Here is a 56,712-nt window from a genome sequence, read left to right as displayed (position 1 = left end):
GGCATCCGGATACACCGCATCGACCGCACCCGTCGCCAGGCAACGTTGACTGTCGATGGGCTCGCTGAGCATCAGCCATTGCTGCGCCCGCACCGGCCCCACGCGGCGCGACAGGAAGTACGAGGCGCCCGCATCGGGCGAGAGGCCGATGGCCGCATAGCCCGTGCGCAGCTTCATCGACTCCGCGGCCAGCACGAAATCGCCGCACAGCGCGAGCCCCACGCCCGCGCCGCCGGCCGGACCGTTCACGGCCACCACCAGCGGCGCCGGGCCCGTCACCAGGCGCAGCAACACGGGATGAAGCCCGTCGAGAATCTCGTTCACCAGCCCGGGCAAGAGCTCGCCGGCCGCCACGAACTCGTCGATGTCGCCGCCCGCGCAGAAGGCCTTGCCCTCGCCGGTCAACAGGATGGCGCGCGGCTTCTGTTCGAGCACCTCGTCGATGGCTCGGACCAAAACCCGGGCGCTCGGCGATGTCAGCGCATTCGCGCTTTCTGGCCGCTTCAGCACGATGCGGCCGATGTCGTCGCGTACGCCCCAGGCAATGCCTTCGAGGGTTTCCATGTCAGATGCCGGTCAAGCCGCCGGTACACATCAGCGTCTGGCCGCTCACGTAGTCCGACTCGGGCGCGCACAGCAGGTACACCGCGCCGGCCGCTTCCTCGGGTGTGCCGCCACGCCCGAGCGGAATCGACTGCTCCATCATCGCGAGCAGCCCGGGGTTCACGCCGACCTTGATCTCGCGGCCTTCGATGTTGGCCGTGGCCGCATCGGCGGTGCTCGCGGTCAAGCGGGTCTGGATGAAGCCAAAGGCCACGCAATTGACCGTGACGTTCATGCGGCCCCACTCCTTCGCGAGCGTCTGCGTCATGCCGACGATGCCGGCTTTTGCGGTCGAATAGTTGGTCTGCCCCGCGTTGCCGAAGAGCCCGGCCACCGACGAGATATTGACCACCTTGCGCACCACGCGCCGGCCGGCTTCGCCCTCGGCCTTGGAGAGCGCGCGGATCACCGGCTGCGCCGCGCGCAGGATGCGGAACGGCGCGGTGAGGTGCACGTCGATCATCGCGTACCACTGCTCGTCGGTCATCTTCTGCACGACGCTGTCCCAGGTGTAGCCCGCGTTGTTCACGACGATGTCGAGGCCCTTGTATTCGCTCACCGCGGTGCCGATGAAGCGCTCGGCGAAGTCCGGCGCCGAGACGCTGCCGACACAGGCCACGGCCTGCCCACCCGCGGCGCGGATGGCCTGCACGGTTTCTTCGGCGGGCTCGGCATCGAGGTCGTTGACGACGATGCGCGCGCCTTCCGAAGCGAGCTTGAGCGCGATCGCGCGGCCGATGCCGCGGCCCGAGCCGGTGATGAGGGCGACCTTGCCTTCGAGCTTGAGTGTCATGTCTTTGTTCTTTCTTCTCTCGTTGGAATGGATCGGTCAGCGCAGCGCCACCAGCGCCTCTCCGGCGATGCGGGTCTGGCCGTACTGGTTGGCGCTCTGCACCTCGACGCGCACGCAGCGCTCGCCGTTGTGCTCCAGCTTCTCGACCACGCGGCCGGTGCAGCGCACCGCATGGCCGATGTGGGTGATGCCCTGGAAGCGCACGTCGAAGCGGCGCAGTTGCGACTGCGGCGCCCACTGCGTGACGAGGCGGCCCAGCCAGGCCATGCCCAGCATTCCCTGCGCGAACACGTCGGGCATGCCGGCCTTGCGCGCGAAGTCGGTGTCGATGTGGATCGGGTTGTGGTCACCCGAGGCGCCCGCGAAGAGCGCGAGCGTGGTGCGGTTGACCGGCGCAAGCTGCAATGCGGGCAGCTCGTCGCCGATCTGGGTGTTGTCGTAGGTGATGGTGGTCATCGTGCGTTTTCTTTCTTCAGTGGCGGCAGACGATCACGGTGCGCAGCTCGGCCACGAGCTCGTCGCGCTGGTTGGTGGCGCGCGAGGTCTTCACGACGAATTCGAGCGCGCCGTTCTTCTTGTCGTAGATGTCGCTGATGGTGGAGCGCACCGTCACCGTGTCGCCCACGCAGGCGGGCCGGTGGTAGCTGAAGCTCTGCTCGCCGTGCAGCAGCTTCGACAGCGGGATCTGCAGGTCGTCGAGCAACTGGTTCGACGCGCCCGAATCCAGTTCGGCCGCGAACAGGAAGGTCGGCGGCGCGGGCAGGTCTGCGTAGCCCGCGTCGCGTGCGGCGGCGGCATCGGTGTAGACCGGATCGGTCTCGCCAATGGCCTTGGCGAAGAACTGCAGCCGCGTGCGCTCGATGGGGAGCACCGAGGCGGGCAGCTCGTGGCCGATCCATTTCTTGTCGATCATGTGTGCGGGCCTCAGACACGTTCGTAGAGCGTGACCACGCAGGCGCCGCCCAACCCGAGGTTGTGCTGCAGCGCCATCCGCGCGCCTTCGACCTGTCGCTTGTCTGCCGTACCGCGCAGCTGCTGGACCAGCTCCGTGCATTGCGCAAGACCGGTCGCCCCCAGCGGATGCCCCTTCGACAGCAGCCCACCCGACGGATTGGTCACCACCTTGCCGCCATAGGTGTTGTCGCCATCGACCACGAACTTCTCCGCGCCGCCGACCGGGCACAGGCCCAGCGCCTCGTAGCTGATGAGCTCGTTGTGCGCGAAGCAGTCGTGCAGCTCGACCACGTCGATGTCCTGCGGGCCGACGCCGGCCGCGTCGTACACCTTCTGCGCGGCCTCCTGCGCCATGCTGAAGCCGACCACCTCGCGCATGTCGCGGCTCTCGAAGGTCACGGGGCGGTCGGTGGTCATGGCCTGCGCCTTGATGCGCACGCTGCGGTCCAGGCCGTGGCGTTCCGCAAAACGCGGCGAACACACGATGGCCGCGGCCGCGCCGCAGGTGGGCGGGCAGGCCATGAGCCGCGTCATCACGCCGGGCCACATGACGGGCGCGGCCATCACTTCGTCCTCGGTGACGACGGTGCGGAACAGCGCCACCGGGTTGTTCGATGCATGGCGGCTGGCCTTGGCGCGGATCTTCGCGAAGGTGGACATCTGCGTGCCGTACTGCTGCATGTGCGCGAGCCCCGCACCGCCGAAGTAGCGCAGCGCGAGCGGCACCTGCTCGTTGCCGACCAGCTCGTCGGTGATGGTCTCGAAATTGTCGAAGGGGCTCGGCCGGTCGTTGAACACCGCGCCCAACGCGCCCGGGCTCATGTGCTCGAAGCCGAGTGCGAGCACGCAGTCGGCGGCACCGCTGGCCACGGCCTGGCGCGCGAGGAAGAGCGCGGTCGAACCGGTCGAGCAGTTGTTGTTGACGTTGACGACCGGGATGCCCGTCATGCCCACCTCGTACAGCGCGCGCTGGCCGGCGGTGGAGTCGCCGTACACGTAGCCGACATAGGCTTGCTGGATCAACTCATAGCCGATGCCCGCATCCTTGAGCGCAGCATTCGTGGCGTGCGCAGCCATCTGCGGATAGGGCTGGTTCGCGCCCGGCTTGGTGAAAGGGATCATGCCGACCCCGACCACATAGACGTCTTGACTCATGAAGGTCTCCTTGATGTTTGGATTGAAAAAAATCAGGCCACGCTGCGTTGCCGGTCTTGCCAGAAGGGTTCGCGCAGCTTTGTCTTCAGCACCTTGCCGGCGCCCGACAGCGGCAGTGCTTCGGTCACGGCCACGCTGCGCGGGCACTTGTAGTTGGCGATCAGCGTCTTGCAGTGTGCGATCAACTCCTCGGGCTGGATACCCTCCCCGGGCTTGAGCACCAGCACCGCATGCACGGACTCGCCCCATTCGTCGCTGGGGATGCCGATGACCGCGCACGCCGCCACCGCGGGGTGCTGGTTGATGGCGTTCTCGACCTCGGCGGAGTAGACGTTCTCGCCGCCGCTGATGATCATGTCCTTCATGCGGTCGACCACGAAGATGAAGCCGTCCTCGTCCATGTAGGCGCCGTCGCCGGTGTGCATCCAGCCGTCCCGCAGCGCGGCGGCCGTCTGCTCGGGCTTGTTCCAGTAGCCCTGCATCACGTTGGGGCCGCGCACCGCCACTTCGCCCACCGTGCCGCGCGGCACCTCGGTGCCGTTGGCATCGACGATGCGCACTTCCATGCACACGCTGGCACGGCCCGCCGAGCGCAGCTTGCCGCGCTTGCGGCCCTCGTCCGTATGGAAGAAGGCGGGGTTCAGCGTGGCAATGGGCGACAGCTCGGTCATGCCATAGGCCTGCACGAAGTCGACGCCCGGGAAGGCCAGCATCGCGCGGTTCAGCACGGCTTCGGAAATCGGCGAGGCACCGTAGGCGATGCCCTTCAGGCTGCTCAGGTCTCGCGGCTTGCGCATGGCGGGATGGTCGACCAGCATCTGGATCATGGTGGGCACCAGCAGCAGGCTGGTCACGCGGTCGCGCTCGATGGCGTCGAGCACGCCTTCGGGCGTGAACATCGGCAGGATCGCGTGCGTGTTGCCGGCGAACCAGTGCGGCGTGGCCAGGCCCATGTCGGCCAGGTGGAACATCGGCGCCGCATGCAGGTAGCAGCCGCCGTCCGGTGCCAGGCCCTCGGCCTGCGCCGCCAGCGCCGAGCTGCAGATGTTGATGTGGCTGAGCATCACGCCCTTGGGAAAGCCGGTGGTGCCGCCGGTGTAGAAGATGCCGGCCAGATCTTCGCCGCGGCGCACGGCGTCGGGCACCGGCAAGGCGGTGTCGATCAGGCCTTCGTAGCCATGCATGCCGGCCGGCACCGGGCCGTCGCCGCAATAGATCACTTCGCGCAGGCTCTTCGACTGGCCGCGCATCTGCTCGACCACGCCGCGGAAGGTCTCGTCGACCAGCAGGATGGTCGAGCCCGAGTCTTCCAGCGAGTAGAGGATCTCGGCCGGCGACCAGCGGATGTTGCAGGGGTTGAGCACACCGCCGCCCCAAGGCACCGCCAGCTGGTATTCCAGATAGCGGTCGGAGTTGAGCGACAGCATGGCGACGCGGTCGCCCGCCTGCATGCCGAGGCCCTGGAGCGCGCCAGCCAGGCGCGCGACACGTTCGGCAAAGTCGCGAAAACTGCGGGCGCGGCCGGCAAAGCGCACCGCGATGGCGTCGGGGCGTTGCTGCACGGCGCGGTGAAGGCCTTGGGTCAGGTACATGGGTTTGTCTCCGTCTGGTTCTTGTGCAGTGGCATGGTAGAAATCCCCGCACGACCCGGCGATTGCACTTCGCTTCGATCGCATGGCAGAAAACGTCAATCCACCGACACATGCTGCAACCGCCCATCACCATTCCGATTGCCTTCGTGCAGGGCATGCTCTCGGGCGTTCGCGCGCGCGGGGCCGAGGCGGCGGTGTTCATCGACACGGCACTGGAGGACGCGGGCATCGCCCCCTCGCTGCTGCAGGAGGCCGGTGCGCGCGTCACGGGCGAACAGTACGTGGCCCTCTTCGCGCTGCTGATGCAGCGCATGGACGACGAGGCCCTGGGCTTTCTCACGCGGCGCCTGCGCTGCGGCAGCTTCGCGCTGATGGTGCGTTCCACGCTGGGCGCGCCCACCTTCGAAGTGGCGCTGCGCCGCGTGGCCCACACCTTCAGCCTGCTGCAGGACGACCTGACGCTGGTGCCGCTGCACGAAGGCCCGCTCGCCGGTTTCGGCATCCGGCTGAACAACCCGCAGGCGACGCACCAGAACTTCCTGCACGAGCTGATGCTGCGGGTGTACTGGCGGCTCTTCGCGTGGCTGCACGGCGGCCGGTTGGTGGCACGCCGTTTCGATTTCGGTTTCGAGCTGCCGCCGTATGCCGACGGCTACGCCAAGGTGTTTCCCGGTCCGCTGCAGTTCGGCCAGCCGCTGTCGGCCGTGTGGTTCGACGCGAGTGCGCTCGCCACGCCGGTGCATCGCGACGCGCAGGCGATGCAGGTCTTTCTCGCAGCCTCGCCGGCCAACGTGATCCTGCCCCGGCTGGCCGAGCAGGCCGTGAGCGCGAAGGTGCGTGCGGTGCTGCAGCAGAACCGTCCCGCGTGGGCCGACCTCGCGACCACGGCGAGCAGCCTGCACATGTCGGTCAGCACCTTGCAGCGCCACCTGGCGACGGAAGGCACGTCGTTCCAGTCGCTGAAGGACCAGTTGCGGCGCGACGTGGCCATCGTGCGGCTCAACACCAGCACCGTGCCGCTCGCGGCGCTGGCCGAGGAGCTGGGGTTCGCGGACAGCGCGGCCTTCCAGCGGGCCTTCAAGACCTGGACGGGCGGTGCGCCGGGGTCGTACCGGCGGCGTGCCCTGCCCGACGCGCATTCCGATTGAGCGGATCGAGTTTTCAGAAGCTACCGGAACTCCAGCAATCCCGCGCGACAATCCGCGCATGGCCACCGCACCCGACCTCCCTCCCCTCAACCGCCAGTTCGTCGCCCACTTCGGCGAGATGGGCAGCAAGTGGGGCATCAACCGCACCGTGGGGCAGATCTACGCGCTGATCTTTTTGTCGCAGCGCGCGCTCAATGCCGACGAGATCGCCGAGCTGCTGGAGTTCTCCCGCTCCAACGTGAGCATGGGCCTGAAGGAGTTGCAGGCCTGGCGGCTGGTGCGGCTGCGGCACCAGGCGGGCGACCGGCGCGAATACTTCGAAGCACCGTCGGACGTATGGGAAATCTTCCGCGTGCTGGCCGAAGAACGCCGCCGCCGCGAGATCGAACCCACGCTCTCGATGCTGCGCAACGCGCTGCTCGAATCGCCCACGAGCGATGCCGAGCGCCATGCACAGGAGCGCATGCGCGAGATGCACGACCTGATCGACCGGTTGATGAAGTGGTTCGACGACGTGCAGCGGCTCGCACCCGAGACCGCGATGCAGCTCATGGGCATGGGCGCTACCGTCACGAAGGTGCTGACGCTCAAGGACCGCATCACGGGCGGTGGTGCGGCGAAGAAGAAAAAGCCCGCGGCCGGCTAGTTCGACGTCAGAGCCGCTCCTGCCCCTCCGGCGATTCGGGCAGCTCGAGCTTCTCCCTGCGGATGGCGTCGTCGTCCATGAGTTCGTACCACATCGCATTGAGTACGGCGAAAGCGGCTGCCAGCGGCAGGCCGAGGATCCAGGCGAAGTACCACATGTTCTGTTCCTCCCTTGTTCAGTAGGCGTGACCGCTGTCTTCGCGGATGGCTTTCTCGTCGACCTTGCCCCACAGCACGTGGTAGACCCAGGTGGTGTAGGCCACGATGATCGGAATGAAGATGGCCGTGACCACCAGCATGATGAAGAGCGTGAGGTGGCTCGACGACGAATCCCACACCGTGAGGCTCGCGCGCGGATCGATCGACGAGGGCAGGATGAACGGGAACATCGATGCGCCCACGCTCAGGATGATGCCGGCGATGCCGAGCGCCGCGGTGAGCAGTGCGAGCACCGGCCGGCGCAACACCAGTCCGAGCAACGCGCCCAGTGCGCCGACGAAGCCGGCAATCGGTGCGGCCAGCGTCCACGGATGGGCCGCGTAGTTGACCGTCCATGCGCCCGCATGCAGCTCAACCGTCTTGAGCATCGGGTTCGACGGCCCCACCGCATCGACCACGCTGCTGATGCGGTAGCCGCCGATGCTCGTCGCGAGCAGCACGCCGGCCAGCGCATAGAGCGCGATGGTCAGCACCGCGGCCACTATGCCGTAGGTGCGCGCCCGCTCGGCCACCGGCCCGGCCGTCTTGAGCAGCAGCCACGCCGCGCCATGCATCACCAGCATCGCGACCGACACCAGCCCGCAAAGAATCGCGAACGGGTTCAGCAGGCCGAAGAAGCCGCCGTCGTAGAAGATGTGCATGTCCGCGCCGAAGCGGAACGGCACGCCCTGCAGCACGTTGCCCACCGCCACGCCGCAGATCAACGCGGGCACGAAGCCGCTGAAGAACAGCACCCAGTCCCAACGCGCGCGCCACTGCGGCGACTCGCGCTTGCTGCGGAACTTGAAGGCCACGGGCCGCAGGATCAGCGCCGTGAGGATCACGAACATCGCGAGATAAAAGCCCGAGAACGACACCGCGTACAGCTGCGGCCAGGCCGCGAAGATCGCGCCGCCGCCCAGGATCAGCCACACCTGGTTGCCCTCCCACACCGGGCCGACGCTGTTGATGACGACGCGGCGTTCGATGTCGTTGCGCGCCGCGAACGGCAGCAACATGCCGCTGCCCAGGTCGAACCCGTCGGTGACCGCGAAGCCGACCAGCAGCACGCCGATCAGCAGCCACCAGATGAAGCGCAGGGTGTCGTAGTCGAGGAGTGTGTGGAGGATCATGCGGCGCTCCCGGTGGTGGAAGAGACGGTGGTGGCGGCGGCGTGCACCGGCGGAACGTGCGATCGCGCATCGCCCTCGTCGGGCGCGTGCTCGGCTTCAGGTCCCTTGCGGATGGCCTTGAGCATCAGCTTCATCTCGATGACGAGCAGCGTGGTGTAGATCGCGATGAAGCCCGCGAGTGTGAGCAGCAGCGTCTTCACGCCAAGGTTCGACACGGCCACCGCGGTGGGCAGCACGCCCTCGATCACCCAGGGCTGGCGGCCGAACTCCGCCACCAGCCAGCCGGCCTCGATGGCGATCCACGGCAGCGGGATCGCAAACACCGCGGCCTTGAGCAGCCAGCGGTGCTTGTCGAGCTTGCGGCGCGCCGAGAGCACGAAGAAGGTGCCGGTCAGCAGGATCAGCAAGATGCCGATGCCCACCATCACGCGGAACAGCCAGAAGAGCGGTGCCACCTGCGGCACGGTGTCCCATGCGGCCTTGGAGACCTGCTCGTCGGTGGCGGTGCGCGGGTCGTCGACGTAGCGCTTGAGCAGGAGCGCGTAGCCCATGTTGATGCCGTTGTCCTCGAAGTCGCCGCGCACGCCCTGCGTCACCTTGCCGGTGCCGCCGGCCTCGCGGATCTTCTGTAACGCGTCGTAGGCCTTGAGGCCTTCGCGGATGCGTGCCTCGGCGCGCTTCACGAGCTCATCGATGCCGGGCATCACGGTGTCGAGAGAGCGCGTGCCGATGAGGCCCATCACGCCGGGGATGTGGATGGCGTAGTGCGTCTCGCGTGCCGCCTGGTCGGGGAAGCCGATGACGGTGAAGGCGGCGGGTGCGGGCTGCGTCTCCCACATGGCTTCGATGGCGGCCAGCTTCATCTTCTGGTGCTCGCCCGAGAGATACCCGCTTTCGTCGCCGAGCACTGCCACCGACAGCGCGGAGGCCAGGCCGAAAGACGCGGCCACGGTCATCGAGCGCTTGGCCAGTTCGAGGTGACGGCCCTTGAGCAGATACCAGGCCGACACGCCGAGCACGAACACCGAGGCGCACACATAACCCGCCGAGACCGTGTGCACGAACTTGGCCTGCGCGACCGGGTTGGTCAGCACCGCGAGGAAGTCGGTCACCTCCATGCGCATGGTCTGCGGATTGAAGGCCGCGCCCACGGGGTTCTGCATCCAGCCGTTGGCAATGAGGATCCACAGCGCCGAGAAGTTGGAGCCGATGGCCACGGCCCAGGTGGCGACGAGGTGACCGACCTTGGAGAGCTTGTCCCAACCGAAGAAGAAGAGTCCCACGAAGGTCGCCTCCATGAAGAAGGCCATGAGCCCCTCGATGGCCAGCGGCGCGCCGAAGATGTCGCCGACATAGTGGCTGTAGTAGCTCCAGTTCATGCCGAACTGGAACTCCATCACCACGCCGGTCGCGACACCCATCGCGAAGTTGATGCCGAAGAGCACGCCCCAGAATTTCGTCATGTCGCGCCAGATCACGCGGCCGGTCATGACGTAGACCGTCTCCATGATCGCCAGCAGGATCGAGAGGCCGAGCGTCAGCGGAACGAACAGGAAGTGATACAGCGCCGTGACGGCGAACTGCAGGCGCGAGAGCGCAACGATGTCGAGGTCCATGGGGCTTCCTTTGGTTTTTCTCTTCTGTCTTTTTCTGTGGGATCAATCGGGGCGCAGGGTTCGCAACGCGGTGTCGAAGGCGGCGCTGCCGCGGCGCAGGTCGGCGACGATGCGGCCCTGCTGCATGCACACGAGGCGGTCGGCAAGCGCGGCCTCGCGGCGCAGGTGCGTGGCGATCACGAGCGTGCGGCCGTCGGCGTGGCGGGCGAGGCGCTGCAGCACGTCGTGCGCGACGGTGGCGTCGAGCGCTTCGGTGGGTTCATCCAGCAGCCAGAGCGGCACGGGGCGCAGCAGCAGGCGCGCCAATGCGAGGCGGCGCGATTGGCCGCCCGAGAGGCCGAGGCCGCCTTCGCCGAGGCGGGTGTTCAGGCCTGTCTTCAGGGCGCGGATGTCTTCTTGGAGGCCCGCTGCGTGCAGCGCGGACCAGAGCTGTTCGTCGGTGGCCTCGGGGTCGGCGAGCCGCAGGTTGTCGCGCAGGCTGTCCTGGAAGAGTTCGGTGCGCTGGGTGAGCAGGCAGGGCGGCTGTGCGTTCACGCTGCCGGATTGCGGAGTGATTTCTCCGGCGATCATGTTGAGCAATGTGGACTTGCCAGCACCGCTGGCGCCGATCAGTGCGACACGCTTGCCCGGGGCTACGGTCAACGACACGTCGTTCAAGACCTGGATGCGGCTGCCGGGGTGCGCGAGCGTGACATGGCTCAGACGTAGCGCGACGGAGGCTTCTTCGTTGCTGGCTGCCGGCGCCTCTTCCTCCGCCGTCATGCGCGGCGCGAGGCGACGCACCGCGAGCCACGTTCGCCCCGCATCGAGCGCGCCGCGCCGCAGGGCCGCGAAAGGCTCGGTCGCCGTGAGCGCCACGAGCAACGCGAGCGCCGCGGCGGGCGCACCGATCGCGCCCTCCCCCACCAGCACGCCCACTCCCAGCAGCACGCCGACGAGGGTCACGGTGCCCGCGCCGCCGTAGGCGATGCCGGCTGCGGCTTCGAGGCGGTTCAGCGCGAGGTCGGCCTTGGCGAGATGTCGGTCGGCGTTCATGAGTGCTTCGCGTTGCGCGTCGATGCGACCGGCCATGACCAGGTCGGTCTGGCCGGCCATGAGGTCGACCGCACGGGCGCGCAACGCCTCGATGGCATGGGCGCGCTGCATCGCGGGCCGGCGTGCGCGCCGCGCGATGAAGAACGCAATGCCCCAGCCAACCGCGACGAGCCAGAGCATCAACGCCGCGCCCATGCCGACGTGCATGAAGCCCAGCACCACGCCGGCCAGCAATGCGGCGCCCAGGGCGGCGGCGGCGGGTACGAGCAAGCGCAGGTAGAGCGATTCGAGCGCGTCGATGTCGGCCGTGAGGCGGAACAGCAGGCGCGCCGGGCGCATGAGCAACGCGCGTGCCGCTTCCGGACGCGCCCAGCCGCGGAAGAGCCGCACGCGCAGCGCGGCGAGCACGGCAAAGGTCGCGTCGTGCGTGACAAGCCGTTCGCCATAGCGCGATGCCGTGCGGCCGAGCGCCAGCAGGCGGATGCCGGCGGACGGCGCGAACACGTCGAAGGTGAATGCGGTCGCTGCATGCAGGCCGGCGAGCGCGGTCGCGGTGATGAACCAGCCCGAGAGGCCCAGCAGCGCCATGCCTGCAAGCACGGTGACGGCGGCCAACAGGCCGCCCCACAGCAAGGGGCGCGGCTGCGACGCGAGGAAGGGGCGCAGCACGAGGCGCAGATAACGCCAGTTGTTCGTGGAGAGGGTCATGCCGCGCACTCCATCGCTTCTGCATCGAGACTGATCACGCGGTGCATGCGCGCCGCCAGCACGGGATCGTGCGTTGCGACGATCAGCGTCTTGCCTTTTGCCAGCGCGACCAGCGCGTCGGCCACTCGCTCGGCAGTTTCGGTGTCGAGGTGCGCGGTGGGCTCATCGACCAGCAGCAGGTCGGCATGCGGATCGACGGCGATGCGTGCCAGCGCGAGCCGTACCGCTTCTCCGCCCGACAGGCCGCTGCCGCCCTCGCCCAGCGCGACGGTGGGATGGGCCTGCGCGACAGTTTCGAGCGACGCGAAACGCATGGCGGTCATGACCTGCGGCGTGTCGATTCCTGCGCGTCCGAGCGCCACGTTGGCCTCGATCGAGCCTGCGAACACGTGCGGCTTCTGGCCCATCCATGCCATGCGCTGCCGAAGGGCGCTCACGGTGCGGTCGGACAGTGGAACGCCGCCGATGGAGATTTCGCCGCTTGTCGCAGGCACCAGCCCGGCGAGCAGTGACAGCAAGGCCGTCTTGCCCGAGCCGCTCGCGCCGGTGATGGCAAGGTGCTCGCCAGCCGCGACGCGAAGGTCGTAGCCGTCGAACAGTGCCTGCTCGCCGGGCCAGGAGAAATGCAGGCCGTGGGTGGCGACGACGGGCGCGGCGCCAACGGCACTCGTCGCCGTGCGCACCGGCGTGTTCGCGCCGGGCAACGGCAACTCGCTGCGCTGAAGTTGTTCGAGCGATTGCAGCGCCGCCTCGCCCGCCGCGCGGTCGTGCCAGACGGCCGAGAGCTCCCGCAGCGGCTCGAAGAAAGCCGGCGCGAGCAGCAGCACGAACAGGCCTTCTCCCAGGCTCAGTTGCCGGCCCCAGGCGCCAAAGCCCAGCGTGCCCAACAGATGGAAGCCCACGTACGCCGCCACCATCGCGACGCCGAGCGCCGAGAACAGTTCGAGCAAGGCCGATGAGAGAAACGCGATGCGCAGCACCGCCATGGTCCGCTGGCGCAGCGACTGCGCGGCCTCGCCCAGGCGCAGGGCGGTGGCATCCACCGCGCCGAGCGCACGCAGCGTGGCCAGGCCCCGCAGGCGGTCGAGCAGGAAGGCATTCATGCCGCCCATCTCGACCATCTGCGCCTCGCTCGCGGCCTTGGCGCGCCAGCCGACGATGGCCATGAACAGCGGGATCAGCGGGGCCGCGACCAGGAGCACCAGCGCGGCGATCCACGAGAGGCTCGCGACCACGAGCACGATGAGAACGGGCACCACCATCACGCGCCAGCGCGCCGGCTGATAGCGCACGAGATATGGCACCAACGCTTCGGCCTGCTCGGCGAGCACGCTGGCGGCCTCGCCCGAAGCGGCGCGGCTGCGGTCGAGCGGTGATCCGCTCGCGAGCGCTGAAGCTGCCTGTGCGCGCAGCGTCGTCAGTTGTGCTCTTGCGCGAGTGAAGGTCCGGCGCGCGCCCCAGGCCTCGCAGGCTGCGCGCAGCAACCCGAGCAGCAAGATGCCGAGCGCCGGGAACTGCACCGCCGCTAGGCCGCGCCCCGAAGCCAACCCCTGCACCGCCATCGCAAGCAACGCCGCCTGCGGAATCCAGAAAAGCGCGGCGGCGCCCTGCACCACGCTGCCGACGTCAGGCGACGCAAATGCCTGCAATGGCAATCGTGAGGGCGGCGTGTGCTGGGTCATTCCTTAGTTTTGCGTATTTTCAGTATTTACTGAAATTTCCACAATCATACCGAAGACGAAAGCAACTGACGAGCCGCAGCCTGCACGCTACGGAGCCCGAGCGCAACCCATTCGAAGGAAGAAATCAGCCATGGCGCCCGCGATGTCGTGGGCGGGCGCCTTGCCCGCTGGGGCCGCCTAGTACGCTTTGGGGCGCTTGGCGCGCGTTATTGCGAAACGACTATTCCGCTGACCAGCAGCGCCGCGAACAGCGCGAACACGCCGCGCCACGATGCCGGGCGCGCCTCCACCCAGCGATAGAGCAGTGCCGCCGCAGCCACCGAAAGGCCGAAGGTCAGCACCATGCCCAGCAGGTCGATCCACGGCCCGTGCGGCGCGAGGTTTGCGACCAAGGCATTCATGGCGAGGAGCACTGGAAAGTGAATCAGGAACAGCGAATACGACATGCGCCCCAGGCGCTGCAGCGGCACTGCCGCCGCTGGCCACTTGGCGGGCGACAGCCAATGCTGCTGCTGCGCGACAGTGATCAGCAGCGCCGTCACCAGCGCCGTTGCGATACGGCTGCGCCATTCGATGGCCAGCGCCCCTGCCCCTAGCAACACCAGCAGTGCCACAGCGCCCTGCCAGGTGCTGGCCCGCGTCGCGCGGCCGATCCAGAACACCAGCATGCCGAGCCCGTAGGCACCGAAGAAATACAGCGCGGTGTCGTCGAGGCTGGCGTTGCGATTGAAGAGCACCAGCGAGGCCACGGCCAGCGCGAGCACCAGCAGCACGGGCATCCACCGCGACGATGGATTCACGACACCCGGTGCGGGCGGGCGCAACATGGCCGGAAGGCCGACGAGCATCAACGCGAGCGCGAAAAGTTGGAAGTCGATGGCCACATACCAGACGCCGGTGGACAACGACTCGTAGCCCAGCAGGTCCTGCAGCAGCAGCCCGTGCGCAAACAACTGGCCGATGCTCGGCGATGCCGGCACCACGTCTTCATCGAGCCACGGCCGCACCAGCGCGGCCACCAGCACGCAGACGGTGAGCGCGGCCAAGTAGGGCATCACCAGCCGTCCATAGCGCTGCAGGATGCGCGCGATGGGCCGGTCGACGCGCAGGAGGCCGTCCGGCGCGAGGCTCGCCGCTGCGAGAAAACCCGCGATCACGAGGAACACCTGCACCGCGAGCCGGCCGTCTTCAGCCAGCCATCCGAAGAAATCGGGCGCGAGCCCATATGCGCCCGCGGGCATCGGCCCGTAGCGCGACAGATGGTGCCCGACGATCACCGCGCAGGCGATGCCCTTCGCTGCGTCGAGCAACGGCATGCGCCCCGTCGAGGAGGGCGCCGTGGCAGAAGCCATGTTCAGGCCTCGTTCAAAGCGCCAGGCGCTGCCTTGCTTCCTGGTACTCGCGCTTGAGCTTGTCGATGAAGGCCGCGGCGCTGGCCACTTCGGTCACGGCGCCAATGCCCTGACCCGAGCCCCAGATGTCTTTCCAAGCCTTGGCCTTGCTGCCCTCGCCGCCGCCGAAGTTCATGGTCTTCACGTCGCCTTCGGGCAGGTTGGCCGGGTCCATGCCGGCCTTGACGATGCTGGGTGCGAGGTAGTTGCCGTGCACGCCGGTGAAGAGGCTGGAGTAGACGATGTCGTCGGAGTTGCCGTCGACGATGGCCTGCTTGTAGTCGTCGCTCGCACGCGCTTCCTCGGTGGCGATGAAGGCGGTGCCGATGTAGGCGAAGTCCGCGCCCATGGCCTGCGCCGCGAGCACCGCGCCGCCGGTGGCGATGGAACCCGACAGCGCGATCGGGCCGTCGAACCACTGGCGGATTTCCTGCACCAGCGCGAACGGACTCTTCACGCCCGCATGCCCGCCGGCACCGGCCGCCACGGCGATGATGCCGTCGGCGCCCTTCTCGATCGCCTTCTGCGCGAACTTGTTGTTGATGATGTCGTGCAGCGTCACGCCGCCGTAGCTGTGCACCGCGTCGTTCACGTCAGTGCGCGCACCCAGCGAGGTGATGACGATCGGCACCTTGTACTTCACGACCATCTCCATGTCGTGCTCGAGGCGGTCGTTGCTCTTGTGCACGATCTGGTTGATGGCGAACGGTGCCGCGGGCTTGTCGGGGTTGGCCTTGTTGTAGGCGGCGAGCTCTTCGGTGATCTCGATCAGCCACTCTTCGAGCTGCGCCGCGGGGCGCGCGTTGAGCGCCGGCATCGCGCCGACCACGCCGGCCTTGCATTGCGCGATCACGAGCTTGGGGTTGCTGATGATGAACAGCGGCGAGCCGATGATCGGCAGCGGCAGGTTCGCGAGGACGGGGGGCAGCTTGGACATGTTGTCTCCGGAAATAGATTCGGTTTTATAAGAGAGAGGGCCCCCTGCCGCCCGTCAGGTGGGCGACAGGGGGCGTCGATCAGAACGCGTCGAGCGCAAGCGCCGTGACGCTTTCAGCGCCGTCCACGATGCTGTCGCGGATGCCCGGCACCTTGTTCAGGATGTGCTCGGCATAGAAACGCGCCGTGGCGATCTTGGCCAGCATGAAGTCGGTGTCGAAGCTGCGCGAGGCGAGGTTCTCGGCAATGATCAGCGAGCGCGCAAGCTGCCAGCCGGCCATGAGGTTGCCCGCGAGCATCAGGTACGGCACGCTGCCCGAGAACACCGCGTTGGGCGAAGCCTTGGTCTGGCCCGCGACGAAATCGACGACTTCGATGAAGGCTTCGCGTGCAGCCTTCAGGCGCTTGAGGACAGCTGCGGCCGCGGGGCTTTCGCTCTTGGCGAGTTCGGTCTCGGTCTTTTCGATCTGCGCGGCGATGGCCTTGGCGGTCTGGCCGCCGTCGCGCGCGGTCTTGCGGCCCACGAGGTCGTTGGCCTGGATCGCGGTGGTGCCTTCGTAGATCGTGAGGATCTTCGCGTCGCGGTAGTACTGCGCCGCACCCGTCTCCTCGATGAAGCCCATGCCGCCGTGCACCTGCACACCGAGCGAGGTCACCTCGAGGCTCATCTCGGTGCTGTAGCCCTTGACCAGCGGCACCATGAATTCGTAGAAGGCCTGGTTCTGCTTGCGTGCGTCCGCATCGGTATGGTGATGCGCGGCATCGTACGCAGCTGCGGCCACCGAAGCCATCGCGCGGCAGCCTTCGGTGTAGGCGCGCATCGTCATCAGCATGCGCTTGACGTCGGGGTGATGAATGATCGGCGCGCTGGCGTTGATCGAACCGTCGACCGGGCGACTCTGCACACGGTCTTTCGCATAGGCCACGGCGTGCTGATAAGCGCGCTCGGCAATCGCGATGCCCTGCATGCCCACCGCGTAGCGGGCCGAGTTCATCATGATGAACATGTACTCGAGGCCGCGGTTCTCCTGGCCGACGAGGTAGCCCACCGCACCGCCGTGGTCACCGTACTGCAGCACGGCGGTCGGCGAGGCCTTGATGCCCATCTTGTGCTCGATGCTCACGCAGTGCACGTCGTTGCGTGCCCCGAGCGCGCCGTCCTTGCCGACCATGAACTTGGGCACCACGAACAGGCTGATGCCCTTCACGCCTTCGGGCGCGCCGGTCACGCGGGCCAGCACGAGGTGCACGATGTTCTCGGCCATGTCGTGCTCACCGTAGGTGATGAATATCTTGGTGCCGAACACCTTGTAGGTGCCGTCGGGCTGCGGCTCGGCGCGGCTGCGCACCATGGCGAGGTCGCTGCCGGCCTGCGGCTCGGTGAGGTTCATCGTGCCGGTCCACTGGCCGCTCACGAGCTTTTCGAGATAGACCGCCTTGAGCTCATCGGAGCCGGCCGTGAGCAGCGCTTCGATGGCGCCATCGCTCAGGAGCGGGCACAGCGCGAAGCTCATGTTGGCCGAGTTGAGCATCTCGCCGCAGGCCGCGCCGATGGTCTTCGGGAGGCCCTGGCCGCCGAAATCCGACGGATGCTGCAAGCCCTGCCAACCGCCCGAGACGTACTGCGCGAAGGCGTCCTTGAAGCCCGGCGTGGTGGTGACCTCACCGCCCTTGAACGACGAGGGATTGCGGTCGCCTTCGATGTTCAGCGGCGCGACCACGTCCTGGTTGAAACGGGCGCATTCCTCGAGCACGGCCTGTGCGGTTTCGAGGCCGGCATCTTCGAAGCCCGGCAGCTTGGCGATCTCGCCGATGTTGGCCAGGTGCTCGATGTCGAACAGCATGTCCTTGAGGGGGGCGGTGTAGCTCATGTCTTGTCTCCAGATACAGCGGATACGAAAAGGGCATCGCGAACGATGCCCTTCGGCTCAATGCAGCAATGCGATCAGAGCGCCTTCACCAGCTCGGGCACGGCCACGAACAGGTCGGCCACGAGGCCGTAGTCGGCCACCGAGAAGATCGGGGCTTCTTCATCCTTGTTGATCGCCACGATCACCTTGGAATCCTTCATGCCGGCCAGATGCTGGATCGCACCCGAGATGCCCGCTGCGATGTACAGCTGCGGCGCAACGATCTTGCCTGTCTGGCCCACTTGCCAGTCGTTCGGGGCGTAGCCCGCATCGACGGCTGCGCGGCTGGCGCCCAGACCCGCGTTGAGCTTGTCGGCCAGAGGCGCCATCACTTCGGCGAACTTCTCGGCGCTGCCCAGGGCTCGGCCGCCCGAGACGATGATCTTGGCAGCGGTCAGTTCAGGGCGTTCGCTCTTGGTGACTTCGCGGCCGACGAAGCTCGATTTGCCGCTGTCGGCGACGCCTTCGGCGGTTTCGACGGTGGCGCTGCCGCCGGTTGCTGCTGCGGCATCGAAACCGGTCGTGCGGACAGTGATCACCTTGGTGGCATCGCTGCTCTGCACGGTGGCAATCGCGTTACCGGCGTAGATCGGGCGCTCGAAGGTATCGGGACTGTCGACCTTGGTGATGTCGCTGATCTGCGCCACATCGAGCTTGGCGGCCACGCGCGGCGCGACGTTCTTGCCGTTGGCGGTCGAGGGGAACAGGATGTGGCTGTAGTTGGCTGCGATCGCGAGGACTTGAGCTGCGACGTTTTCCGCAAGGTTCTCGGCCAGGCTCGGGCTGTCTGCGGCGATGACCTTGGTGACGCCCACGATCTGGGCAGCGGCCTTGGCAGCTTCGGCGGCATTGGCACCGGCCACGAGGATGTGCACGTCGCCACCGCAAGCCAGCGCTGCAGTCACGGTGTTCAAAGTCGCCGGCTTGATGCTGGCGTGGTCGTGTTCGGCAATAACAAGTGCGGTCATGTTCAGATCACCTTCGCTTCGTTCTTCAGTTTGTCCACCAGCGTCGCCACGTCAGGCACCTTGATGCCAGCGCCGCGCTTCGGAGGCTCGCTGACCTTCAGGGTCTTCAGGCGGGGCTTCACATCGACGCCCAGGTCTTCGGGCTTGAAGATGTCCAGCTGCTTCTTCTTGGCCTTCATGATGTTGGGCAGCGTGACGTAGCGCGGCTCGTTCAGGCGCAGGTCGGTCGTGATGACCGCGGGCAGCGTGAGCGTCAGCGTTTCCATACCGCCGTCGACTTCGCGCGCCACGGTGACCTTGTCGGCCGCGAGATCGACCTTCGAGGCGAAGGTGGCTTGCGGCAGATCGGCCAGTGCAGCCAGCATCTGGCCGGTCTGGTTCGCGTCGTCATCGATGGCTTGCTTGCCGAGGATGATGAGCGACGGTTGTTCCTTGTCGACCAGCGCCTTGAGGAGCTTGGCGACAGCCAGCGGCTGCAGCTCTTCAGTCGTTTCGACCAGGATGCCGCGATCCGCACCGATGGCCATCGCGGTGCGCAGGGTTTCCTGGCACTTCGCATCGCCGCAGGAGACGGCGATGACTTCGGTCACAACGCCCTTCTCTTTCAGACGCACAGCTTCTTCGACAGCGATCTCGTCAAAGGGGTTCATGCTCATCTTGACGTTGGCAATGTCCACCCCGGTGCCGTCGCTCTTGACGCGCACCTTCACATTGTAATCGACGACCCGTTTGACAGGCACAAGAACCTTCATTGACTTGACTCCATTGGATTGCAAAAAGGGGGCTTCGAGGGCAACCGGTCATTCTAGGACGCGACCTTTGCAGCCTCTCCATTCTTCCTGTCGGCACTGCAGGCCTTAAAAAGAACGATCGTGCTTTTCGGCGATTATAAAACAGCGTCGGACGCTGGTGCGATTCCCGACGGCAAAGATTCCACTCGCACCACCCGCTGCGGATAGGGAATGTCGATGCCCGCTCCCCGCAGCCCTTCGAGAATGGCCACGTTGATGGCCGAGCGCACGTTGTCCTTGCCCTTGTCCGGGTCGGCCACCCAGAAGTGCAGGCTGAACTCGAGCCCGTCGGGCGCGAAGTTCACGAGGTAGGCCACCGGCTCCGGGTCGGTCATCACCCGTGCCTGCGACTTCGCGGCCTCGCACAAAATGGCCTGCACCCGCGCCACGTCGCTCTCGTAGCCGACCACGATGTTGGTCGTGATGTTGAACTTGCGGTCAGCCAGCGAAAGGTTCTCCACCCGGCTGGTGATCAGCGATTCGTTCGGCACGATAGCCTCGCGCCCGTTGCCCGCGCGGATGAGCGTGTAGCGCGTCTTGATGTCGGTGATGCGGCCTTCGAAGGTATCGACCTTCACGTTGTCGCCGATGCGGATCGAGCGCTCCAGCAGGATCACGAAGCCGCTCACGTAGTTGGCCGCCAGCTTCTGCAGCCCGAAGCCCAGGCCCACGCCGAGCGCGCCGCCCAGCACCGAGAGCGCCGTGAGGTCCACCCCCACCGCCGACAGCGCGAACAACAAGCCGATCAGCAGCAGGAAGGCGCGCACCGCGTTCGACGCCACCTTGCGCATCGACAGGTCGGTGACGGCCTCGCGCAGGATGCGCTTCTCGATGGTCGAGGCGATCCACAGCGCGATCACCAGCACCAGCCCGGCCGACAGCACGCCCTGGAAGATCGTCTGCACACTCACGCGCGTCTTGCCGAACGCCAGCGTGATGTTGTCCAGTTCGGCCAGCACGGGCGGCAGCAGCCCGACGATCCAGAGCACAGCCGCGATCCAGGCTAGCCACGAGATCGTGCGCTCGATCAACCGCACCAAGTTGGACGTGGGAAACACCGCCCTGAGCACCCGCGCGAACAGCCGGATGACCGCGAGCGACAGGAACACCGACACCGCGATGCGCAGCACCAGCACCGGCTGGAAATCGATCACCACGCGCCGCGCGAGATCGGTGAACACCAGCGACAACAGCGGGAACAGCAGCCCGTCGAAGGTGCTTTCGCCGAACCAGATGGAGTCCTTGGGCTGGTCGCGCCCGAACCATTTGCAGATGGCCCATGCCAGGGCCACGCAGGCCACCAGCACGCTCAGTTCGATGCCGATGCCGGTCGCATCGACCTGTTTCAGGCGTTGTAGGAAGTCGTTGAAATTCATCGGTTCAGAAAACATGGCGCCATGCTTGCGCCCGTGGCGTTACAGATCGGCCAGGACGCGGATGTGCGCTTCGACACTGCGCGCCAGCGCATCGAGGTTGTAGCCGCCTTCGAGCATCGAGACGATGCGGCCGCGCGCATGGCGCTTGGCAACGTCGTGGATGCGGCTGGTGATCCAGGCAAAGTCGTTCTCGGTCAGGCCGAGCTGGCCCAGGTCGTCTTCGCGATGGGCGTCGAAACCCGCGCTGATGAAGATCATTTGCGGCCGGAACTCTTCGAGCCGCGGCATCCAGGCGGCTTCGATGAGTTCGCGCACGTCCATGCCCCGGGTGTAGGCCGGGATCGGCAGGTTCAGCATGTTCGACGCGGGGTGCTCGGTGCCGCTGTACGGGTAGAACGGGTGCTGGAAGAAGCCGACCATCAGCACACGCGGATCGTTCGAGAGGATGTTCTCTGTTCCGTTGCCGTGGTGCACGTCGAAGTCGACGATGGCCACGCGGTCGTAGCCATGCACCTCGAGCGCATGGCGCGCGGCAATGGCGATGTTGTTGAAGAAGCAGAAGCCCATCGCCCGCTCGCGGCAGGCGTGGTGGCCCGGCGGGCGCACGGAGCAGAAGGCGTTCTCGATGTCCCCCGCGATCACCGCATCGGTCGCGGCGATGGCCGCGCCGGCGCCGCGGCGTGCGGCCAGCAGCGTGAAGCGGTTCAGGGAGGTGTCGGGATCGAGCTGCGCGTGGTCGGGGCCGCCAGCGGGCTCGTCGGCCACAAGGCGCATATGGAGTTCTTCGAGAAGCTCGACATGCTCCACGCTGTGAGCCCGGGTGAGTTGCTCCAGGGTGGCCAGCGGCACGTCGCAATGCTCGAGCGCATCACTGACGCCGGTCAGAAGCAGCCGGTCTTCGATGGCATCCAGTCGCTCGGGGCACTCGGGATGACCCCGGCCCATGTCGTGCTTCCAGAAGTCGCGGTGTGTGAAGTAGCCTGTCTTGCCCATGTCTCTTGTCGCGTCTAGACCTCACGCGGCATGGGGCCGCAAGGTCTTACGGTATCGTTTGCATATGGATACAAATATGGACATTGCTGCGAAGCTTGCCACTTTGCTGAGTCAGCTTAACACGGTGATCGTTGGCAAAGAGGCCCAGGTGCGCGACTGTGTGGCCTGCCTGCTCGCTGGGGGACACCTGCTGATCGAGGATGTGCCGGGGGTCGGCAAGACCACCCTTGCCCATGCGCTTTCGCACACATTCGGTTTACAGTTTTCGCGGGTCCAGTTCACTGCCGACCTGATGCCGGGCGATCTTTCGGGGGTCGCGATCTATGACCGGGGCCAGCAGGCCTTCGTGTTCCACCCCGGACCGATCTTTGCCCAGGTGCTGCTGGCCGACGAAATCAACCGCGCAAGCCCCAAGACCCAGAGCGCCCTGCTCGAGGCGATGGAGGAAAAGCAGGTCACCATCGAAGGCGAGACCCGCCCGCTGCCCACACCCTTCTTCGTGATCGCCACGCAGAACCCGCAGGACCAGTTGGGCACCTTCGCGCTGCCCGAATCGCAGCTCGACCGCTTCCTGATGCGCATCTCGCTCGGCTACCCGGACCGCGCCGCCGAGCGGCTGCTGCTCTCGGGCGCCGACCGGCGCGAGATGCTGGCCGGCCTGCCCGCGATGCTGACCGCCGGCGAACTCACTGCCATCCAGCAGCGCGTGCAGCAGGTGCATGCGTCGGAACCTCTGCTCAACTACGTGCAGGACCTGATCGCCGCCACGCGTTCGGGCCGCTGGTTCCTGCAGGGCCTGTCGCCGCGCGCCGGCATCGCGGTGCTGCGCGCCGCGAAAGCGCAGGCGCTTCTGGCCAACCGCAATTACGTGGCGCCGGACGATGTGCAGTCCGTGCTGCCGCAGACGATCGCGCACCGGCTCACGCCCGTGGGCGATGCGGGCCGGGGCGCCGTCGAGCAGGTGCGCGCAATGATCGCGGCGGTGCCATTGCCGTGAGCCCGGTCGGCGCCCTGCGCGCACGCATCGACGGCTGGTTCCTGTCCCGGCGGCCGCCGTCGGACACGCTGGAGCTCACCCAGCGCAACGTCTACATCGTGCCCACGCGGGCCGGCTGGACGCTGGCGGCCACATTGCTCGTGCTGCTGGTCGCGTCGATCAACTACCAGCTCAACCTCGGCTATCTGCTGACCTTCTTGCTGGCCGGCAGCGTTGCGGTGGGCATGCACGTGTGCCATGCCACGCTGCGCGGCCTCGCGATGCGCATGATGCCGCCCGAGGCGCACTACGCCGGGGCCGCGGCCGTCTTCCGGGTGGTGCTGCACAACGAGCGGCGCAGCGTGCGCTATGGCATCGGGATGGCGGTGCGCGGCAGCGGACAGTGGGCCTGGACCGATGTGCCGGCCGAAGGCACGTCCACGGTCGAGATCGCTTTCCTGCCTGAGCGGCGCGGGCTGCATCCAGTACCACCGCTGACCGCCGAGACGCGCTTTCCGCTGGGCACGTTCCGCGTGTGGACGGTCTGGCGCCCTGCGGCGCAGATGCTGGTGTATCCGGCGCCCGAGGCGCATCCGCCGCCGCTGCCGCCTGGCGAACCCTTGTCGGGGTCGGCGGCCATTTCGGCTGCGCAGCGTGCGCATGGCGCTGGCGAGTACGACGGCGTGCGTGCGTACCGGCGTGGGGATCCGCTCAAGCTGGTGGTCTGGAAGAAGGCTGCGCGCGCGCAGGCGGCCGGGTCGGAAGACCTCGTCAGCCGTGACACGCAGCACACGCAGCGTGAAGAACTCTGGCTCGATGCGCAGGCCGCCGGGCTTCCCGATACCGAGGCCCGGCTGTCGCGGCTCTGTGCCTGGGTGTTGATGGCGGATCGGCTGGGGGTGGATTACGGCGTCCGCGTGGCGGGCCGGGTGATGAAGCCTTCGCAGGGTGAGGCGCACAAGCGGGCCTGTCTGGAGGCGTTGGCTTTATGTTGAGAGTCGATGAGTTTTCTTTCCGAGGCCGGGTCTCGCCCCGGCGGGCGAGCTACTTTCTTTTGCTTCGCCAAAAGAAAGTAGCCAAAGAAAAGGCGACCCTGCTGTCTGCGACCCTTCGCTTCGCTACGGGCAACCTGCGGTGCTCACGTTTCGCGGGGTCTCGCCCAAACTCGCTTCGCTCAAACAGGGGCGAGCCCTTGTCCGCGAAACGCTCCGCTCCTCGGCGCATACAGAAGGGCTTTAGCACGCGCCATCGCTGCGCTCGGCGTTCAAGACAATTCGGGCCGACGCTTCGCTTGGCCTTGCACCCCGCACAACACCTACGCCCAATTCAAGGCAGACACGCGCCAGCGTGTCTGCCCCTCGTGCCGAGCGAAGCAAAGGCCCATTCGGTGCCCAAGCCCCTCTGGCTGCGCCGAGGAGCGCAGCGGTTCGCGGATCAGGGCTCGCAGCTGTTTGAGCGAAGCGAGTTCTGCGAGACCCCGCGAACCGCGAGCACCGCAGGTTGCCCCGTAGCAACGCGAAGGGGTCGCAGACAGCGGGGTCGCCTTTTCTTTGCTTACTTTCTTTTGGCGAAGCAAAAGAAAGTGAGTCGCCCGCCGGGGCGAGACCCGGCCTCCGCCCCCCGCCAGGGGCTCGCCGCATGAACAAACTGCTGGTCAAGCTCGCAGCCCTCCCAAGGGATGCAAGAGACACCCTCTTCCTGCTGACAGTCATCGCATTGATAGTCCTGCCACAAGTAGAAAACTTGCCCTGGTGGTGCACAGCCCTGACAGCCCTGGTCCTCCTCTGGCGCGGCTCGCTGGCCATAGAAGCCCGCCCACTCCCCAGCCGCTGGTGGCGCATCGCCCTGCTCGCACTGGCGTTGGCAGGCACCTACGCCACCCACCGCACCCTGCTCGGCCGCGACGCAGGCGTCACGCTGATCGTGATCCTGCTGGCCCTCAAGACACTGGAGCTGCGCGCCCGCCGGGACGCCTTCGTCGTTTTCTTCCTGGGCTTCTTCGCGATGCTCACGAACTTCTTCTACTCGCAGTCGCTGCTGACGGCCTTCACGATGCTGCTCGCGCTGCTGGGCCTGCTCACGGCGCTGGTCAACGCGCACATGCCCGTGGGCAAGCCGTCGCTGCTGCAGGCCGCGCGCACGGCCGGATGGATGGCCCTGGCCGGCGCGCCGATCATGCTCGCGCTGTTCCTGCTGTTCCCGCGCTTCGCGCCGCTGTGGGGCACGCCGGGCGATGCGATGGCCGGGCGCATGGGCCTCTCGAACACGATGCGCGTTGGCACCATCGCCGAGTTGGCGCTGGACGACAGCATTGCCGCGCGCGTCAAGTTCGACGACAACCGCGCGCCGCCGCAGAGCCTGCTCTACTTTCGCGGACCGGTGCTCGGCCAGTTCGACGGCCGCGAGTGGACGGCGCTCCCGCCATGGGGGCGCGGCGGACAAGGGCTCGCCAACCTGCGGGTGACCGGTGAGCCGGTGCGCTACGAAGTCACGCTCGAACCCAACAACCGCCCCTGGCTGCTGACGCTCGACGCAGCGCAGAAGGCACCCGAAGCCCCAGGCCTTGAAGTCTTGGGCACGCCCGACCTTCAGTGGATTTCGAACCGCCCCGTCACCGACCTGCTGCGCTATCGCGCTGAAAGCTACCCGCGATTCCAGAGCGGTCCGGTGCGCCGTGCCGGCGGGCAGTTGCAGGCCTACCTGGCACTGCCGCCCGGCACGAACCCGCGCACCGCCGCGCTCGCAGCAGAAATGCGCAACGACCCGGCGCTGGCCGGCGCCGCCACGCCCGTCCTCGTCCAGGCCGCGTTGCAGCGGCTTCGCACCGGCGGCTACACCTACACGCTGGAGCCCGGCATCTACGGCGACGACACGGCCGACGAATTCTGGTTCGATCGCAAGGAAGGCTTCTGCGAGCACATCGCCTCGGCCTTTGTGGTGCTGATGCGCAACCTGGGCATTCCCTCGCGCATCGTGACGGGCTACCAGGGCGGCGAGCTCAACACCATCGACAACTACTGGATCGTGCGCCAGCGCGATGCGCACGCCTGGACCGAAGTCTGGCAAGAGGGCTCCGGCTGGGTGCGCGTGGACCCGACGGCCTCGGTCGCACCGGGCCGCATCGGCCAGTTGCAGCGGCTCATGCCGCAGCCGGGCCTCTTCGCCGGAGCCATCGGCGCCATGAGCCCGACGCTGGTGCAGAACCTGCGCGCCGCCTGGGAGGCGGTGAACAACGGCTGGAACCAGTGGGTGCTCAACTACACCCAGAGCCGCCAGCTCAACCTGCTGAAGAACCTCGGCTTCGACGCGCCGAGCCTGGAAGACCTTGCCTACGTGCTGCTCTACCTGGTCATCGCCGCGAGCCTCGCCGGCGCAGGCTGGACGCTGTGGGAGCGCAGCCGGCACGACCCCTGGCTGCGCCTCCTCGGCCAGGCCCGCGCGCGCCTCGCGAAAGCCGGCCTCGCGGTGCCCGAGACCGCCCCGCCACGCCAGATGGCTGCGCAGGCCGACGCGCGTTTCGGCCCCGCCGCGCGACCGGTTCGCGACTGGCTGCTCAAGCTCGAAGCCCAGCGCTATGCGCAGGCCGCGCCCGAAACGCTCGCGGCCCTGCGCGCGGAGTTCCGTCGCCTGGCCTGGCCTGTCGCGAATCCACGCGGCTGAAACCACATGTGTCCTGCCGGCAGCCCCGCGCGGGCGGGCGGCACAATCGGCCGATGCGATTCTTTCTTCCCAAGCCCTCCCGCGCCACCGCCGCCATCGTTCTTCTCGTCGCTTGCTGCGTAGGTTCCACAGGGGCTTCGGCCCAGAAATCCTCCAGCGGCCGCAACGGCGCCTCGAATCCCGTACGCGGCAGCACCCCCTACGCCACGCGCGACGACGCCATGCAATTCGCGGACGACGTGGCCGCACGCCGCGGCCTCGACCGCGAATGGGTGCGCGCCACCATCGGCAGCGCGCGCTTCCTGCCCAACGTGCCGCGGCTGATGCTGCCGGGCCCGGTGGGCACGGTGAAGAACTGGCAGGCCTACCGCAGCCGCTTCATCGATCCGGTGCGCATCGCGGCCGGCGTACGCTTCTGGCGCGACAACGCGGCCACGCTGGCGCGGGCCGAGCAGGTGTACGGCGTGCCGCCCGAAATCGTCGTCGGCATCATCGGCGTGGAAACCATCTACGGCCGCAACATGGGCAACTTCCGGGTGATCGACGCGCTCGCCACGCTGTCGTTCGATTTCCCGCAGGGCCATCCGCGCGCGGCCGAGCGCGAAGCCTTCTTTCGCGGCGAACTCGAAAGCTTCCTGAGCACCGAGAGCCGCACCGCCGAAGACCCGCTCGTTCCCCTCGGCAGCTACGCTGGTGCCATGGGCATGCCGCAATTCATGCCCAGCAGCATCGCCAAGTACGCGGTCGACTTCGATGGCGACAGCCGCATCGATCTCGTCAACAACCCTGCCGATGTGATCGGCTCGGTCGCGAGCTACTTCAAGGCCTTCGGATGGAAGCCCGGCATGCCGGCGACCTACCCGGTGCACTTCGAGGAGGCGCGACTGAAGAAGGCCCTGCTGCTGGCACCCGACATCCTCCCGAGCTTCAGTGCCGACAGCTTCGTGGCCGCCGGTGCGGTGCCCGAAGGCGAAGGCATCCGCCACAAGGGCCTGCTCGCGCTCGTCGAACTGCAGAACGGCGCCGACGCACCGCCCACCTACGTGGCAGGCACGCGCAACTTCTACGTGATCACGCGCTACAACTGGAGCAGCTACTACGCGATGTCGGTGCTCGATCTCGGCCAGGAGGTCAAGGCCGCCATGGAGCAATAGACCTTGACGCCCGAGGCGCTGCTTGCAAACTGGACCGGGGCCTGGCGCGCCGTGGGCATCGAAGCACCCGACCTCGCGCTGTGCGCCGAACTGCAGCGCCGCTACGGCGAGCCGCAACGCCGCTACCACACGATGCAGCACCTGGGCGAATGCCTCGCCTGGTTCGAGCACGAGAAGGCGCTGGCCGAACGCCCCGGCGAAGTGGCGCTCGCGCTCTGGTTCCACGATGCCATCTACGACGTGCATGCGCACGACAACGAAGCGCGCAGCGCCGACTGGGCGCGCGAAGCCCTGCGGGCCGCGGGCGCGAGCGAAGAAGCAGTCGAACGTATTCATGCGCTCGTGATGGCCACGCGCCACGACGCGGTGCCCGAGGGCCGCGATGCCGAGTTGCTGATCGACATCGACCTCTCCATCCTCGGTGCCGAACCCGCGCGCTTCGCCGAATACGAGCGCCAGGTCCACGCCGAATACGCCTTCGTGCCCGACGAGGTGCGCCTGCCGCGCCGGCGCGCGATCCTGCAGCGCTTCCTGGACCGCGACGCCATCTACGCCACGCCCCGGATGCACGCGCTGCTCGAGGCCCGCGCGCGCACCAATCTGCAGCATTCCATCGCCGCAAGCTGAGCCCCGGAGCGGGGCGTTATCACGCCATCGGCCCGGCGGCCACTTTGTTGCGTTGCCAACGCCGTGTTGCGTGCGGGAAATCACACGCCACATTGCAAAACTGCGCCCCTACACTGCGGCCGTCACGCACAAGCCACCTCGGAAAGCGCGCCCGCTGCGCACACGAACACCCCAAGACACTGCCCATGAGAAGCAGCCAGAACTGAGGAGATACAGCATGCCGACGACCTGTTTTCCCGCCCGTCGCGATGCGACGCGCGTACCGCCGCTCATAGCGCCCCTCGTGCTTCGCCGCCGAGCCGCGTAGCGCATTTCCAACGACGCCATCCACGCGAAAGGCCCCGGCCTTCCGCGGAGCACACGCACGCCCTTTTTTCTTCCCTTTCCATTCACCGCACGCCAGGAGAAGGAGTCGATCCATGGACCTTTGACGAACACCGATCGCGTCGCCCGATGAAGCGATAGCCCCTTCTTCCCTTTTTGGCCTGTATCTGTCACTGCCGCCAAAGGCTGGTGCGGGTTTTTTTGCCCGGCACCTTTGATCACCACCTCCCACAACCAATCCCAACCAAAGGAGACATCCCCTGTGAACACCCGACTGACCCAACTCGCCACCGCCGTCCTTCTGCTCGCCGGCCTCTGCGCCCATACCCACGCGCAGGCCCAGCAAACCGACGAGCCCCCGCAGGCCGAAGCCAAGGACCCCACCAAGGAGTTCGTCAAGAAGATCAACGACGCCACCGGCCTGGAGTTCTGGGGCTACGGCCGTGGCGGCTTCTTCAGCGCCGGCAAGGGCAAGCTCAAAGGTGGCTACTCCCTGGGCGGCGACCTGCAGAAGTACCGCCTGGGCAACGAGGGCGACAACTACCTGGAGTTCGGCATCGGCAAGAAGTTCGACCTGGGCGACGGCATCAAGTGGGGCGTGTTCTACATGCCCACCATCTACAACGGCAAGAGCGGCACCGCGCAGGCCTACTTTTCCCTCACAGGCGTCTTCGGCAACGCCGCCACCCTCTGGGCCGGCCAGCGCTACCACCGCATCCAGGACGTGCACATCGTGGACAAGTGGGTGGTGGAGGACGGCGACAACTACGGCGCGGGCATCGACGACATCCCGCTGTGGGGCATCGGCCGCCTGAACGTGGCCCTGCACACCGCCGACTCGGTGGACAACAAGAATGGCAATCCCAACAACGCCAAGCGCATCAATGTGCAATGGCGCGACATCCCCACCAACCCGGGCGGCAAGCTCACGGTGACCGGTGGGTTGATCTCGGGCGACTTCGCCAAGGGCCGAGACGGCGGGGCGCTGGGGCTCATGCACATCCAGAAGGACCTGTTGCCGGGCCTGAACAACACCTTCATCGTGCAGGCATCGACGGGTCATGCCTCGCTCAGCGGCAAGTTCTACAACATGGACAACAGCACCACGACCACGGGCCTGCTGCTGCCGCCGGGCTTCGGGCTGGAGAACACGCTGCTGTTCGCACCGCTGGTCGAGCGCACGGTGATCACGCCGCAGGCGGGTGCCAAGCAGCGGCGCATTCTGGATTCGGTGGACTTCCAGTTCGGACGGTTCGGCGGCCAGGGCCTGATCGGCTACCAGACCACGCGTCCGGACGATGGCCCCGAGACCAAGGACTTCTCGCTGGGCGGGCGTGTCTCCTACGGCATTGCCAAGTACACGAAGCTCCTGGCCGAGGTCTCGACCACGCGCCGCAGCACCGACGACCAGCCGCGCCAGACGCTGAACAAGGGCACGATCGCGGTGGCGTTCTCGCCGAACACCGACTTCTGGACCCGGCCCGAGTTCCGCATCTACGCCACGCGTGCCAGCTGGAACAAGGCTGCGGGCGATGCCAATGTCACCAGCTTCGGGGCCAATGGCCGCAGGAACTCGACCACCTTCGGTGTCCAGATGGAAGCCTGGTGGGAGTAACGCTCCGCCGCTGACCTGCGCAGATCGAGCTCAGGCCGGCACCAGCCGCCACCACTCGGTGCGCGGCAGTTCGTCGTTCCGCTCCTCTTCGACGATGCCGAACAAGAGGCCATCGCGGGGAGTACCGAGCTTCGCCAGTTGCAGCAAGCGCTCGGGATCGCGGCACAGCATGAAGCTCGCGTCGCCCTGCCACTCGAGGCAGCGGCCGACCTCGGCGAGCATCAGCGCCGGCTGGCTCTGCATGAAGGTGAACGGCATCGGCAGGCCGGCATCGAGCTGCTCCAGCCCCGTGTACGTGGCGCCCCATGCGCCGCGCCGGCTCGCCACGCGCAGGCGTGCGCCCTGCGGCAGCGTGGCTTCGTCCGCCGCATCAAGGCAGCGGCGTGCGCCGTACATCGCAAGCTCGGTCCACAGGCCGACACGGCGCGGCCGGCGGCCGAGGCGGCGCGCCAGTTCGTCGCGCCAGTCCGCGGGCGGCGGATGAACGACGAAATGGGCGACGGTGCGCCAGACGGTCTCGATCCCGGCATTCATCGCAATATCTCTAGGCAGGGCGCTCATTGGTGCACCCTTGGCGCTGCGCGCCTTCCCGCCAAGCGGGAGCGAGCTTGCTTGGGACGGCCCGGCGCGGCGCTCATGCGTGGCAATCCCTCAGCAGCAGCGAGGCATGTCCGCCACCGAAGCCGACCACATTGAGCAGGATGTTGCGCAGCTTCGCGGGCGGCTCGGCGCTCAGCGTGATGCCCAGCGTGTCGTCCAGTGGATAGTCGGTCGAGGGCCAGGCGCCGCTCTCGATGCAGCCGACCAGGAGGGCCAGCTCGGCGGCACCCGCCGCGCCGAGCGTGTGGCCGAGCGACGACTTGAGCGACACCAGCGGCGGCAGCCGGTCGAACACCTGCTTGAGCGCCTCCACCTCGATGGCGTCGTTGACGGGACTGCCGGCGGCCTGCACCTTGATGAGGTCGATGTCCTCGGGCCGCAGCCCGCTCTGCGCAAGCGCCGTCTGACACATGGCGCGCACGGCGCTGGCCTCGGTGCCCGACGGGTTGCGCCCGTCGACCACGTTCGCGCCGCCCGTGATGCGCCAACGCGTCGGCCGCGAGCCCAGGCGCAGCGCCGCCACGGCTTCGCCCAGCACCAGCCCCCTGCGCTGCGCGCCGAAGGGCTGCGCGTTGCCCGGCGCGAGCAGTTGCATCGCGCGAAAGCCGGCCGCGGTGAAGCGGTTGTCCAGCTCTGCGCCGAGCACCAGCGCTTCGTCGGCGCCGCCGCCCCGGATCAGGTCGGCAGCCGCCAGCACGGCGTTGAGCGCCGAGGTGCAGGCCGTGGAAATGGTGAAGACCGGGCCCCGCCAGTCGAGTGCCTCGGAGACGATGGTGGCAAAGTCCTGCAGGTCGCCGCCGAGCCGCAAGTCCGGCCTCTCGTACTCCATGTAGCCGATGTCGAGCGAGGACGATGCGACGAAGAGCGGCGCGGTGCGGGCGCCCCACTCGCCGGTCTGCGCGACCACGCTGCGCACGGTGCGCCGCACGCGCTCGAGCCAGTTGCCCTCCTGCGACGGCAGCTTGTAGACCGGCCAGCCGTTCCCCCGGGCGATGGTCACGGGCGTCGGCGGCACACCGCCGCGCCGCAATGCGTCGAGCGCGTCGGGCATGTCGTTGCCGAGCACGCAGGCAAGGCCGGTGGAGCTGAGGTAGACGCCGTCGCTCATGCTTTTCCAGCCTGCGCGAGGTGATTCGCAAGATGGGCAATGGAGGTCAGCGCACGGCGCGTCTCCTTGCTGTCGGGCATGCGCACGCCGAAGCGCTGCTGGATCGTCATCGACACCTGCAATGCATCGAGCGAGTCGAGGTCCAGCCGCGCCTCGGGGCCGAACAGCGGCTCGTCGTCGCCGAGGCCGCCGGGGGGCGCCTCTCTCTCGACGGCTTCGAGCACCATCGTCTTGAGGCTGGCGATGAATTCAGGGGTCACGCTACTCACTGGGTACTCACGATGTGCGCCTGCGAAACAGAAAGACTGCGAGAAGGAACATGGCGGCCGCAAACGCGACCAGCCGACCGACCTGCGGCAATGCATCGACCACGCCGCCGCCGCGCAACAGCACGGTCAGGAGCGCTTCGAGACCCCAGTTCATCGGCGAGACCTCGACCAGCCGCTGCATGAAACCCGGCATGACGAACTTGGGCACCATGATGCCGCCTGCAGCCGCCATCAGCACATTGACCATCGGTCCGAGCGTAGCCGCTTGCGCGTGGGTTCGCACGAGGCATGCCAGCGCGAGCGACAGGCTCACCGCGGCAAGGCTCACGGCCACGAGCGAGAGCAGCAAGGCGCCCCAGTGGATGCCTGCGAGCGAGAGCGCATCGCCGCCGATCAGCGGCATGAACCAGATGCCGGCCGCAAGCATGAGCAGCGCCTGCAGCGCGTTCACGCCCAGGTACGGCAAGGCCTTGGAGGCCAGCAGCATCGTGCGCGACACGCCCAGGCTCTGCAGCCGGCCGAGCGCGCCCGAGCCGCGCTCCTGCACGAACAGGCTGGAGAGCGAGGCCACCACGAAGAACATGCCGAAGACGAGCCAGGCCGGCACGTTCTGCTGCACCGAGGTGGGCCGCGGGCCGGCGGTGGAGAAGCGCTCGGCCTGCACCATCGCCTGGATGGACGCATCGGGCGCCGGGCTGGCGGTGCCGGGCACGGCCAGCGCGAGGCGCGCCTTCAACTCGCCCGATGCGCCGATGAGCTCCGCGCGCAGCGCATTGAACAGGTTGGCGTCGATGCCGGGTTCGGTCAGCAGCCGGATGTGCGCCTTGGTCGAGAGCGCGGCCGATTCCAGCTCTTCCGAAAGACCCGGCTCCAGCACGATCACGTACTTGAGCGATCCGTTGCGCAGGCGCTCCTGCCAGTCCGCGCCGAGCGGCTGCGGCGCACCGTGGCCACGCTGCCAGATCTGCAGCAGCCACTTGGCGGGCGTCGCGGTGTCGCGCGCGTCGACGGCATAGGTGAGCTCCGCGAGCGGCGGGCGGTAGATGTCCTTCAGCGTGAGCGACATCAGCACGATGAAGACCATCGGCATCAGGAACAGCACGGCAAGGCCATGCATGTCGCGCACCAGCGCGAGCAGTTCCTTCTTGATGAGCGCGGGAAGCATGAGATTCGGTCGATCAGTCGCGCAATGAACGATGCGTCAGGGCCATGAAGAGTTGCTCGAGGTCGTGGCGGCCGAACTCGGCGTGGCGCACCTCGATGCCCGAGGCTTCGAGTGCCGCCAGCACCGGGCCGGGGCCGCTGCCGGGGTTCAGGTGGATGCGCCATTGCGCCGCCCCCTGCTCCACCGTGCCGAAGCGCGACAACATTTCCATGTCGAGCCCGTCAGCGGCCAGCGTGAGCAGCATCGCACTCTTCGAGAGCAGATCGTCGAGAGACCCTTCGCGCAGTACGCGGCCATGGTCGAGGATGGCGACGCGGTCGGCAATGGCCTCGATTTCTTCCATGTAGTGCGAGGCGTAGATCACCGCCGCACCGGCCTGCGCAAGGCTCTTGATGGCATCGAGGATGAACGCGCGCGACTGCGGATCGACGCCGACGGTGGGCTCGTCGAACAGCATGAGCTCGGGCTCGGGCAGCAAGGCGATCGCGAGGTTGAGCCGGCGCTTCAGGCCGCCCGAGAGCCGGTCGGCGCGCACGCCCGCGAACGACTCGAGCTGCGAGAAGCGCATGCAGGCCTCGATGCGCTCGCGCTTGCGCGCACCCGAAAGCCGGCTTGCCGCGGCAAAGCACGCGAGGTTCTCGGCCACCGTGAGCATCGAATAGAAGGCCTGGTCCTGCGGCGCGACCGCGATGCGGGTCGGCGTTTTCGCGCGCACCTGCTGCAGCGGCTGGCCATCGATCAGGATCTCGCCCGACTGCACCGCGAGCGCGCCCGAGAGGTGCGAGATCAGCGTGGTCTTGCCCGCGCCGTTCGGACCGAGCAGCCCCAGCACGCAGCCCCGTGGCACGGCGAGCGAGACATCGGCCAGCGCGGGGGCCGTGGCGTGCGGGTAACGGTGTCCGAGATTCTTCAGCGCGAGCATTGTTCAGGCGACGGCGGCCTTGAGGTCGCGAAAGAACGTCTCTTCCTGCTGCGCCTGCTCCCGCAGCTTGCCCGCCAGCGCGGCCGGATCGACGGGCTCCCGCCCCTTCACCATGCGCGCCGCCTTGAGCGCGAAGGCGCGCCAGTCGTCGCCGATGGCGATGAGCCGCTCCGACATCTGCGTGAGCTGCGGCTTGCCGAGCAGTTGCGCGGCCTCCTGCAGGAAGCCCGCGTAGATGAAGCGAAAGCCCGCCCCGCCGGTGCCGATTTCTTCCTGCATGCGCACGAGGTGGCCGATGAAATCGACGCTGCGCGGATCGGTGGCCGACAGCCGCTGCATCCGGTTGGCCAGCGTGCGCATGCCGCGCACGCCGACGATGGGAATCGGCGCGAGCATGTTGCGCACCGTCTTGCGGATGGCCTTGGTCACCGAGGCGGCATCGACCGTCTTGCGATCGATGGCCTGCGGGTAGTACATGAGGCCCTTGGGCGCGAGCACGCCCTTGGCGAAGCGCGCGCGCGACAGGTCGGCGCTTGCGCAGCGCACGGGCTCCTCGAACACCGGGTCGCTGATCAGGTAGTCGTCGCCGTCTTTGCCGTAGACCAGCAGGTTGTGCGCGTTGAAGTGAAAGCGCATGTTCGGCGGAAAGTACGGCAGCCAGTAGACCGAGGTCTGCAGGCCCACGAGCCGGCCGTCGGCCAGCAGCGCATCGAGCCGCTGCTGCCCGGCTTCGGGACTGCGGAAGGTCTCGAAGCTGAAGCGCGCGGCCATCGGCGCCAGCAGGCCCTTGATGATCGCCTTGGGCGGCATGCGGTACGAGATGAGCGGCAGGCCCGACAGCTTGATGAACGGCAGGTACGCGAAGGACAGCGCCGACGACAGGCCCAGCGCCATGCTCTCGGTCATGGGCGCGCCGTGGTGGCGCATCAGGCTGGAGATGACGCCGCTTTCGCAGTGCGCCGCCTGTTGGTGTTGAAAGTTCACGGCAGGCCCTGCAAGGTGGAAATCGGAAGGCCCAGCGCCTCGGCATAGCGCGCCAGGTGCGCCTGGGAGAGCACCGAGAAATGCCGGGGCTGCAGGTGGCGCCGCACGCGCCATTGCCAGAAGCCGCTGGTCTGCGAGAGCAGCGCCACGTCCATGCGGCGCTCGTACATCCAGTATTCGAGCGGCGATGCGAGGCCGGCCTTCGCCCGTTCCTTCGCTTCTTTCGCCTGCTCGACCAGCACGTCGACCGCGTGACTGGTGACGATCTCTTCCGCCTCCCAACCGCGCGAGGTGGTGGTGACGACGCGGCCTTCTGCATCGCGCGCGTACATCAGCTTGGAATGGCCGTCGAGGGTCGCGTTGCCCTCCTGCGGAACTGCGTCGAGGTCCATGGCTACACCGCTTCCATATAGATGAAGCCGCTGGAGAAGCGGCCGCTTTCGGGTACGAACATCAGCAGCTTGTGGCCGGGCTGGATGCGGCCCGAGCGGAACAGCTCGTCGAGCATGATGTACGGCGATGCCGACCCCGTGTTGCCCTTGCGCGCGAGGTTGCTGAACCAGCGCTCGCGCGGAATCGAAAAGCCCATGGCGTCGAGGCAGCGGCTCACCGGCTCGACGAAATAGTTCGACGAGAGATGCGGCAGGAACCAGTCGATGTCCGCCGCCTTGAGCCCGCGCTTCTCGATGACTGCCGCGAGCGGCTCGGCCAGCGTCGCGCGCACGATGTTGTCGTTCAACAAGCGCACGTCCTGCTTGACGGCGAAGGTCGAGTCGCGGTGCCAGTCGGCAGATGCGGTGCGGGCCCAGCCGTCGAGGCCGCCTTCGGCATTCTTGTCGGCGCCGGCATACATGCACACCGGCAGCTCGTGCGCGGCGGAAGACAGGTCGATCCAGTCGATGCGCAGCGACAGCGGCCCGCGCGGCTCGCGCTCCAGCAGCACCGCGCCGGCGCCGTCGGACAGCATCCAGCGCAGGAAGTCTTTCTCGAAGGCCAGCTCGGGCCGTTCTTCGAGCGCTTCTAGCTTGTGCTCGAGCTCGGCCTCGAAGCGGGAGCCGCGCATCACGGCCGATGCCAGCTCCGAGCCCGTGGCCACCGCGCGGCGCGCATCGCCCGAGCGCACCGAAAGCCATGCGTGCTTGAGCGCCGCGGTGCCCGCGAGGCAAATGCCCGCGCAGGCCACCACTTCGAGCCGCGGCCAGCCGAGTTCGCCGTGCACCATCACCGCATGGTTGGGCATGAGCTGGTCGGGCAGCGAGGTGCCGGTGGCCAGGCAGTCGACCGGGCCGATGTCGTCGCCCAGCGCGCGGATCGCCGAGGCGGTGAGCTGCGCATTGGTCATGGCCAGTTGGCCGGTCGCGCGGTCGATGGCGTAGTGGCGCGATTGGATACCGTTGCTGCGAAGAATCAGCCGCCGCGCGCGCGACGCCTTGCCGCCGATACGACCGAGGACTTCTTCGATGTCTTCATTGCTGACCGGGGCAAAGGGCAGGAAGGCGGCGGTGCGGGTCAGGAAGACATCAGTCGTCATAGAGATGGGAGCGGTCCGTGGCAGAGCCCGACGGGCACTCGAATTGGGCTGTCATTTTAGTCAGCCACCCCTTGAACAACGGTCGCAGAAGCGCCTGCAGGGTCAGGCTCACGGGAACGACCGTGACGATGAGCGCGAGCAGGAACACGACATAGAGCAGCAGCAAGGGCTTGCGCGGCCAGGCGCCGGGCCCGCCGGCCGCCATGATGAGCTTGCCCCAGAGGAAGAAGCTGCGGGTGCCGGCCTTCTCGCTGATGAGCAGGCGCGCATTGGCCTGCACCGCGCCCAGGCCCGCCAGCAGCGGCCCGGTGCCGCGCTCCAGGTCGCCATGCAGCGCATCGCGCAGCGCGCGGCCGAAACGGCCCGAACTACGAATTTGCGTAGCACTGAGTCCCGCGTCGGGCATGCCCCAGAAGCCGCGCTTGCGGCCCCAGATGAGCCACGCCGGCGTGGTGAAGAAGGTGGCGAGCGTCGGGCCGGGGTCGGTCAGCACCACGTTGTCGATGAGGCGCGCGCCCGCGTCGTCCAGCATGCCCTTGAGCTTTTCATGGGCCAGCAGCCACATGTTTCGGCATGCAATGACGGTGACCACGGGTTTGCCCTTGAGCAGCCGTGCAGCCAGCGGATGCTTGAGGAACGCTGTGACCGGCTGCGAAGGCGCCAGGAACCACACCTGGTACGGCAGGATGACGAGATCGAAATCCTCGTCGCCCGTGAGCGAGAGCGGCGCGAGCGGCGGCGGCTTCAGGTGGGCCGATTCCGGGAAGGCGTCGAAGAAGGTGATGAAAGGCCAGGGGAACGGGAACGGCGCCTGCGGACGCAGGGTTTCCTCGTGCACCTCGATCGACGGGTCGGCCCTGAGCGGCGCGACGATCTGCTCGGCAACGCTGTCGAGCTGTCCGGATTGGGAGTAGTGGATCACCAGGACGCGCTTGCGGCGGACGACGGGGCTGGCAGAGCTGGGAGAACTGGAGGTCACTGGGTGGGCGGTTTCGAGGGCCGTCGAATGTAAGCCAAGCATCGGCAGAACGCATCTGCCATTGGTCATGCCGTCGCGCCGATCCCACGACCGGGGCTGTCCCCAATAGGCATAGCAAAAAAGGGGCCGCACCCTCCGGCGCGGCCCCTTTCACTGTGCAAATCAGGCAGGCGCGCTCAGCGCACCTTGCCTTCCTTCCAGGCGCCCAGCAGCTTGTTGTAGTCGATGGTCTCGCCCTTCGGCTTCTCGTTGGCCAGCTTCTTCCACGGGGCGTGGTCGTCGCTCAGGTACTTGGCCGGGTCGCCCTTGGGGTTCAGCTTGGGCGCGCAATGGGCCATGCCGGCGCGTTCCAGGCGCGCCATCACGTTGTCCATCTCGTCGGCCAGGTTGTCCATCGCCTTCTGCGGGGTCTTCTCGCCGGTCACGGCCTCGGCCACGTTCTTCCACCAGAGCTGCGCGAGCTTCGGGTAGTCGGGCACGTTGGTGCCGGTCGGGGTCCATGCCACGCGCGCGGGGCTGCGGTAGAACTCGATCAGGCCGCCGTACTTGTTGGCGTTCTGCGTGAAGTAGTCCGAACGGATGTCGCTGTCGCGAATGAAGGTCAGGCCGGTGATCGACTTCTTCAGCGAGGTCGTCTTGGCGGTGATGAACTGCGCGTAGAGCCAGGCGGCTGCCGTCTTGTTGGCGTCATGGCCCTTGAAGAAGGTCCACGAGCCCACGTCCTGGTAGCCGTTCTGCATGCCCTGCTTCCAGTACGGGCCGTTCGGGCCGGGGGCCATGCGCCACTTGGGCGAGCCGTCCTCGTTCACGACCGGCAGGCCCTTCTTGGTCATGTCGGCGGTGAAGGCCGTGTACCAGAAGATCTGCTGGGCGATCTGGCCCTGCGCCGGCACCGGACCCGATTCGCCGAAGGTCATGCCCATGGCTTCCTTGGGCGCGTACTTCTTCATCCAGTCGATGTACTTCGTGAGCGCGTACACGGCGGCCGGCGAATTGGTGGCACCACCGCGCGAGACCGAGGCACCGGTGGGCGTGCACTTGTCGGCGGCGACACGGATGCCCCACTCGTCGATCGGCATGCCGTTCGGAATGCCCTTGTCGGCCGCGCCGGCCATCGAGAGCCACGCATCGGTGAAGCGCCAGCCGAGCGACGGGTCCTTCTTGCCGTAGTCCATGTGACCGTAGATCGGCTTGCCGTCGATGGTCTTCACGTCGACGCTGAAGAACTCGGCGATGTCTTCGTAGGCGCTCCAGTTGAGTGGCACGCCCAGGTTGTAGCCGTACTTGGCCTTGAACTTGTCCTGCAGATCCTTGCGCGCGAACAGGTCGGCGCGGAACCAGTACAGGTTGGCGAACTGCTGGTCGGGCAGCTGATAAAGCTGGCCGTCGGGCGCGGTGGTGAAGCTGGTGCCGATGAAGTCCTTGAGGTCAAGGCCGGGGTTGGTGAACTCCTTGCCCGCGCCGCCCATGTACTCGGTCAGCGACATGATCTTGCCGTAGCGGTAGTGCGTGCCGATCAGGTCGGAGTCGGACACCCAGCCGTCGTAGATCGACTTGCCCGACTGCATCGAGGTCTGCAGCTTTTCGACCACGTCGCCTTCCTGGATCAGGTCGTGCTTGACCTTGATGCCGGTGATCTCCTCGAAGGCCTTGGCCAGCGTCTTCGATTCGTACTCATGGGTGGTCAGCGTTTCGGAAACGACCGACACCTCCTTCACACCCTTGGCCTGCAGCTTCTTGGCGGCGTCGATGAACCACTTCATCTCCTCCATCTGCTTGTCCTTGGACAGGGTCGACGGCTGGAATTCGCTGTCGATCCATTTCTTGGCCTCGGCTTCGCCGGCCGACGCAGCGCCGTGCGCGGCGAACATCGCCGCTGCCAGTGCCAGTGCCGTGTAGCGCATCTTCATGAATGTGTCTCCTCGGTTGTGCTTCCCCGGTTCTTTCATCGCGGCTCCGGGGAGGCGGAGAGCCGGACGCGTTTGCAAAAATCGTTGGACCTCAGCCTTTGCGCATCACCAGCGCGAGCACGAACATCGACAGCACGAAGCTGATCCAGATCGAGGGCTCTGCCTCCAGGCTCAGCCATTCCTGGAACTTGCCGGCCAGGCCGATGAAGATCAGGTTCACGTAGGCGGCCGACAGCAGGCCGATGAAGAGCCGGTCGCCGCGCGTGGTGGCAATCGGCAGCCAGCCGCGGCGCATCGTGGTGGGCGACTTGAACTCCCACACCGTCATGCCGATCAGCATCAGGACGATGCAGGTGAAGAAAACGGCCACGGGGGTGGTCCAGACCATCCAGTCGAACATATTTCTTTAACTCCTTGTCTTGTTCCCTCTCCCCTTGGGGAGAGGGTTAGGGTGAGGGTGTCGGCGTATCCATCGCCACAGATGTTCTACCGCCGAAGCCCTCACCCCAGCCCTCTCCCCAAGGGGAGAGGGAGCAATACCTCAAACCCGCCCCATCGCGAAACCCTTCGCGATGTAGTGACGCACGAACCAGATCACGATCGCGCCCGGCACGATGGTGAGCACGCCCGCTGCCGCGAGCGTCGCCCAGTCCATGCCTGAAGCGCTCACCGTGCGCGTCATCGTCGCGACGATGGGCTTGGCATTCACGCTCGTGAGCGTGCGCGCCAGCAGCAGCTCGACCCAGCTGAACATGAAGCAGAAGAACGCCGCCACGCCCACGCCCGCCTTGATGAGCGGCAGGAAGATGGTGAGGAAGAAGCGCGGGAACGAATAGCCGTCGATGTACGCCGTCTCGTCGATCTCGCGTGGAATGCCGCTCATGAAGCCTTCCAGAATCCACACCGCCAACGGCACGTTGAACAGCAGGTGCGCGAGCGCCACGCCCAGATGCGTGTCCATCAACCCGACCGTGCTGTAGAGCTGGAAGAACGGCAGCAAAAACACCGCGGGCGGCGTCATGCGGTTCGTCAGCAGCCAGAAGAACACGTGCTTGTCGCCGAGGAACGAATAGCGCGAGAACGCATAGGCCGCCGGCAGCGCCACGGTGAGCGAGATCACCGTGTTGATCGCGACGTAGATCAGGCTGTTGATATAGCCCGAGTACCACGACTCGTCGGTGAAGATGCGCGCGTAGTTCGCCCAGGTGAGCTGCTGCGGGAAGAACGAGAAGCTCGAAAGAATCTCCTCGTTTGTCTTGAAGCTCATGTTGATCATCCAGTAGATGGGCAACAGCGCGAACAGGATATACAGCACCAAAAAGATGCTGCGCTTATGGAATCTTTTCTCGTTCATTTTTCGACCTCGACTTCCTGCGTACCGACCCGCTGCATCCAGTTGTAGAGCACGAAGCAGAACAACAGAATGATCAGGAAATAAATGAGAGAGAACGCAGCCGCTGGCCCGAGGTCGAACTGCCCCACCGCCTTCTGCGTGAGGTACTGGCTCAGGAAGGTCGTCGCATTGCCCGGCCCGCCACCCGTCAGCACGAAGGGCTCGGTGTAGATCATGAAGCTGTCCATGAAGCGCAGCAGCACCGCAATCATCAGCACGCCGCGCATCTTGGGCAGCTGGATGTAGCGGAACACCGCGAACTTGCTTGCGCCATCGATGCGCGCAGCCTGGTAGTAGGCGTCGGGAATCGAGCGCAGCCCCGCATAGCAGAGCAGCGCCACCAGCGGCGTCCAGTGCCACACGTCCATCACCAGCACCGTGAGCCAGGCGTGGGTCGCGCTGCCGGTGTAGTTGTATTCGATGCCCATGGTCTGCAGCGCGTGGCCCAGGAGGCCGATGTCGGCACGGCCGTAGATCTGCCAGATGGTGCCCACCACGTTCCATGGAATCAGCAGCGACAGCGCCACCACCACCAGCACCGCCGACGACTTCCAGCCCTTGGCCGGCATCGACAGCGCGAGGCCGATGCCCAGCGGAATCTCCACCAGCAGCACCGACAGCGAGAAGCCCAGCTGGCGCCACAGCGCCTGGTGCAGCTCGTCGTCGCGCATCACCGAGGCGAACCATTCGGTGCCCACGAACACGCGGCGCTCGGGCGAGATGATGTCCTGCACCGAGTAGTTGACCACCGTCATCAGCGGCACGATGGCCGAGAAGGCCACGCAGATCAGCACCGGCAGCACGAGCCACCAGGCCTTCTGGTTGATCGGTTTGTTGGTAGCGTTCATGCGACCAGTTCCTCGTCTTTGTAATAGCAGGTGTGGGCATCGAGCACCCGCAGCCACACCGTGTCTCCCACTGCGGGCGGCTGCTCGTCGGAGTGCAGCCGCACCTTGATCACGATGCCGTCGACTTCGGCGCTCAGCATCGCGTGCGTGCCGACGTCCTGCACCTGTTTCACCACCGCCGGCACGGCACCTGCGGCACCGGCATTCGACAGGCGCAGGTACTCGGGGCGGATGCCGATCTTGATCGGCCCCTGCGGCAGCTCGCGCGTCGGCACCAGCGGCGTGCCCGCCACTTCGAGCGCGCCGTTCATGCTCTTTGCCGAGAGGAAGTTCATGCCCGGCGAGCCGATGAAGTGGCCAACGAAGGTATGGGCCGGCCGCTCGAACAGCGCCTCCGCGCTGCCCACCTGCACGGCCTTGCCGCGCGTCATCACCACCACCTCTTCGGCGAAGGTGAGCGCCTCGACCTGGTCATGCGTCACATAGATCAGCGTGAGCTTCAACTCGCGATGGATCTGCTTCAACTTGCGGCGCAGCTGCCACTTCAGGTGCGGATCGATCACCGTGAGGGGTTCGTCGAAGAGCACGGCCGACACGTCGCTCCGCACGAGGCCGCGGCCCAGAGAAATCTTCTGCTTGGCATCGGCCGCAAGACCCGCCGCGCGCTGATTGAGCTGGCCGCTCATGTCCAGCATCTCGGCGATTTCGCCGACGCGCTTCTTGATCTGGTCTTCGGGCACCTTGCGGTTGCGCAGCGGAAACGCGAGGTTCTCGGCCACGGTCATCGTGTCGTAGATCACCGGGAACTGGAACACCTGCGCGATGTTGCGCTCCTGCGGCGTGGCACGCGTCATGTCGCGGCCGTCGAAGGTCACCGTGCCCTGCGAAGGCACAAGCAGGCCCGAGATGATGTTGAGCATGGTTGTCTTGCCGCAGCCCGAAGGGCCGAGCAAGGCGTACGCGCCGCCGTCGCGGAAGCTCATCTTCAGCGGCAGCAGCGCATAGTCGCTGTCCTGCGTGGGGTTGGCGCGATAGGCGTGGGCCAGGTCGAGATCGATGCGTGCCATCTCAGTTTCCTTTGCGCCATGCAGGCGCCAGCGCCAGCTTTTCGCTGGCATCGAACACATAGGCTTGGCGAGCGCTGAAGTACAGCGTGATCGAAGCGCCCAGCTCGAAGCGGTGCACACCGGTGAGCTGCGCCACCAGTTCGCCCACCGGCGTTTCCACGTGCACGAAGGTGTCGGAGCCCGATATCTCGGCCAGTTCCACCTTGCCGGGCAAGGCGATGTCGCCCTCGCCCGCATCCACGTTCAATGCGCTCGCGCGCAGGCCGATGGTGACCGCGCCTGAAACGTTTTCGGGCAACGCCAGCGCCAGTGCCGGGCCGCCCGCGAGTTGCACCTGGCCGGTGGTTGCAGTGCCGGCCAGCAGGTTCATCGGCGGATCGCTGAAGGCGCGCGCCACGCGCAGCGACTGCGGCGCATGGAACACCTCGGCGGTCGGGCCGTATTGCAGCAATTCGCCCGCATCCATCACCGCGGTGTAGCCGCCGAGCAGCAGCGCCTCGCCGGGTTCGGTGGTGGCGTAGATCACAGTCGAATCGCCGGTGGCAAAGAGCTGCGTGAGCTCTTCGCGCAGGCCCTCGCGCAGCTTGTAGTCCAGGTTCACGAGTGGCTCGTCGAGCAGCATCAGCGGTGCGTTCTTGGCGAGCGCACGCGCCAGCGCCACGCGCTGCTGTTGCCCGCCCGAAAGCTCGGCCGGCAGGCGATCGAGGAACATGCCGATGTGCAGCTTGTCGGCCAGCGCCTTCACGCGCGCATCGATGTTCTTCTCGCCGCGCAGCTTGAGCGGCGAGGCGATGTTGTCGCGCACCTTGAGCGACGGGTAGTTGATGAATTGCTGGTAGACCATCGCGACGTTGCGCTCGCGCACCGGCATGCCGGTCACGTCCTTGCCGTCGACGAGCACCTTGCCCGTGGTGGGCGTGTCCAGCCCCGCCATCAGGCGCATCAGGCTGGTCTTGCCGGCCTGCGTGGCGCCCAGCAGCACGGTCACCGCGCCGCTCTTGGGGGCGATGCTCTGTTCATAGAGCCATGTCTGCGCGCCGACCTTCTTGGTGACGCGCTCCAGAGTCAGCTGCATCAGCTCACCTCCACTTCCACTTTGTCGTTGTTCTTCGCGTTGGCCTGCAGCCAGGCCGCGACCTGTTCGCGCTCGGCCAGCGTGTAGTGCAGGCCGAGCTTGGAGCGGCGCCAGAGCACGTCCTCCGCGCTCACGGCCCATTCATGGGTTTGCAAAAAGCGCAGTTCGCGCTCGTGCAGGTCGGGCGCCACGATGGCGCCCAGGTCGGCGAGCGACTTCGCATCGCCAAGCAGCTCCGACACCCGGGCGCCGTAGGCGCGCGCGAGGCGGCGCGTGAGCTTGCCGTAGAGCCAGGGGTACTTGGCCTGTACGGCCGACACGAAGCGTTCGAAGTCGTCGTCGGGCCGCTTCGCAACACCGATCCACGCCGACAGGTCGCCGCCGGCAAGGAACGCGCCGTCGGTCCACGCGGGGCGCTGCGCATTCGACTGGCCCAGCATCTTGCCGACCTCGTCGGCCGCGTCTTCGGCGAGCTTGCGGAAGGTGGTGATCTTGCCGCCCCACACCGACAGGAGCGGCGCGGCGGTGGTGTTGGACTCCAGCATGTAGTCGCGCGTGACGGCCGAGGGGTCGCCCGAGGCGTCGTCCAGCAGGGGGCGCACGCCCGAGTAGGTCCACACCACGTCGGCGGGCACGATGGGCTTCTCGAAATAGCGGCTGGCCTGGGTGCAGAGATAGTCGATCTCTTCCTGCGCGATGCGCGCGGCGCCGGGGTCGTCGCCGTTCAGCTCGATGTCGGTGGTGCCGATCAGCGTGAACTCGTCCTGGTAGGGGATCGCGAAGATGATCCGCTTGTCGGGGTTCTGGAAGATGTACGCGTGGTCGTGCTCGAACAGGCGCGGCACGATGATGTGGCTGCCCTTCACGAGGCGCAGGCTCTTGGTGGCCAGCGATTCGCCCTTGGCGGATTGCGCCACGCCGCGCAAAAAGGATTCGGCCCACGGCCCGGCGGCATTCACGACAGCGCGGGCGCGCACGGTGCGTGTGCCCTGCGGACCTTCGAGCGTGGCGGTCCAGCCGTCGGCATCGCGCCGCGCATGGGTGCAACGGGTGCGGGTGAGCACCTCGGCGCCGCGTGCCTGGGCATCGAGCGCATTCAGCACCACGAGGCGCGCATCATCGACCCAGCCGTCGGAGTAGACGAAGCCGCGCTTGTACTGGTCCTTCAGCGGCTTGCCGGCCGCGTGCTTGCGGAGATCAACGCTGCGCGAGCCCGGCAGCACTTCGCGTTTGGCGAGGTGGTCGTACATGAACAGGCCGATGCGGATCATCCAGGCCGGCCGCATCGAGGGGTCGTGCGGCATCACAAAGCGCAGCGGCCACATGATGTGCGGCGCGCTCTTGAGCAGCACCTCGCGCTCCTGCAGCGCCTTGCGCACCAGCGAGAACTCGTAGTACTCCAGGTAGCGCAGGCCGCCGTGGATCAGCTTGGTGGAGGAAGAAGACGTGTGCGAGGCAAGGTCGTCCTTCTCGCACAGCACGACGCGCCAGCCGCGGCCGGCGAGGTCGCGCGCAATGCCGCAGCCGTTGATGCCGCCGCCGACGATGAGCACGTCGCAATCGGTTGCCGTCAGCTGCGAATTGGAGGAGAAATCGCTCACAGGAATGGGGCCCGTTGAATCGTGACTTTGGTCACTGGAGGGCGCCATTGTATTTTCGGGTTTTTTCATTTGGATTCCTTTTGGCGCGATTTTCCTCCGAGTTTTCCCTTAGTCGGGTTCGTTTTGGTTCGCTTTAAAGTGACGCGCCCTGTACCCTCACCTGCAGTCTTCCTGCTCTCCACGACGCTTTTGTGAATTCCAACCCGCGCCAGATCAACCTCCTGGACACCGTGCGCACGCGCGGCTCCGTCACCGTCGAGCAGCTGGCCGACATGCTGGGCGTGACCCTGCAGACCGTGCGGCGCGACGTGCAGCGGCTGGCCGACGAGGGGCTGCTCACGCGCTTTCACGGCGGCGTGCGCATGCCGAGCTCCACCACCGAGAACATCGGCTACCAGCAGCGCGAAACCCTGCACGCCGAAGGCAAGGCGCGCATCGCGCAGCGCGTGGCCGAGCTGGTGCCCAACGACTGCTCGCTGATCCTGAACATCGGCACCACCACCGAGGCGATCGCCAAGGCGCTGATGCGCCACACGGGCCTGCGCGTGATCACCAACAACCTGAACGTCGCGACCATCCTGAGCGGCAACAGCTCGTGCGAGGTGATCGTTGCCGGCGGCTCGGTGCGCGCGCGCGACCGCGCCATCGTGGGCGAGGCCACCATCGATTTCATCCGCCAGTTCAAGGTCGATATCGCGCTGATCGGCGTGTCGAGCATCGAGGCCGACGGGTCGCTGCGCGACTTCGACCTGCGCGAGGTGAAGGTGGCCCAGACCATCATTGCGCAGGCGCGCGAGGTGTGGCTCGCGGCGGATGCGAGCAAGTTCAACCGGCCGGCGATGATCCAGCTGGGCACGCTCTCGCAGATCGACCGGCTCTTTACGGATGCGGCGCCGCCCGCGCCCTTCGCCGACCTGCTGCATGCCGCGCAGGTTCGCCTCGAAATTGCGCGCGAAGCATGAACGAACGCGCCCGCATCGCTCCCTCCCCCGCTGGGGGAGGGCTGGGGTGGGGGCACGACGGCTTCCGCAAAAGCGTGGCGCCTCATCGAAGACCTGCCCCCATCCCAACCTTCCCCCAGAGGGGGAAGGAGCAAGACCAGACCCCCAGGAACACGTAACCCATGACCTACCTGCTAGCCCTCGACCAAGGCACCTCCAGCTCCCGCAGCATCGTCTTCGACCGCGAAGGCCACATCGTTGCCATCGCGCAGAAGGAGCTCACGCAGATCTACCCGCAGCCCGGCTGGGTCGAGCACGACCCGATGGAAATCTGGCGCAGCCAGCTCGCGACCGCGCGCGAAGTGCTCGTGAAGGCGAAGCTGAAGCCCGCCGACATCCACGCCATCGGCATCACCAACCAGCGCGAGACCACCGTGCTGTGGAACCGCAAGACCGGCCAGCCGGTGCACCACGCGATCGTCTGGCAGGACCGCCGCGCCGAGCCCCTGTGCGCGCAACTGCGCGACGAAGGCATGACGGACACCATCCGCGAGAAGACCGGCCTGGTGATCGACGCGTACTTCTCCGGCACCAAGCTGCGCTGGCTGCTCGACAACGTGCCCGGTGCGCGCTCCGAGGCCGAGCGCGGCGAACTGGCCTTCGGCACCGTCGACAGCTGGCTCATGTGGCAGCTCACCGGCGGCAAGGTGCATGTGACCGACGTGAGCAACGCCTCGCGCACGATGCTCTTCAACGTGCACACGAACGAATGGGACACCGACCTGCTCGCCGCGCTGAAGATTCCCGCCGCGCTGCTGCCGAAGGTGCAGCCGTCGAGCTCGCACTTCGCCGACACCGATGCCGCATTGCTCGGCCACACGCTGCCCATCGGCGGCGTGGCAGGCGACCAGCAGAGCGCCCTCTTCGGCCAGGCCTGCTTCGAGGCCGGCATGGCCAAGAACACGTATGGCACCGGCTGCTTCCTGCTGATGCACACGGGCGGCGCGTTCCAGCCCTCGCACAACGGCCTGCTCGTGACGAGCGCCGCGCAGGCCGACACGACGCCGCAGTACGCGATGGAAGGCAGCGTCTTCGTCGGCGGCGCCGTGGTGCAGTGGCTGCGCGACGGGCTCAAGGCCATCAAGGGCAGCGCCGAGGTGCAGTCGCTCGCCGAGAGCGTGCCCGATGCGGGCGGCGTGATGATGGTGCCGGCCTTCACCGGCCTCGGCGCGCCCTACTGGGATGCCGATGCGCGCGGCACGATCACCGGGCTCACGCGCGGCACGACGGTCGCGCACATCGCGCGCGCCGCGCTGGAAAGCATCGCCTACCAGAGCGCCGCGCTGCTGCAGGCCATGAGCCGCGATGCGGTCGCCGCCGGCGGCAAGCCGGTGGCCGAGCTGCGCGTGGACGGCGGCGCGAGCGTCAACGACCTGCTGATGCAGTTCCAGGCCGACCTGCTGGGCATTCCGGTGGTGCGGCCAGAAGTCATCGAGACCACCGCGCTCGGTGCCGCATACCTTGCGGGGCTCTCGACGGGCGTCTATGCCGACGCGCGCCAGCTCTCGAAACTGTGGAAGGTGGAGCGCCGCTTCCTGCCGACCATGGGCCGCGCGCAGGCCGAGGAATCGATGGCGCGCTGGGAGCGCGCGGTGCGCCAGGCCACGGCGACCTGAGGCTCGCTACTGGCTACCAGCCCCAGACCAGGCGCCGCGCCACCCACCCGGTGCCGCCGCCTTCGTGCGTGACCTTGACCCAGTCGCCGCGGCGTTCGAGGGTTCGCAACACATCGCCGTAAGCGGCCCGCTTCACGACCGGGCTTCGCGCGTTCGGTGACCTGCGCAGCACGACCGCCTTCGCCTTCACCACATGGTGCGGCGTCTTGCTGGTCATCGGCCGGTAGATCCAGGCCTTGTCGTTCTCGAAGTCGCTGACTCGCAGCCAATCGCCCTTACGGCCGATGACGCGGAACGGATAGCCCTTGCTCACCGTCCAGTGGAACTCGTAGCGCTGGCCGGGGCCGGTGCGCATGTTCAGTGTGCCGACCGCGGCGCTGACCATCTGTTTCTGGGGTGCGGCCATCGCGGAAGGCAGGGCCATCCACGAGAGGACGAAGGCGAGCAGGAGCGCGGGCAGCCGGGTGAATCTGAACATGGAGGGAGGTTTCCTTTCTGGGGGATCGAGCGTGTCGGGCAAGGCCGTGCCTTGTCGGGCGAGCCCTTCTGGGGCCATGAAGCGCGATAAGTTCCGCGGGGATATCCCGAGGTTCGCCGTATAGCCCCCGCGACCATCGGGGCACTGGGCGTCGCCACGCATGCGCCGACGCAGAATGCGCACGCCTCCGACTTGCCGCGTTGCCCGTTTGACTTCCCTCCCCTCCGACGCACCCGCTCCGCGGACCGCAGCATCCCGCAAGAGCGCCCTGTTCGCCTGCGGCGGGGTCGGCGCCACGCTGCTCGCACTGATCGCCCTGGGCCACGACGGCCACCGCATCGCCCAGCTCGCGGTGCTCGCCGCGCCGATGGTGCTGTGGCTCGCATGGCCCATCCGCAGCGCGCGGATGCGAAGCGTGCGAACGGTGCTCGTGTGGCTCTGGGCCATGGGCTTCGCGCTCGACGCCGCGGTGCGCGCCTACCTGCTCGACACCTACCAGGCCGCGCCCGACGGCGCGATGGTGCTCGGCGCCGCGGCCAACACCAACGCACGCGAGAGTTCGGAATACCTGTGGATGCATTGGCGCTCCGCGGTCATCTGGTCGGGCGCGCTCGCAGTGGCCGGCGTGCTCGTGGGCATGTTCGCGCGGCGCGGCGCGGCCTTCGATGCAGGCACGTCTTCCGTGCGCGCAAGGTCATCGCTCCGGGTTCGATCGCTGGTGCTCGCTCTCCTGCTGATCGTCTGCGTGGCCTATGCGAGCAAGCCGTGGCGCCGGCTGCATCCCGCGATCTTCTGGGCCGGCTGGTCGCAGTCGGTGCACACGCTGCGCGGCGCCTGGGCCGACCAGGAGAAGGTGCGCGACCGCCTGATGGCGCAGGCGAAGGCCATCGGCCCCGTCGCCTTGCAGGCCGGCCCGTCGACGGTGGTGCTGGTCATCACCGACAGCATCAACCGCGACAACATGGCCCTCTACGGCTACGGCCGCCCGACCACGCCGCGCCTGCTGGCGCACAAGGCGCAGGCCGGCGAGCAGATGGCGGTGCTGAAGAACGCATGGTCGGTGGATGCGAGCACCCTGCCCGCGTTGCGCAACATGTTTCACTTCGGCCTGCCCCACCCCGAGAACGGCGAGAACCCGCCGCACCTCTTGGCGCTGGCGCGCGCCGCCGGCTACAAGGTCTGGTGGATCAGCAACCACGACGACCTCGCCATCGAGCAGCAGCATGCGCGTCTCGCAGACGTGGTGGACATGGTCAACCGCACGCCGGGCCGCGCCAGTGCCTCGCTGGACGGCGAGATCCTCGACTGCGTGCAGGAAGCCTTTGCGGACACGAGCAGCGACCGCAAGCTCATCGTGGTCCACCTGATGGGCGCGCACCCGCACTACAGCCTGCGCTTTCCCGAGAACGCCAACCCGTTCGACGACGACGTCGATGCGGTCGAGAACGGCTTGGTGAAGGACGGCCGATCGGCCTGGGTGCGCCGTTTTCGCCAGGAGTACGACGCGGCGCTGCTGTACCACGACTTCGTGGTGTCGGAGCTGCTGCAGCAGACGCGCAGCGCGGGCAAGCCGGGCGAGGACCGCGCCTGGATGTACCTGTCGGACCACGGCCAGGAGGTCGGCCACGGCAGCGACCGCGCGGGCCACAGCCCATCGACCGCGTCGGGCTACCGCATTCCGACGGTCATCTGGCGCAACCGGGAGCCGCTGCCGAGCGCCGCCGCGCAGCAGCAGCCCTTTCGCGCGGACTGGACGGGGTGGGCGCTGATGGACCTGCTCAGGATTCGATGGAGCGGGCAGATGCCCGAGCGCAATGTGCTGAGCGACACTTACCGCTGGCAGGCGCCGACGATCCCGGTGGCGGTAGAGTCGTTCTCGCGCTGAGAGCGCTGGCAACGCTGCCAACGGGCCTCGTGCCTGATCCGATTCCTCTACGTTCCGGAGCATCCCTTCATGACCCGTACCCGCGTTCTTCTTGACCCTGCCGGCAAGACATGGGCCACGCGCTGCGAAGGCGCCGACGTGATCGTTCGTGCCGGCGCGCCCGGCAAGGAAAAGGAAAGCACCAAATCCCAGGGCGATGCCAAGGCCGCCGTCGCCCATGCGATGAAAGAGGAATGGTCGCGGCTCAAGAAGGGCTTCGTGCTCGTCAACCCCGAGGCCCGCGCCGGCGAGCCGCGCATGCACCGCTACCTTGGCCAGGGCTACACGGGCGCGATGCCGATTGCCGATTTCAAGGGCCAGCTCCTGTGCAGCCGCAATCTCGTCTCCGACGTGCATCGCCAGGCTGCGGGCAGAGACCAACTGGTGGTCATCAGCGCGCAGGCGCAAGAGACCGATGCCTTCGAGGCCCCAGAGAACACGCTGATCTGGAACGCCCAGTACGCGCCGGCGCTGGACCGCTTGCTCTTGCGGGCCGACCACGGTGTACTGGCCTGGTCGCCGGCCACGCGCACCTTCGAAACCCTTGCCAAAAACAACCGCGAACCCGCGAGCTTCCTGAGCGTCGCGGGCACGCGCGCCGCGTGGTTCGCGCAGCCGGAGCTGGTGGTGCGCGACCTGTCGCTTTCGGCGGGCAGCAACGACCTCCTCAGGCACGAAGCACACCCCCAGCTTCACGGCGGACACACGCCGCAGATGGAAGGCGCGCTGTCCTCGCAAGGCGTTCTCGCCTTCTGCGTGCAAGCCGGCGAAGTGCAGTTCCTGGACGTGGCCGGCGGCACCGCCAGGCCGCCATGGAAAGGCGATTTCGAAATGATCACCAAGCTGGGCTTCACGCCCGATGGGCGCTGGCTGCTCGCCAAGGAGCAATACGGCGGCTGGGCCCTGCACTGCTTCGACATGGAAACCGCCGCGCCGCGCGCGGACTGGCCCGATCTTGGTGACTTGGCGAACAGCGATTTCGCGCTCGACCCTTCAGGCGAGCGCCTGGCCGTTGCGTATCGCGGTCACATCGAAGTGTTCGAGTTCGCCACCATGAAATCGCTGCTGCGCTTTGCGGTCGATCATGTGATCAAGCGCTGCGCCATCGCCTGGATCGGCAACGATGCGATCGGCGTGCGCACCGACTACGGATGCGCGAGCCTCTATGCGATGAACGCGGCGGGCTGAGGGCAACCGCCGGTCCATCCGCCCGCACTCAGTGCGCGGGAACCAGGAAGTCCTGGCTGATGCGCCCGCCCAGCTCGTTCACGCGGTCGAGGAACTGCGTGAGATACGCATGCAACCCGGTCGCCAGGATCTCGTCGACCCGCGCGTACTGCAGGTCGGCCAGCAGCTTGCCGGCGCGGCGCTGCGTTTCGGCGCTCTGCTCGTTCTGCACCTTCGCGAGGTTGTTGACCACCTCGGCCAGGCTCGCGTGCAGCGAGCGCGGCATGTCCGCACGAAGAATCAGCAACTCGGCCACGCGCTCGGGCTTGATCACGTCGCGGTACACCTTGCGATAGACCTCGAAGGCCGAGACGCTGCGCAGGATCGCGCTCCAGTGATAGAAGTCGTACTCCTGGTCTTCCTCGGTGGCGGCGCCGAAGAACTCGCTGTTGAGCGCGTGGAACTTCACGTCCACCAGCCGCGCGGTGTTGTCGGCGCGTTCGAGGAAAGTGCCCAGGCGCGAGAAGTAGAAGGCCTCGTCCTGCAGCATCGTGCCCAGCGTCACGCCGCGCGAGAGGTGCGAGCGGAACTTGACCCATTCGAAGAACTGGCCCGGGTCGCGTTCGAAATCGCCCGCGCGCAGCATGCGGTTGACTTCGAGCCAGGTGGTGTTCTGCGTTTCCCAGGCCTCGGTGGTGAGCGCGCCGCGCACGGCGCGTGCGTTCTCGCGCGCGGCCTTGAGGCAGGAGACGATCGACGAGGCATTGCTCTCGTCCTTGACCATGAACTCCATCACGTCGTGGGGCGTGATCTGCTCGTACTTCTTGTTGTACAGCGGCAGCAGTTCGCTGATGGACAGCACGCCCTGCCAGCCGTACTTGGCCACTTCGGCCGACTGCGGCAGGAGCGAGGTCTGGTAGTTGACGTCGAGCATGCGCGCGGTGTTCTCGGCGCGCTCGGTGTAGCGGGACATCCAGTAGAGATGGTCGGCGGTGCGGGACAGCATCGTGGGGCTCCTACTACGATTGGCTTTGCGTCTGCGATTGCGACGCGGGCGCCTTGGGCTTGGGCGTGCGGTCGGCTTCGAGAATCCAGGTGTCCTTGGTGCCGCCGCCCTGCGACGAGTTGACCACCAGCGAACCTTCTTTCAGCGCCACGCGCGTGAGGCCGCCGGGCACCATCTGCACTTCCTTGCCCGAGAGCACGAAGGGCCGCAGGTCGATGTGGCGCGGCGCGATGCCGGCATCCACGAAGGTCGGCGAAGTCGACAGGCTCAGCGTGGGCTGCGCGATGTAGCCATCGGGCTTGGCGATCACGGCCTTCTTGAAGTCCTCGATCTCGGCCTGCGTGGCGGCCGGGCCGATCAGCATGCCGTAGCCGCCTGCCCCGTGCACTTCCTTGACGACCAGGTCCTTCATGTTGTCGAGTGTGTACTGCAGCTCGTCCTTGTTGCGGCACATGTAGGTCGGCACGTTCTTCAGGATCGGCTTTTCGCCGAGGTAGAACTCGATCATCTTGGGCACGTAGGGGTAGATCGACTTGTCGTCGGCCACGCCGGTGCCCACCGCATTGCAGATCACGACGTTGCCCGCGCGGTAGGCGCGCATCAGGCCGGCCGTGCCGAGCGTGGAGGTCGAGCGGAACACGTCGGGGTCGAGGAAGTCGTCGTCGACGCGGCGGTAGATCACGTCGACGCGCCGCGGCCCGCGCGTTGTGCGCATGTAGACGAAGTCGTCCTTGACGGAGAGGTCCTGCCCCTCGACCAGTTCGATGCCCATCTGCTGCGCGAGGAAGGCGTGCTCGAAGTAGGCGCTGTTGTACATGCCGGGCGTGAGCACCACCACCGTGGGCTCGGCCGTGGCGGCCGGCGCGCTCGCGCGCAGCGTTTCGAGCAGCAGGTCGGGATAGTGCGCGACCGGCGCGATGCGGTTCTGGTTGAACAGCTCCGGGAAGAGCCGCATCATCATCTTGCGGTTTTCCAGCATGTAGCTCACGCCGCTGGGCACCCGCAGGTTGTCTTCGAGCACGTAGTACTCGCCGTTGCCGTCGGCATCGGGGGCGCGCACGATGTCGATGCCGGCGATGTTCGAGTAGATGTTGTGCGGGACGCTCACGCCCATCATCTCGGGGCGGAACTGCGCGTTGTTCAGGATCTGCTCGGCCGGGATGATGCCGGCCTTGATGATTTCCTGGTCGTGGTAGACGTCGTGCAGGAAGCGGTTGAGCGCGGTGACCCGCTGCACCAGCCCCTTTTCCATGCTGTCCCACTCGTGGGCGGGAATGATGCGGGGCAACAGGTCGAACGGAATGAGCCGCTCGGTGCCCGAGCCGTCTTCGTCCTTGGCGCCATACACCGCGAAGGTGATGCCGACCCGGCGGAAAATCATTTCCGCCTCTTCACGCCGCGATCGCATCACCTCACCGGGTTGCTTCGCAAGCCATTGGTCGTAGCGCTTGTAGTGCTGTCGGATTGCAGCCCCCGCATAGGGCAACTGCTCATACATCTCATCGAATTTGTGCATGGAACGACCAATCTCCTTGGTCCATAGCTTAGCAAGTTCGAGGCCAAAGATCGGTACACCCCCAGTCTTCGCGCACTTCGTGTCGCTTCGCCAACCCCCTTGCAGGGGGCAACACCTGCGGCCCGGCGGAGCCGGTTCCGCGGTGTTTCCCGAATGGGACCCCTGTTATCGCTTCTTGCGGGCGGCGAGGAATTCCTTGATTCGCTTGCCGCTTTCGTCGCTGTAGAGGCTCTCGACGAGCACGCCGCGCTCGGCGTCGAGCTGTTCGCGGCGGCTGCGCCCGCGCGCCGAATGGACCAGCTCCTTGATGCGCGCCTGCACGTCGAACGGACCCTGCGCGAGCTTCTGCGCCCAGGCGAGCGCGACGGCGTAGGCGGTTCCATGCGGCACGATACGGTTCACCACGCCCCAGTCATGGAGCCGGCGGGCGTGGTGGACCGCGCCGCCCAGCAGTATCTCGATCACCGCCTGCGGCGGCAGCGAGCGCGCCAGCGAATCGGTGCCGCCGCCGTCGATAGACAGGCCGAAGTTGACGTTGGACATCACGAATTCCGCATCCTCGGCCGCGACGATCAGGTCGCAGGCCAGGCAGAGCGAAAAGCCGCTGCCCGCCGCCGTGCCTTCCACCGCGGCGATGACGGGCTGGGGCGCCTCCTGCATCGCCATGACCCATTCGTTCAGGGCGTCGGAGTGCGCGAGCTGCTCGGCCTGCGGGAGCTTGCGCTGCCGCACGAGCCGCCGCAGGTCGCCGCCGACGCAGAAATGCTCGCCCTCCCCGGTCAGCACGATGGCGCGCACGGTGCGAAAGCGGGAGGCGGCGCGTATCGCCTTGGCGGCCGCGCGGTAGATCGATGGATTGACGGTGTTGCGCGCCGCGGGATTGCTGATGGTCAGCACCAGCACCGCCCCCTCGCGGTGCATCTGGAGTTTCGCGGCAGGGACGGAAGAAACCGCCCCGGTGCTGGTGATGGCAGGCACGGCCGCCGACGTCATGGCGCCCGCCTGCCGAGGAACCTGCGTTGAAGCTTGTCTCTGCCGTGCATGACGCCCCCTTGTGTTGTTTCAGGACGATACAACGCATCAGGCGCCTCAATGCGCGATGTGACAACCAGTAAGCGGTCTTTCATTTAACAATTTATTCACAGTTTTGGAGGATTCCCTGGTGCTGCCCGACCGGCGCGTCGGCACGCGTCAGGGCACGCGGTGCTGCCAGTAACGGGAGCGGCGCTCGCGCTCGCAGGCCAGCTCGGCCGGCCGCTCGCTGACCCAGTGCGCCGCGCCGCAGCGCGCGCTCTCCACCAACCGCACGCCCCGCTCCGTGTAGCGCGCGACCACCTCCCCGGCGGGGTGCCCGAAGCGGTTGCGATACCCCGCTTGAACCAGCGCGATGCGCGGGCGCACCGCATCGAGCAGCGCCTCGCTCGACGACGTCTTGCTGCCGTGATGGGGCACCAGCAGCACGTCGGTCCGCAGGTGCGCCTCGGCCGTTCGCGCGACCAGCGCGGCCTCTTGCAGCCGCTCGACGTCGCCGGCCAGCAGCGCCGTCGCACGGCCGTTGCCGATGCGCAGCACGCACGAGACAGCATTGGGCCTGGTAAAGCTGCGGTAGTCGGCGTCGAAGGGATGCAGCACCTCGAAACTCACGCCGTCCCAGGTCCAGCGCTGGCCTGCTTCGCAACGCTGCGTCGGGCGCAGCGCCTGCAGCGGATGGGTGGCTTCGATGGAACTGAGCAATGCGGCCTGCGGCTGCATCGCGAGCACCGCGGGCGCGCCGCCGGTGTGGTCGGTGTCGCGGTGGCTCAGCACCAGCATGTCGAGCCGTTCGCCGAAGGCGCGCAACAGCGGCACGAGCACGCGATGGCCGGCGTCGCTTTCGAGGCTGTAGCGCGGCCCCGCGTCGTAAAGCAGGCTGTGCGTGGCGGTGCGGACCAGCACCGCATTGCCTTGCCCGACGTCGGCCGCCAGGAGCTCGAACTCGCCGGCCGCAGGCCGCGGCATCTGCCACAACAGCACGGGCAGCAGCAGCGGCAAGCCGAGCGCGCGCATCGACCAGGGCAAGCGCATCGCGAACAACGCGCCGCCCGCCACGCCGCAAGCGGCCATCCACCATGGCGGCGCGGCCATCGAGAGCGTCGCGAAAGGCAGCCCCGCCAACCATTGCAGCAGGACGGCGAGCGCCTGCACGGCCCAGGCCGCGACGTCCCACAGCGGCGCCACGACCGCGCCCAGCATGGCCAGCGGCGTGACCACGAGGGTGACCCACGGAATCGCGATGGCATTGGCCAGCAACCCCACCAGCGACACCTGCTGGAACAGCAGCAGGCCGAGCGGCGTGAGCGCGAGCGTGATCACCCATTGCTCGCGGAAGAACAGGAACAACCGGTTGGCGGCGGTCGGCCTTCTCTCGCCCGCTTCCGTCGAATCGGTGGCGAAGAGCACGCCCACCGCGACGAAGCTGAGCCAGAAACCCGCCTGCATCAAGGCCCAGGGATCGATGGCCACCACCACCGCGGCAGTCAGCAGCCAGACATGCGGCCACGGCCAGCGCCGGCCGGTGAGACGCAGCAAG

General features: G+C 67.1%; 51 protein-coding genes (2 of these 51 only partly in view). 12 read left to right on the top strand and 39 right to left on the bottom strand.

Annotated features, from left to right (window positions below; translation table 11 throughout):
* The 6 genes in view from NU688_RS03020 to NU688_RS02995 are tightly spaced (at most 36 nt apart) and all read right to left on the bottom strand, a layout consistent with a single transcriptional unit that may run on beyond the window.
* A protein-coding gene (locus NU688_RS03020) for an enoyl-CoA hydratase-related protein (protein ID WP_257859059.1) crosses the window boundary here: on the bottom strand, positions 1-564 show its 5' portion. It extends 225 nt beyond the left edge of the window; only the first 564 of its 789 coding nucleotides appear in the window; its start codon is at positions 562-564; its stop codon lies beyond the left edge, outside the window.
* A 1-nt stretch (position 565) separates the two neighbouring features.
* Positions 566-1,396: an SDR family NAD(P)-dependent oxidoreductase gene (locus tag NU688_RS03015; RefSeq protein ID WP_257859058.1), complete on the bottom strand. Its 831-nt coding sequence runs from the start codon at positions 1,394-1,396 to the stop codon at positions 566-568.
* 36 nt (positions 1,397-1,432) lie between these two features.
* Positions 1,433-1,852: a MaoC family dehydratase gene (locus NU688_RS03010; RefSeq protein ID WP_257859057.1), complete on the bottom strand. Its 420-nt coding sequence runs from the start codon at positions 1,850-1,852 to the stop codon at positions 1,433-1,435.
* 16 nt (positions 1,853-1,868) lie between these two features.
* Positions 1,869-2,309 carry a MaoC family dehydratase N-terminal domain-containing protein gene (locus NU688_RS03005; protein WP_257859056.1) on the bottom strand — a complete coding sequence of 147 codons (441 nt, stop codon included), beginning with the start codon at positions 2,307-2,309 and terminating at the stop codon, positions 1,869-1,871.
* 11 nt (positions 2,310-2,320) lie between these two features.
* Positions 2,321-3,505 (bottom strand): lipid-transfer protein, encoded by a 1,185-nt coding sequence (locus NU688_RS03000; protein ID WP_206178415.1) that lies wholly within the window; start codon positions 3,503-3,505, stop codon positions 2,321-2,323.
* A 32-nt stretch (positions 3,506-3,537) separates the two neighbouring features.
* Positions 3,538-5,097: a long-chain-fatty-acid--CoA ligase gene (locus NU688_RS02995; RefSeq protein WP_257859055.1), complete on the bottom strand. Its 1,560-nt coding sequence runs from the start codon at positions 5,095-5,097 to the stop codon at positions 3,538-3,540.
* A 110-nt stretch (positions 5,098-5,207) separates the two neighbouring features.
* On the opposite strand from NU688_RS02995, the gene NU688_RS02990 reads away from it, so the two are divergent.
* A complete protein-coding gene (locus tag NU688_RS02990) occupies positions 5,208-6,245 on the top strand; it encodes an AraC family transcriptional regulator (protein WP_257859054.1) in 1,038 nt (345 codons plus the stop codon).
* A gap of 58 nt (positions 6,246-6,303) precedes the next feature.
* The gene (locus NU688_RS02985) at positions 6,304-6,891 is read left to right on the top strand and encodes a GbsR/MarR family transcriptional regulator (RefSeq protein WP_206178412.1); all 588 of its coding nucleotides are present in this window, start codon (positions 6,304-6,306) and stop codon (positions 6,889-6,891) included.
* A gap of 7 nt (positions 6,892-6,898) precedes the next feature.
* Here NU688_RS02985 and cydX read toward each other — a convergent pair whose 3' ends face one another.
* From cydX to NU688_RS02925, 12 genes are all read right to left on the bottom strand, one after another.
* Complete coding sequence (cydX, locus tag NU688_RS02980) at positions 6,899-7,048, bottom strand: cytochrome bd-I oxidase subunit CydX (protein ID WP_093433953.1); 150 nt, start codon at positions 7,046-7,048, stop codon at positions 6,899-6,901.
* 18 nt (positions 7,049-7,066) lie between these two features.
* Positions 7,067-8,221 carry a cytochrome d ubiquinol oxidase subunit II gene (gene cydB / locus NU688_RS02975; protein WP_257859053.1) on the bottom strand — a complete coding sequence of 385 codons (1,155 nt, stop codon included), beginning with the start codon at positions 8,219-8,221 and terminating at the stop codon, positions 7,067-7,069.
* Complete coding sequence (locus tag NU688_RS02970) at positions 8,218-9,837, bottom strand: cytochrome ubiquinol oxidase subunit I (RefSeq protein ID WP_257859052.1); 1,620 nt, start codon at positions 9,835-9,837, stop codon at positions 8,218-8,220. Before NU688_RS02970 ends, cydB begins: the two co-directional genes overlap by 4 nt.
* Positions 9,838-9,879: 42 nt before the next feature.
* The gene (gene cydC / locus NU688_RS02965; RefSeq protein WP_257859051.1) at positions 9,880-11,580 is read right to left on the bottom strand and encodes a thiol reductant ABC exporter subunit CydC; all 1,701 of its coding nucleotides are present in this window, start codon (positions 11,578-11,580) and stop codon (positions 9,880-9,882) included.
* Complete coding sequence (gene cydD / locus NU688_RS02960; protein WP_257859050.1) at positions 11,577-13,262, bottom strand: thiol reductant ABC exporter subunit CydD; 1,686 nt, start codon at positions 13,260-13,262, stop codon at positions 11,577-11,579. Before cydD ends, cydC begins: the two co-directional genes overlap by 4 nt.
* Positions 13,263-13,468: 206 nt before the next feature.
* Positions 13,469-14,578, bottom strand: a complete 1,110-nt coding sequence (locus NU688_RS02955; protein WP_257860493.1) for an acyltransferase — start codon at positions 14,576-14,578, stop codon at positions 13,469-13,471.
* 49 nt (positions 14,579-14,627) lie between these two features.
* Positions 14,628-15,590, bottom strand: a complete 963-nt coding sequence (locus NU688_RS02950) for a nitronate monooxygenase family protein (protein WP_257859049.1) — start codon at positions 15,588-15,590, stop codon at positions 14,628-14,630.
* Between the two features lie 79 nt (positions 15,591-15,669).
* Positions 15,670-17,460, bottom strand: a complete 1,791-nt coding sequence (locus NU688_RS02945; protein WP_257859048.1) for an acyl-CoA dehydrogenase — start codon at positions 17,458-17,460, stop codon at positions 15,670-15,672.
* Between the two features lie 74 nt (positions 17,461-17,534).
* Complete coding sequence (locus NU688_RS02940; RefSeq protein WP_257859047.1) at positions 17,535-18,467, bottom strand: electron transfer flavoprotein subunit alpha/FixB family protein; 933 nt, start codon at positions 18,465-18,467, stop codon at positions 17,535-17,537.
* Between the two features lie 2 nt (positions 18,468-18,469).
* Positions 18,470-19,219, bottom strand: coding sequence for an electron transfer flavoprotein subunit beta/FixA family protein (locus tag NU688_RS02935; protein ID WP_257859046.1), 750 nt, complete (start codon positions 19,217-19,219; stop codon positions 18,470-18,472).
* Between the two features lie 134 nt (positions 19,220-19,353).
* A complete protein-coding gene (locus NU688_RS02930; protein WP_257860492.1) occupies positions 19,354-20,634 on the bottom strand; it encodes a mechanosensitive ion channel family protein in 1,281 nt (426 codons plus the stop codon).
* 39 nt (positions 20,635-20,673) lie between these two features.
* Entirely contained in the window at positions 20,674-21,627 is a 954-nt protein-coding gene (locus NU688_RS02925) for a histone deacetylase family protein (protein ID WP_257859045.1), read from the bottom strand.
* A 76-nt stretch (positions 21,628-21,703) separates the two neighbouring features.
* On the opposite strand from NU688_RS02925, the gene NU688_RS02920 reads away from it, so the two are divergent.
* The 6 genes from NU688_RS02920 to NU688_RS02895 all read left to right on the top strand — a co-directional run bounded on the left by NU688_RS02920 (position 21,704) and on the right by NU688_RS02895 (position 29,983).
* The gene (locus NU688_RS02920; RefSeq protein ID WP_257859044.1) at positions 21,704-22,624 is read left to right on the top strand and encodes a MoxR family ATPase; all 921 of its coding nucleotides are present in this window, start codon (positions 21,704-21,706) and stop codon (positions 22,622-22,624) included.
* Entirely contained in the window at positions 22,621-23,598 is a 978-nt protein-coding gene (locus NU688_RS02915; protein WP_257859043.1) for a DUF58 domain-containing protein, read from the top strand. The genes NU688_RS02920 and NU688_RS02915 overlap by 4 nt, the downstream gene beginning before the upstream one ends.
* Before the next feature lie 643 nt (positions 23,599-24,241).
* Complete coding sequence (locus tag NU688_RS02910) at positions 24,242-26,263, top strand: DUF3488 and transglutaminase-like domain-containing protein (RefSeq protein ID WP_257859042.1); 2,022 nt, start codon at positions 24,242-24,244, stop codon at positions 26,261-26,263.
* Between the two features lie 53 nt (positions 26,264-26,316).
* Positions 26,317-27,417: a lytic murein transglycosylase B gene (gene mltB, locus NU688_RS02905; protein WP_257859041.1), complete on the top strand. Its 1,101-nt coding sequence runs from the start codon at positions 26,317-26,319 to the stop codon at positions 27,415-27,417.
* A gap of 3 nt (positions 27,418-27,420) precedes the next feature.
* Positions 27,421-28,044, top strand: a complete 624-nt coding sequence (locus tag NU688_RS02900; RefSeq protein ID WP_257859040.1) for an N-methyl-D-aspartate receptor NMDAR2C subunit — start codon at positions 27,421-27,423, stop codon at positions 28,042-28,044.
* Between the two features lie 586 nt (positions 28,045-28,630).
* Entirely contained in the window at positions 28,631-29,983 is a 1,353-nt protein-coding gene (locus NU688_RS02895; RefSeq protein WP_257859039.1) for a carbohydrate porin, read from the top strand.
* A 30-nt stretch (positions 29,984-30,013) separates the two neighbouring features.
* Here the strand turns inward: NU688_RS02895 and NU688_RS02890 are convergent, their stop codons facing one another.
* The 16 genes from NU688_RS02890 to glpD all read right to left on the bottom strand — a co-directional run bounded on the left by NU688_RS02890 (position 30,014) and on the right by glpD (position 45,504).
* Positions 30,014-30,517 (bottom strand): hypothetical protein, encoded by a 504-nt coding sequence (locus NU688_RS02890; RefSeq protein ID WP_257859038.1) that lies wholly within the window; start codon positions 30,515-30,517, stop codon positions 30,014-30,016.
* A 100-nt stretch (positions 30,518-30,617) separates the two neighbouring features.
* On the bottom strand, positions 30,618-31,691 hold the full coding sequence (locus NU688_RS02885; RefSeq protein ID WP_257859037.1) for a beta-ketoacyl synthase N-terminal-like domain-containing protein: 1,074 nt from the start codon (positions 31,689-31,691) through the stop codon (positions 30,618-30,620).
* A complete protein-coding gene (locus tag NU688_RS02880) occupies positions 31,688-31,918 on the bottom strand; it encodes a phosphopantetheine-binding protein (RefSeq protein ID WP_308340291.1) in 231 nt (76 codons plus the stop codon). Before NU688_RS02880 ends, NU688_RS02885 begins: the two co-directional genes overlap by 4 nt.
* Positions 31,919-31,967: 49 nt before the next feature.
* The gene (locus NU688_RS02875; RefSeq protein ID WP_257859035.1) at positions 31,968-33,125 is read right to left on the bottom strand and encodes an ABC transporter permease; all 1,158 of its coding nucleotides are present in this window, start codon (positions 33,123-33,125) and stop codon (positions 31,968-31,970) included.
* Positions 33,126-33,138: 13 nt separating this feature from the next.
* The gene (locus tag NU688_RS02870; RefSeq protein ID WP_257859034.1) at positions 33,139-34,047 is read right to left on the bottom strand and encodes an ABC transporter ATP-binding protein; all 909 of its coding nucleotides are present in this window, start codon (positions 34,045-34,047) and stop codon (positions 33,139-33,141) included.
* Between the two features lie 3 nt (positions 34,048-34,050).
* Positions 34,051-35,031, bottom strand: coding sequence for a BtrH N-terminal domain-containing protein (locus tag NU688_RS02865; RefSeq protein WP_257859033.1), 981 nt, complete (start codon positions 35,029-35,031; stop codon positions 34,051-34,053).
* Positions 35,028-35,423 carry a hypothetical protein gene (locus tag NU688_RS02860; RefSeq protein WP_257859032.1) on the bottom strand — a complete coding sequence of 132 codons (396 nt, stop codon included), beginning with the start codon at positions 35,421-35,423 and terminating at the stop codon, positions 35,028-35,030. The genes NU688_RS02865 and NU688_RS02860 overlap by 4 nt, the downstream gene beginning before the upstream one ends.
* A 2-nt stretch (positions 35,424-35,425) precedes the next feature.
* Positions 35,426-36,562: a beta-ketoacyl-ACP synthase III gene (locus NU688_RS02855; RefSeq protein WP_257859031.1), complete on the bottom strand. Its 1,137-nt coding sequence runs from the start codon at positions 36,560-36,562 to the stop codon at positions 35,426-35,428.
* Positions 36,552-37,583, bottom strand: a complete 1,032-nt coding sequence (locus tag NU688_RS02850; protein ID WP_257859030.1) for a dialkylrecorsinol condensing enzyme — start codon at positions 37,581-37,583, stop codon at positions 36,552-36,554. The genes NU688_RS02855 and NU688_RS02850 overlap by 11 nt, the downstream gene beginning before the upstream one ends.
* A 134-nt stretch (positions 37,584-37,717) precedes the next feature.
* Entirely contained in the window at positions 37,718-39,451 is a 1,734-nt protein-coding gene (locus tag NU688_RS02845; RefSeq protein ID WP_257859029.1) for an ABC transporter substrate-binding protein, read from the bottom strand.
* Positions 39,452-39,542: 91 nt separating this feature from the next.
* A complete protein-coding gene (locus tag NU688_RS02840) occupies positions 39,543-39,851 on the bottom strand; it encodes a DUF2160 domain-containing protein (RefSeq protein WP_257859028.1) in 309 nt (102 codons plus the stop codon).
* Between the two features lie 141 nt (positions 39,852-39,992).
* Positions 39,993-40,805, bottom strand: a complete 813-nt coding sequence (locus NU688_RS02835) for a carbohydrate ABC transporter permease (RefSeq protein ID WP_019656045.1) — start codon at positions 40,803-40,805, stop codon at positions 39,993-39,995.
* Positions 40,802-41,692, bottom strand: a complete 891-nt coding sequence (locus tag NU688_RS02830) for a carbohydrate ABC transporter permease (protein WP_257859027.1) — start codon at positions 41,690-41,692, stop codon at positions 40,802-40,804. Before NU688_RS02830 ends, NU688_RS02835 begins: the two co-directional genes overlap by 4 nt.
* Positions 41,689-42,759, bottom strand: coding sequence for an ABC transporter ATP-binding protein (locus NU688_RS02825; protein ID WP_257859026.1), 1,071 nt, complete (start codon positions 42,757-42,759; stop codon positions 41,689-41,691). The genes NU688_RS02830 and NU688_RS02825 overlap by 4 nt, the downstream gene beginning before the upstream one ends.
* Before the next feature lies 1 nt (position 42,760).
* On the bottom strand, positions 42,761-43,834 hold the full coding sequence (locus tag NU688_RS02820; protein ID WP_257859025.1) for an ABC transporter ATP-binding protein: 1,074 nt from the start codon (positions 43,832-43,834) through the stop codon (positions 42,761-42,763).
* Positions 43,834-45,504, bottom strand: a complete 1,671-nt coding sequence (gene glpD, locus NU688_RS02815) for a glycerol-3-phosphate dehydrogenase (RefSeq protein WP_257859024.1) — start codon at positions 45,502-45,504, stop codon at positions 43,834-43,836. The genes NU688_RS02820 and glpD overlap by 1 nt, the downstream gene beginning before the upstream one ends.
* 122 nt (positions 45,505-45,626) lie before the next feature.
* On the opposite strand from glpD, the gene NU688_RS02810 reads away from it, so the two are divergent.
* Positions 45,627-46,397 (top strand): DeoR/GlpR family DNA-binding transcription regulator, encoded by a 771-nt coding sequence (locus NU688_RS02810; RefSeq protein ID WP_257859022.1) that lies wholly within the window; start codon positions 45,627-45,629, stop codon positions 46,395-46,397.
* A 161-nt stretch (positions 46,398-46,558) separates the two neighbouring features.
* Complete coding sequence (gene glpK, locus NU688_RS02805) at positions 46,559-48,052, top strand: glycerol kinase GlpK (RefSeq protein WP_257859021.1); 1,494 nt, start codon at positions 46,559-46,561, stop codon at positions 48,050-48,052.
* A gap of 13 nt (positions 48,053-48,065) precedes the next feature.
* On the opposite strand, the gene NU688_RS02800 is transcribed toward glpK, so the two are convergent.
* On the bottom strand, positions 48,066-48,530 hold the full coding sequence (locus NU688_RS02800) for an SH3 domain-containing protein (RefSeq protein WP_257859020.1): 465 nt from the start codon (positions 48,528-48,530) through the stop codon (positions 48,066-48,068).
* A gap of 208 nt (positions 48,531-48,738) precedes the next feature.
* Between NU688_RS02800 and NU688_RS02795 the strand changes: the two genes are divergently transcribed.
* Positions 48,739-50,415, top strand: a complete 1,677-nt coding sequence (locus tag NU688_RS02795; RefSeq protein WP_257859019.1) for a phosphoethanolamine transferase — start codon at positions 48,739-48,741, stop codon at positions 50,413-50,415.
* 69 nt (positions 50,416-50,484) lie between these two features.
* Positions 50,485-51,642: a hypothetical protein gene (locus NU688_RS02790; RefSeq protein ID WP_257859018.1), complete on the top strand. Its 1,158-nt coding sequence runs from the start codon at positions 50,485-50,487 to the stop codon at positions 51,640-51,642.
* A 28-nt stretch (positions 51,643-51,670) separates the two neighbouring features.
* On the opposite strand, the gene NU688_RS02785 is transcribed toward NU688_RS02790, so the two are convergent.
* The 4 genes from NU688_RS02785 to NU688_RS02770 form a co-directional block, all read right to left on the bottom strand.
* Entirely contained in the window at positions 51,671-52,627 is a 957-nt protein-coding gene (locus NU688_RS02785; RefSeq protein WP_093434013.1) for an alpha-E domain-containing protein, read from the bottom strand.
* A 13-nt stretch (positions 52,628-52,640) separates the two neighbouring features.
* Complete coding sequence (locus tag NU688_RS02780; RefSeq protein WP_257859017.1) at positions 52,641-54,143, bottom strand: circularly permuted type 2 ATP-grasp protein; 1,503 nt, start codon at positions 54,141-54,143, stop codon at positions 52,641-52,643.
* A gap of 165 nt (positions 54,144-54,308) precedes the next feature.
* Positions 54,309-55,136, bottom strand: coding sequence for an oxepin-CoA hydrolase, alternative type (locus tag NU688_RS02775; RefSeq protein WP_257859016.1), 828 nt, complete (start codon positions 55,134-55,136; stop codon positions 54,309-54,311).
* A gap of 198 nt (positions 55,137-55,334) precedes the next feature.
* Positions 55,335-56,712, bottom strand: the 3' portion of a protein-coding gene (locus NU688_RS02770; RefSeq protein ID WP_257860491.1) for a DNA internalization-related competence protein ComEC/Rec2. It continues 1,058 nt past the right edge of the window; only the last 1,378 of its 2,436 coding nucleotides appear in the window; the start codon falls outside the window, past its right edge; the stop codon is at positions 55,335-55,337.

It is taken from the genome of Variovorax sp. ZS18.2.2, from assembly GCF_024701975.1.
Taxonomy (GTDB): domain Bacteria; phylum Pseudomonadota; class Gammaproteobacteria; order Burkholderiales; family Burkholderiaceae_C; genus Variovorax.
The sequence above is the reverse complement of the archived record's forward strand: the minus strand, read 5'-3'. Positions and strand labels throughout refer to the sequence as shown.

What these genes read in the sequence shown, in the direction of transcription:
- NU688_RS03015 (WP_257859058.1), bottom strand. Translation starts at nt 1,396, where the DNA reads ATGACACTCAAGCTCGAAGGCAAGGTCGCCCTCATCACCGGCTCGGGC.
- NU688_RS03010 (WP_257859057.1), bottom strand. Translation starts at nt 1,852, where the DNA reads ATGACCACCATCACCTACGACAACACCCAGATCGGCGACGAGCTGCCC.
- NU688_RS03005 (WP_257859056.1), bottom strand. Translation starts at nt 2,309, where the DNA reads ATGATCGACAAGAAATGGATCGGCCACGAGCTGCCCGCCTCGGTGCTC.
- NU688_RS03000 (WP_206178415.1), bottom strand. Translation starts at nt 3,505, where the DNA reads ATGAGTCAAGACGTCTATGTGGTCGGGGTCGGCATGATCCCTTTCACC.
- NU688_RS02995 (WP_257859055.1), bottom strand. Translation starts at nt 5,097, where the DNA reads ATGTACCTGACCCAAGGCCTTCACCGCGCCGTGCAGCAACGCCCCGAC.
- NU688_RS02990 (WP_257859054.1), top strand. Translation starts at nt 5,208, where the DNA reads ATGCTGCAACCGCCCATCACCATTCCGATTGCCTTCGTGCAGGGCATG.
- NU688_RS02985 (WP_206178412.1), top strand. Translation starts at nt 6,304, where the DNA reads ATGGCCACCGCACCCGACCTCCCTCCCCTCAACCGCCAGTTCGTCGCC.
- cydX (WP_093433953.1), bottom strand. Translation starts at nt 7,048, where the DNA reads ATGTGGTACTTCGCCTGGATCCTCGGCCTGCCGCTGGCAGCCGCTTTC.
- cydB (WP_257859053.1), bottom strand. Translation starts at nt 8,221, where the DNA reads ATGATCCTCCACACACTCCTCGACTACGACACCCTGCGCTTCATCTGG.
- NU688_RS02970 (WP_257859052.1), bottom strand. Translation starts at nt 9,837, where the DNA reads ATGGACCTCGACATCGTTGCGCTCTCGCGCCTGCAGTTCGCCGTCACG.
- cydC (WP_257859051.1), bottom strand. Translation starts at nt 11,580, where the DNA reads ATGACCCTCTCCACGAACAACTGGCGTTATCTGCGCCTCGTGCTGCGC.
- cydD (WP_257859050.1), bottom strand. Translation starts at nt 13,262, where the DNA reads ATGACCCAGCACACGCCGCCCTCACGATTGCCATTGCAGGCATTTGCG.
- NU688_RS02955 (WP_257860493.1), bottom strand. Translation starts at nt 14,578, where the DNA reads ATGCCGTTGCTCGACGCAGCGAAGGGCATCGCCTGCGCGGTGATCGTC.
- NU688_RS02950 (WP_257859049.1), bottom strand. Translation starts at nt 15,590, where the DNA reads ATGTCCAAGCTGCCCCCCGTCCTCGCGAACCTGCCGCTGCCGATCATC.
- NU688_RS02945 (WP_257859048.1), bottom strand. Translation starts at nt 17,460, where the DNA reads ATGAGCTACACCGCCCCCCTCAAGGACATGCTGTTCGACATCGAGCAC.
- NU688_RS02940 (WP_257859047.1), bottom strand. Translation starts at nt 18,467, where the DNA reads ATGACCGCACTTGTTATTGCCGAACACGACCACGCCAGCATCAAGCCG.
- NU688_RS02935 (WP_257859046.1), bottom strand. Translation starts at nt 19,219, where the DNA reads ATGAAGGTTCTTGTGCCTGTCAAACGGGTCGTCGATTACAATGTGAAG.
- NU688_RS02930 (WP_257860492.1), bottom strand. Translation starts at nt 20,634, where the DNA reads ATGAATTTCAACGACTTCCTACAACGCCTGAAACAGGTCGATGCGACC.
- NU688_RS02925 (WP_257859045.1), bottom strand. Translation starts at nt 21,627, where the DNA reads ATGGGCAAGACAGGCTACTTCACACACCGCGACTTCTGGAAGCACGAC.
- NU688_RS02920 (WP_257859044.1), top strand. Translation starts at nt 21,704, where the DNA reads ATGGACATTGCTGCGAAGCTTGCCACTTTGCTGAGTCAGCTTAACACG.
- NU688_RS02910 (WP_257859042.1), top strand. Translation starts at nt 24,242, where the DNA reads ATGAACAAACTGCTGGTCAAGCTCGCAGCCCTCCCAAGGGATGCAAGA.
- mltB (WP_257859041.1), top strand. Translation starts at nt 26,317, where the DNA reads ATGCGATTCTTTCTTCCCAAGCCCTCCCGCGCCACCGCCGCCATCGTT.
- NU688_RS02890 (WP_257859038.1), bottom strand. Translation starts at nt 30,517, where the DNA reads ATGAATGCCGGGATCGAGACCGTCTGGCGCACCGTCGCCCATTTCGTC.
- NU688_RS02885 (WP_257859037.1), bottom strand. Translation starts at nt 31,691, where the DNA reads ATGAGCGACGGCGTCTACCTCAGCTCCACCGGCCTTGCCTGCGTGCTC.
- NU688_RS02880 (WP_308340291.1), bottom strand. Translation starts at nt 31,918, where the DNA reads ATGGTGCTCGAAGCCGTCGAGAGAGAGGCGCCCCCCGGCGGCCTCGGC.
- NU688_RS02875 (WP_257859035.1), bottom strand. Translation starts at nt 33,125, where the DNA reads ATGCTTCCCGCGCTCATCAAGAAGGAACTGCTCGCGCTGGTGCGCGAC.
- NU688_RS02870 (WP_257859034.1), bottom strand. Translation starts at nt 34,047, where the DNA reads ATGCTCGCGCTGAAGAATCTCGGACACCGTTACCCGCACGCCACGGCC.
- NU688_RS02860 (WP_257859032.1), bottom strand. Translation starts at nt 35,423, where the DNA reads ATGGACCTCGACGCAGTTCCGCAGGAGGGCAACGCGACCCTCGACGGC.
- NU688_RS02855 (WP_257859031.1), bottom strand. Translation starts at nt 36,562, where the DNA reads ATGACGACTGATGTCTTCCTGACCCGCACCGCCGCCTTCCTGCCCTTT.
- NU688_RS02850 (WP_257859030.1), bottom strand. Translation starts at nt 37,583, where the DNA reads ATGCTTGGCTTACATTCGACGGCCCTCGAAACCGCCCACCCAGTGACC.
- NU688_RS02845 (WP_257859029.1), bottom strand. Translation starts at nt 39,451, where the DNA reads ATGAAGATGCGCTACACGGCACTGGCACTGGCAGCGGCGATGTTCGCC.
- NU688_RS02840 (WP_257859028.1), bottom strand. Translation starts at nt 39,851, where the DNA reads ATGTTCGACTGGATGGTCTGGACCACCCCCGTGGCCGTTTTCTTCACC.
- NU688_RS02835 (WP_019656045.1), bottom strand. Translation starts at nt 40,805, where the DNA reads ATGAACGAGAAAAGATTCCATAAGCGCAGCATCTTTTTGGTGCTGTAT.
- NU688_RS02830 (WP_257859027.1), bottom strand. Translation starts at nt 41,692, where the DNA reads ATGAACGCTACCAACAAACCGATCAACCAGAAGGCCTGGTGGCTCGTG.
- NU688_RS02825 (WP_257859026.1), bottom strand. Translation starts at nt 42,759, where the DNA reads ATGGCACGCATCGATCTCGACCTGGCCCACGCCTATCGCGCCAACCCC.
- NU688_RS02820 (WP_257859025.1), bottom strand. Translation starts at nt 43,834, where the DNA reads ATGCAGCTGACTCTGGAGCGCGTCACCAAGAAGGTCGGCGCGCAGACA.
- glpD (WP_257859024.1), bottom strand. Translation starts at nt 45,504, where the DNA reads ATGAAAAAACCCGAAAATACAATGGCGCCCTCCAGTGACCAAAGTCAC.
- glpK (WP_257859021.1), top strand. Translation starts at nt 46,559, where the DNA reads ATGACCTACCTGCTAGCCCTCGACCAAGGCACCTCCAGCTCCCGCAGC.
- NU688_RS02800 (WP_257859020.1), bottom strand. Translation starts at nt 48,530, where the DNA reads ATGTTCAGATTCACCCGGCTGCCCGCGCTCCTGCTCGCCTTCGTCCTC.
- NU688_RS02790 (WP_257859018.1), top strand. Translation starts at nt 50,485, where the DNA reads ATGACCCGTACCCGCGTTCTTCTTGACCCTGCCGGCAAGACATGGGCC.
- NU688_RS02785 (WP_093434013.1), bottom strand. Translation starts at nt 52,627, where the DNA reads ATGCTGTCCCGCACCGCCGACCATCTCTACTGGATGTCCCGCTACACC.
- NU688_RS02780 (WP_257859017.1), bottom strand. Translation starts at nt 54,143, where the DNA reads ATGCACAAATTCGATGAGATGTATGAGCAGTTGCCCTATGCGGGGGCT.
- NU688_RS02775 (WP_257859016.1), bottom strand. Translation starts at nt 55,136, where the DNA reads ATGACGTCGGCGGCCGTGCCTGCCATCACCAGCACCGGGGCGGTTTCT.